Consider the following 55,669-nt stretch of genomic DNA (forward strand, 5'->3'; position numbering starts at 1 on the left):
TCGTGGGATCAGACCCGAAACCGAGTGATCTAGGCATGGCCAGGTTGAAGATAAGGTAACACTTATTGGAGGACCGAACCCACATCTGTTGAAAAAGATCGGGATGAGCTGTGCCTAGGGGTGAAAGGCCAATCAAACTCGGAGATAGCTGGTTCTCTGCGAAATCTATTTAGGTAGAGCGTCGACCGAATACCCTCGGGGGTAGAGCACTGGATGGGTAATGGGGCCCCACAGGCTTACTGATCCTAACCAAACTCCGAATACCGAGGAGTACTAGTCGGCAGACACACGGCGAATGCTAACGTCCGTCGTGAAGAGGGAAACAACCCTAACCTCCAGCTAAGGCCCCTAATTCATGGCTAAGTGGGAAAGCAGGTGAGACGACCAAAACAACCAGGAGGTTGGCTTAGAAGCAGCCATCCTTTAAAGATAGCGTAACAGCTCACTGGTCTAAATAAGTTGTCTTGCGGCGAAGATGTAACGGGGCTCAAGCCATGAGCCGAAGCTGAGGATGCATTTATTGCATGGTAGCAGAGCGTAGTGTGACATAGTTCCATGTGTCCTTATCGTCCCTCGGGACGTATTGGACACAAGGAGCTTTCTGTGAAGCTGGCGCGTGAGCGATCCGGTGGAGAGATCACTAGTGAGAATGATGACATGAGTAGCGACAAAGAGTGTGAGAGACACTCTCGCCGAAAGTCCAAGGGTTCCTGCTTAAAGCTAATCTGAGCAGGGTAAGCCGACCCCTAAGGCGAGGCCGAAAGGCGTAGTCGATGGGAACCAGGTTAATATTCCTGGGCCAGATGGAAGTGACGGATCTCGAGGGTAGTTCATCCTTATCGGATTGAATGGGCTGCTTAGAGGTCCCTGGAAATAGCTCCATCGCTAGATCGTACCCTAAACCGACACAGGTGGACAGGTAGAGAATACCAAGGCGCTTGAGAGAACTATGTTGAAGGAACTCGGCAAAATACCTCCGTAAGTTCGCGAGAAGGAGGCCCGGTTTCTAGGCAACTAGAGGCTGGGGGCACAAACCAGGGGGTGGCGACTGTTTATTAAAAACACAGGGCTCTGCGAAGTCGTAAGACGACGTATAGGGTCTGACGCCTGCCCGGTGCCTGAAGGTTAAAAGGAGGGGTGAGAGCTCTGAATTGAAGCCCAGGTAAACGGCGGCCGTAACTATAACGGTCCTAAGGTAGCGAAATTCCTTGTCGGGTAAGTTCCGACCTGCACGAATGGCGTAACGACTTCCCCGCTGTCTCCAACATAGACTCAGCGAAATTGAATTACCGGTCAAGATGCCGGTTACCCGCGGTTAGACGGAAAGACCCCGTGCACCTTTACTACAGCTTCACACTGGCATTAGGCCGAACATGTGCAGGATAGGTGGTGGGCTTTGAAACCGAGACGCCAGTCTCGGTGGAGCCTCCCTTGAGATACCACCCTTGTTCTGCTTGATGTCTAACCGCGGACCGTTATCCGGTTCCGGGACCCTGTGTGGCGGGTAGTTTGACTGGGGCGGTCGCCTCCTAAATCGTAACGGAGGCGCGCGAAGGTTGGCTCAGAGCGGTCGGAAATCGCTCGTTGAGTGCAATGGCAGAAGCCAGCCTGACTGCGAGACTGACAAGTCGAGCAGAGTCGAAAGACGGCCATAGTGATCCGGTGGTCCCAAGTGGGAGGGCCATCGCTCAACGGATAAAAGGTACGCCGGGGATAACAGGCTGATACTGCCCAAGAGTCCATATCGACGGCAGTGTTTGGCACCTCGATGTCGGCTCATCTCATCCTGGGGCTGGAGCAGGTCCCAAGGGTACGGCTGTTCGCCGTTTAAAGAGGTACGTGAGCTGGGTTTAGAACGTCGTGAGACAGTTCGGTCCCTATCTTCCGTGGGTGTAGGATACTTGAGAGGAGTTGCCCCTAGTACGAGAGGACCGGGGTGAACGATCCACTGGTGGACCAGTTGTTATGCCAATAGCAGTGCTGGGTAGCTATGATCGGACAGGATAACCGCTGAAGGCATCTAAGCGGGAAGCCCCCCTCAAAACAAGGTATCCCTGAGAGCCGAGGTAGACCACCTCGTCGATAGGCCAGAGATGTAAGCGTGGTAACACGTTCAGTTGACTGGTACTAATTGCTCGATAGGCTTGATTTGATCCAGTAGAAGCAAGACTGCTTAACTGGGCAAAAGCATACACATACAATCAGTGGTACTTGACTTGGACAAAAACACGCTTTGCGCTCCAATGGAGACGGTGCGGGAACGGGCATCCTTCGGATACCCCGCCTCCCGCCGTCGCTCTGCTGCGCAGAGCGCTGTATCAGGAATTTATTTGGTTTGGTGATCATAGCGCGAGCAAAACACCTGGTCCCATCCCGAACCCAGCCGTTAAGTGCCGTAGCGCCGATGGTACTGCGTCTTAAGACGTGGGAGAGTAGGTCATCGCCAAACCTAATAAGTTCCTGATATTCAGTATCTCTCGACGATGAACAGAATAACAAAACCGCCGTAGCTATAAAGCTGCGGCGGTTTTGTGCTTGGCGGGCGAATGGAGCGTTATCGGCACGTCTCTGTGCCCCCAAACTCACGCACGAACTTTGGCGAAGCGAAAGTTAAGGGCGTTGTGCAAAATCTCAAGAAAAATCGAAATTCTATGTACGAATGCCCTTGCAGCCCTCGCACTATAAGTCTAAACGAAGGGCATTGGCGCGGGATGGAGCAGCCCGGTAGCTCGTCAGGCTCATAACCTGAAGGTCGTAGGTTCAAATCCTACTCCCGCAACCAAGCCTATCGAACTTTTGTTCGCAAAGCCGCCCTTCGGGGCGGCTTTTGCGTATGTCATTGGGAACTTTGTCAAATCTCCCTCGATGCCCAGGAGGTGTTTTCCTTCCTCCACTTCCTCGACGCTGATGGTTTCCACTAGGACCCGTAGAATATCGCGCGCATGGATAACCAATTCGGGTTCTGCGAGAATCGTTTCCAGCTTTCTGACATGCGCAGCGTAGACCTCCTCTAGGTCTGTCGGCAGCATCGGCCGGGCGTCTTCTATCTGCCGCTGTTGGGCCTGCAATTTGAGCTTCCGCGCTTCGGCTTTCGACAGGGCTTCAATAAGGGCAGGGCTGTTCACGCCGGCGAGGATCGCGTCGGTTCCGTTACGGATTTCAGTCTCTACCGCGCGGAGCTGCCGGGTGACCGAAGCGCGGTCGGCCTGAAGCGACTGTGTCGCATCAGCGAGCGCTCTCGCATACTCCTCACGGAACCGCGTGAAAGCATCGGACCCGAGCAGTGCGCGTTTCACGCCGCCCAAGACCGCCTGTTCCGCCTCGTCCTTCAAAAGCCCTGTCATGCCGGTGCATTGGCTGGGCCCCTGTTCTTTGGCCGTTTTGCAGTAGTAGCGTTTGTGTACCGTGCCAGCGATCGTCAACGGCCCACCGCATTTGGCGCAGCGTAGGAAGCCCGACAGAAGGAACTTGGGGCGGGGGCCGACGCCGCCGCAGTTGGAGCCCCGCCGGGGTTTGACCTGAAAGCTGTCCTGGCGCGCCTTGACCTTCGCCCAGAGGTCATCGTCGATGATCCTCAGTTCCGGAACCTCCACGCGCACCCATTCTTCCTCAGGCCGCAGGCGGGAGACCCGCTTTTGTGTTTGGGGGTGTCGACGGTACTCAAGGCGATCCCACACCCTGACCCCGATATAGAGTTCGTTGTTCAGGATGCCGGTGCCACGCTTGCGGTTGCCGAAGACAGTATTCTGGCGCCAGGCTCTTCCGCTCGGGCTCGGGATGCCGTCTTGGTTCAACTGGTCGACGATCTTCTTGGGCGATATCCCCTCGGCAAACTCCGTCAAGATACGACGAACGATTTGCGCTTCGCCCTCATCAATGACCAGCGCGCCTTTGATCTTGTCGCCTCGTTCATCTCTGGGGATGACATAGCCGTAAGAACGGCCGCCGGCGCTTTTCCCCGCGGCGACATTGCCCGCGAGACCGCGATGGGCCTGTAGGGCGATGGATTTCAGCAGGGCGCCACTCATCAGCGACTTCAGCCCCATGTTCAGCGCGTTCGCCTCGCCATCAATGATCGTCATGATCTTGACGTCGTGAAAGGCGCAGAGCTTTTCCAGTTGAGCGCTGTGCTCACCGTCGCGTGTCAGACGCTCGATGTTCTCTGCCACCACGATATCGATGAGCCCGCCTTCAATCCCGCGCAGCAGCTCCTGATATCCGGGCCGGTGATCGCTGTAGCCGGTCAGCTCCGCATCGGTAAGGATGCGTTCAATGTGCCAACCGTGCCGATCGGCGAACCGCTGACATTCTGAAATCTGATCATCGAGGGATTTTTGCGTCTGCTTGTTGGTGGAGTAGCGGGCATAGACCCATGCGCGGAGGGCGGTTGAGGCGGGTTTTGTGGGCATAGAAAGGTTCCTGGCAATGAGGAAAGGCAAACGGACAGCGTGCGGCGGGATGGATGACATGCATTCCGCCGGTGCGACAAGCTAAAGTTCTGGTTGAGTGGGGGCTAGATTTTGGGTGCCGGCTGCGTTGTGATCATTACCGGTGGATGCAACGTGCCGATGATTGAGAGACGCACTGCACCGCCTTCTTGAAGCATCGCCAATTCCTTTGGCGTGGGTTCCCAAACGCTGGTCATTTGAGGGGTGCCGTTGATCACCTCATCGAGAATGGCGAGTGCATAATATTCGTCTTGTGTCTCGGCCAGTACGCGCGTGGCGTTAGTTATTCTTAAGGGCTGCATAAAGTCTCCGCGCTAGTTGGATTTGTTCAAATGAGGAGGGCGCACGTCAATAAGCGATGTCCTGATATCGAGCCTATGCAGCCCCGCGACCTCTACGACGGCCACGATCTGTTCCCTGCACATGTTCGCCCTCATCATTTCGAGAGCTGCCTTCTCAGCGATGTCTCGGCTGTCATATGTTGTGTGGCCCTGAAGCTGGTTCGGCCCTTCGGAGGTGATCTGCACGAGAAAAAATCGCCCGGGTTTAAAATCGTATGCTGCATTCGCCATATCGGCCTCCAGGGCTAATTTAATTGATAGAAGTGGTCGATCTTTACGCCCTCAGGGACTTGGCCACGCCACCACCATTCTGCGTTCTCCCGATGGCGCTCTATTGGCTCAGTGACGAGGACGCGATGATCGACGCTCATTTTGTAATGAAGGGTATCGTCGATGTATGTGTCGCCCGGCTCGGCGGGGCGCAGAGCCGCGCAAAACATGCGACCATCTTTGCGAACTCGAATTGCCATACGGATATCTACTTATTGAAGATAGCTGCGATCCCGATGCCCACTATGACCGCGGTTACACCGGCTGCCACCAATTCTACTAGGGTCGCACTCCCACGGGCATAAAGGACGATCCGGCTCGTCAAATATCCGACGGCAAACATTCCACCTAACTCCCAACTCATATTCCGCTCCTAACTAGCTCTTACGCGCCGGAGATAATCCCAGGCGTCATCAAATTGATCATCATCGAGGTCTAGCGCCGCCAGTGCCTCGACCAAAGCCCGCGTCTCTTTTGACATTCGTTTTGGCGGCTTCGGGCAATGGCAGTCTGCATGGTCACCGTAGATGGCGCGGTTCCAGCAGCCCGGCACAAGAAACCGCCCGCCCTGAGCGTCATCAGACTTATGCCATCGACATAACTGCAAACCCTTCTCCTATGCTCAATCAGCTGTGTCGGATTAGGTGCAGCGGCCCCATAGATACCGCCCATCGCCAATCTTTTGCGTCACCTCCGGTCGAGAAGCCGAACGGCAGCCCCCACACGTCCCATATCAAAGCTACATGCATCACTTGCTCCTTTGTTAAGCATGGCCACCGGTCAACTCATTCCCCGCGTAAGGGGCGCTGGTAGCCTGCGCACGAGAAACGCTACCCATCCAGAAGCCTTGAATCCCGGTGTTCTTTACGCCGGCCATGTGTTTCTCCTTTGACTTTATCTGCCGATCTTGTTGATGCGCTGACGCTTCGCGTTGCCCGTCCCATCCTGAGGCCCGTCGACAGACGTCATCTCGCGGGAAATATGGCGCGCGAGAAGAACGATCATGCCCTCCAGCGCGATGTCGCAGGCCGATGGGGCTGGATCGACAGCGACTGGATCGCCGGTCTTTTGCTGGCGATCATTTCTCGGCGTCGGGCGGGTGGTTGTGATCTGGTTCATACCAACGCCCTCAAAGCCAGCGTTGTCAGTGCGATCAGTGCAAGGCCTATCGCTAGAGCTGGGGTCGCAATACAAAGCAGCCTGTTAATAAGCGGCATTACGTGTCCTCCTGTCTTTCTCTTCTGCGTCGAGCGCGCGCAGGGCGGCAGGTGAAATCGCTTCCAGCCAACGCTCGCATTTCTCCCAAGCTTCCTCAGTCGCGAAGCTGTCGTGTGCGCGGATTGCTACGCGCAGCCGCTGGAAGTCCCGGCGGATGGTCGCATAGCGGACCTTTCCAAAGCGGTGAGATGTGGTGTGGTCTTCAGGCACCTTTGGGCCTCACTGCGATAAAGGGCCAAGGTTGGTCCTCGGACAGCGCCCGATCGCGGATCGCGCGGGCTTGGGCGCGGGTCCCGATCCATGCATAGTCCACCCCATTCGTCCGCCCTGTGCCGGAGAGATGTAGATATTCCTTCGTTTTGGGGTCCCGGAACCGAACGCGGTTCTTCTGAGACGTCCGGAACTCGATTTTGACCCTCGGGCTGCCTGTCACCACTTGCGTCATGTCAGTGGCCTTTCAGGGACTGCGTTGCGATCAGGTGGCAGGAACTCAGCGAGGGGCTCATACCGATAGCGGACATGCCGCCTCGCAGCGCCTCGATGCGATCAGCGAGGCTCTGGACCAAAGGATCATTGCAGCCAAGCTCTCGCGCCGCCTTCAGGAGGGCATGATCGCTATCGTCAACCATTTCTGTCACTGTTGTTGTGAAGTTGGTCACGTTGCCTCTCCTTTCATGGCTTCCGGCAGCCAGCTGTCGATCGCGGCTACCTCGGCACGGCTTAGCCCCAAGGCCTCTTGCGTGCTGGCGTCATTGAACAGCCTTTCGAGTTCCTTGCGCTTCTCGCCGACTTTCAGCTTGGCGAAGCGCGCCATCTGATCTTCGCGCTCTTCGGTCACCACCAGTTCGCGCCAGATGCTATCAAGTGCCTCTGAGCGACAGGCGTTGAACAGGCTCTCTGCGGTCGGTGTCCAGATACTGCGCGGGGTGACGTCTAGCCGTTGCATCAGGGCGCGGTTGGCGGCGCTAGCAAAGGGCGCGTTCATCGTCCGCGCCAACAGCGTTGTGAGGATCTGATTGCGGTGCTTTTTGCCTTTGGCGATGAAGGCATCGAAAGCCGCGTCGAAGTCTTCGCGTGGGTCAGCGGCTTGATCGTCGTCTTCGCCGGTGACACGCTTGTCGACGGTGAGGCTATTGGCAACTTCGGGCAGGCTTAGCTGCTCTTCAGCGCGGATATTGAAGTGGCCGGTGAAACTTGGCATCTCGGTCCAAAGCTGGAAGGCCAACAGATCGAGGGCCAGTTCTGGCTGGGCGATCATCCGTGCTTGCAGGGCGAGCCGCTCAATACGGCGCAAGTCCTCGATCCCGGCTTGGGTGATCGGTGGCTTTGGAGCGATCTTCTCTACCTCATCGCCCTCAGCGCCGGAATTCGAGCCGGCGCGCTGTTGAGCGGGCAGGTAGGCGGAGCTGACCTCTAGCTTACCATCGCGGTCCACCAGCACGAAGATGGTGGCAGCCTCTCGCTCTTCGTCCTTGTAGTCGCCGAGCATTCTCTGTTCGAGCGCGTCAAACTCTGCCTTCTCGGCGTCGGTGAAGGTCTGCGTTTCGCCGAGTTCGCAAAGTTCTGCATGCCGGAGGGAATCCGCTTCGGGCAAGTCGATGGCCTGACGGTAAATCCGCGTCATGCCTTCGGTGTGCTGGTAGCCAACCCACGATTCAAAAACAGGAGTGACCCGGGCGAAACCCTCGCTTGCTTGCAGGTCCTCGGCCGCTTTGATCAGCTTAGTCTCGAACAGCTGATGGATCAGTTCCGCGTTGTGGAGCCGGGATTGATCGCTGAACAGGTCTTCGTCGAGCGTGCCGCCCTCGGCCCGGTAAAGGTCAAGACCGATATACTGTACGCGGCGATCTGATGAGGGCACGTTGCCTTCCATCAACTGGTGACGCAGGCGATCGGCAGAATAGCGGTGCTCCGTCGCCAGCTTCAAAGCCTGTGCCTCGCGCTCTGCGCCGCCGGTCACGGTGAGCACCTGAGCGATGTCGAGGGTGATGTCTCCGGATCGTAGGGCATCCAATGTGGAAGCCGACAAGCCAGCCAGTTTCAGGCGGCGCTGGACATGAGCCCGGGTCTGGCCGAATGCCGCTGCGATCTGATCGGCATCGCTGCCATGGTCAGCCATGGCGGCATAGGCGCGGATTTCATCTGCTGGATGCAGGGGGCGCTGCGTGGCACCTTCGGACCCCGCCCAACTGCGGGCCAGTGCGGGGTCGGTGGTCACGTTCACCGGGATCGCGTCGAAGTCGATGTCTGCGCTGTCGGCAAAATCGCTGCCCTGAGCGCGCAAGTGTTCCAGTGCCCGCAGGCGCCTGCCGCCAGCGACAATGCCCAGCTTCCCGTCTTCGTCCAGCGCATTGAGGTTCTGCATCAGACCGTTGATGGATAGCGATTTCGCGAGCGCGGCGATGTCTTCGGGGTCGTGAACCTGACGCGGATTGAAGGCATGCAGCGAGAGGTCATCGAGCGGCACGGTGCGGGTGGTCGACATGGGGGATTGGTCGGTCATAGAGGCTCCGATTATTGGGGGGATTTGGTCCAGCGCACATACAGAGTGAGCCCGAATAGGGTCAGTCGCTCTACGCGGTAGGTGCAGCCAAAGCCCGGTACTGTTTCGGTGGTCCATTTCATGCGTCAGCCCTCAGCAAGCGCCGCAGTAGAGCGCGAGGTTCGGCGTGATTTGGATTTGCGCGATCGCAGTGCTTGCGGCGGTCGCAATGCTGGCGACCAGTGCGGCGAGCAGCAGAGCAAACAGAATGACGCCGAGATAGGCAGGCCACCGGCGGGACTGAACGCAGCGCGAGGGTTCATGCAGCCACGGTCCGCTACCTTCCATCGCTCGGAGCCTCGCAAGGGTGTTGGTGTGCTGGTCTTGCTGTCGCTGTTCATCGCGCTGGACTGCCATCATTTCCTCCAATGCTTTGGTGAGGTCGGGGCGACTACGGCTGAGCGGGGCGCTCATGCCGCTGTCTTCTCGAGGGTGTCGCGCAAAGTTCGTGCGCGGTGAGCGTCATCGCCGTTCCGATCCAGCAATAGGATCGTGTCGCAGGCAGCGATCACGGCGGCATCGGAATAGTGGCAGCAATCTGCGATAATGCCGCGGGCGTGGGCGAGATCGGCTTCATCTTTGGACATCATGGGAATAAACCCTTCTGCGTGTTGTCGCCGGGACGGATGATGGCGACGCTTTCAAGAATGAGGTGCGGGGCGCCGGTGCTTTCCGCCAACTGGCTGGCAGCATGTTCGGCATCGTTGAAGGTGCTGTAGCGTTGGCGCGGCTCGGTCCGGGCGCCGGGGCCAGCGGGTTTCCGGCAGATCATCCAGAAGCGCGCGAATTGGGGGAGCTCGGACATCACGCCACCTCCTTCGGTGATGCGGCAACCGCAGCTGTACAGAGCGCGGTAGCCGGCGCTTTGGGGCAGGTGGCCTGCAAAACCACGGTGACCTCGCCGGGATAGCCTTGGTGGATCACGGCATGACAGAGCTTACGGTCGCACCGGTGGAGGCTGCGCCATTTCGCGATATGGAAGCTGCCGTGCATCAGGCCGATCGGCTCATTCCGATGGGGGGCGCCGATGCTGAACCCAGCATCCTTCGCCGCGGTGATGGCGCTGTTGAGGTCAGGGAATGTGAGCTTCATGCGGCATCACCGCTGGTGCTCTGTGCGACATGGTGACGAATGCGGGCGAGGATACGCGGGGTGCGACTGTCGAAGTCTGACAGTACCGGATTGAACGGTTCAGCCTTAACGATATGCGCAGGCGGACCGAGGCGATCGAGGTCTACGCGCTTGCCGCGCCCGGCCATGAGGATGTCCCAGGCGCAGGCAAGGATGGCAGGTTGCGTGTGGAAGTGTTCAGGGTTCGTGACGACCGCGTGGGCGGTTGCGCCAGTATTTGACGATCTATTCATCAGTGCCTCTCCAATCATAGTGGATAGGGGCACTCAATAGTTCAGTTAATCTGGATAGTAAACAATAAAATTCAGATTATATGGTTTTGAGGGGTGGCCAGTTCGTGGCTGGGTGGCTTTGTGGGGCGGTTTTTCTTGGAGGTTGGTGGTTTTTGGGTCGGGCTACTTTTTCTCGTTTATGGGGGCTGTGCTCAATCTTGGATCGCGGGTAATCTTATTGACAACTGTCCCTGCCGTTCTCTTAATGTTCCAATTTGAGGCGGGGGGATATGAACAAATATTTTGTCAAATTTGCGACATCACTTATTCGAATCGGGGTGAACGTAAACTGGCTTCTTGATCCGGTTCATTCTCTAAAGATAACTCTTCGAGGATCGGGAAAATAGAAAGCTGTACGTCCGCAGGTAGTTGGGCGAACTCGCCCGCCAGTAAGAAGTTAAAGTCGATTCGATGTGCGCGGTACAGCCATCGCATCATACCTAGTTGTGGGTAGTTGCGGGCCTTCTCTGCGTTGTTCCATGCGGTTTGGCCGCAGCCAGCTTCGGCTGCGGCGTCTTTCTGGCTGAGACCAGTAAGCATGCGGGCCGCGCGGAGCCGCATTGCGCAGGCTTCCGGGCTATCATCGTTGATCAGCGCAAGGCGTTCTTTATCGAATAATTGCATGCGCTTGGTTTATCTGAGTTACAGAAAATGTGAATTTCTCTTATCTGGTCCTTTACGATCCAGATAAGCTGGAGTAATTTGCCTGGCATGACTAATGTTCCGAACATATGTGATGCTATTGGAAGGCGTGAACTGGCTGAGCGCTTGGGGGTAGGGGTGACGGCAATTAGCAACGCCTCTGTTGCAGGTGTTTTTCCAGCGAGATGGTACGTCGTCATAAAGGCAGTCTGCGATGAGGCGAATCTGGAATGCCCCTATGAGCTCTTTACGTTCGTTCGTAGCGATCAAAGTCGTGAGCATGCGGCATGAGGTCGGGGACCCCATTTTCGCATAGCCGATGGATGCGCGCTCATTACGGGTGCCGCCTAATGCCGCGCCCTTTCCCCCCTCCATGTCGAAATTCCCTGTCATGCGCTGAACCTGCTTTGGCCACCGCATCAAAACCATGGAAACAAAAATGAAGATTTCCAGCCAAGCCCTTTCAGACAAAATCGACGCCGCGCTTCGTCTTCGGGTCGGCCACGGGAAGACCTACTCGTTTGAAGCTTTGGAGGAGGTCACGGGCATCAAGGCCCGCACTCTCCGCAGCTATGAAGAGGGGGTGACGCCGACCGCTGCTGGCCTGATGTCACTTTTCGCCGCATTGGGGCCGGGCTTCACTTCCGACATTCTGGGCATGGTGGGGCAGTCGGCCCGAAAAGGGGAGGGCTGTCAGCCGGAGCATATGCCAACGCTTTGCGCTGCGACCGCCTTTTCGTCGCTTTTGGCGGAAGCACTGACTGATGGCCACGTCGATCATCGCGAAGCTGCCGTGTTACGCCCGATCGCTGTGGAGCTGATGGAGTTGCTGGCGCCGATCGCAGGCGGGAAGCCCTCCATTGTGCGGAATGGCGGTGCGGCGTGAGCAACTTCGTCCAGTCAGAGATTGATATCAACCACGAAACGATAGGTCTTATCGCTGCTTGTTTGACCACTGAACTTCATGAATTTGCTGCGACGCGCGGTATCAGCCATGCTTCTGTTCAGGCTCAGCTGAGCGCTATCCACAGTGTATTCCTTAGCTATGCTGATGACTTCATCAAGGTCAGCCCAGTTATCACAAGCGGCGCATCCGGCCTGAGAGCTCGGGTCACCCTCGACCCTGTGGGCTATCGGCGCGCGGCAAAGGCCGCAAAGGATTGCATGGCTGGAGGAGCCTCCAGTGTCTGAATCGTCTGTCATCACGAACCTTTCTCGTGCTGTTGGGCGCGCGCGGCGGGAATCCGACTTCTCGCCGCGCATTTATTCAACTTACGGGGGAACTTCGCATTCGCAAGCTTTTTCCGTTTCCGTCATCCGCCTTTGCCGCAAAGCTATTGGCGGCGTCTATCCGCAGGCACCGGAGGGATATCGTTGCGATCCGCCCTCTGTCGAGCCGCGGTTCCGGGGTGGTGCGCAGCGTCTGGGGATGCGCGCCGCCCCGTCCAATTTGCGTGGTAGGGCGTTTCATGCGCTTTCCCTCACCGATGGGGCGCGGTGCCGCGTAAAGCCCCGCCCGGCGCCGGGCCAGCCTGTGGTGCGACGTTGGGGTCTACTCCCTGTTGAACTAAGGCGCGCGGCTGGCAAAGGCTGCGCGTCTCTTTTGCTCAGTTCAGCAGGTGAGGCGACGGATTGCCTCGTTTTTAGCGTCAGGATGCACCTCACCAGACAGAACTTCTGCAATTCGGTAAGAACAAGCGCCCATGTAATGTTGGATGGCAACGTAATCTTCGCATTGCAACCGCATGATCCAAATGGTTACAGCATCATCGAAAGTGAAGGATTTGCGTCGAATGGCGTAAGGGTTCAGGAGGATGCCCGTCATCGGGTGCCTGCCGTCCGGTCCGATGGACCGGTAAGAGATAGTCATGGGAGGTTCCTTTTCCTGACTATGGCGATCAACTGGCGTTCCCTCAATTGGCCGGTGATCGCAGTGTGCCGCGCATTTAAGCGGCGCGGTAGCGCTAGTCGGGGTGGCGATTCGCAGTCGCTGCCCCGGCGTACCTTCTTAAATTCCAAGTACATCAAGCGTCAGTTGCTTCCGCTTAATCGAAATGTCATTGAGCGCTACACCAGTCATATGGTGTTCGTAGGTTGCCATAGGGATAGCTCCTTCTTTGGCAATGTGGTCCGGCGTTTTTGGAGATGCCGCCGGGCCTGGTTTGCCGCAATTACAGCTGCGGTTGAACTGCCCGAGTCGAAGAGTAGTGATCTTCGACTCGGGACCTTACTTTACGGCAGGCCCCGTACCCTACATCAAGGCTTTTCTAGGGCAAAAAGCGCAATAAAAGCCTTGCCCGATACAACATGTTTTGTCGTACGGGGTGATTCTCTCTACTTATTGTGGTTGGGCCTAGGCCGCCGACGGGTCGGAACAGCTTGGAGGCGCAAAGGTATCACCTCCTTGGCGGAGGCCGCCTGATGGTCGCCTATAACTTCCCGCCAGAAGACGCCCGCGCGATCATCTTCGGCATCAAGGCCAGCGTGATCAAGCCCCATGGCAAACGGCCCCATGTCGCGGTTGGCGGCACGGTCCATGCGTTTTGCGGCGCTGTGCCGCCACTCTGGATGAAGTCGCCGGAATGCCATCGCCTGATCGTCGCGCCCTGTAGCCGCTCTGAGGAAATCGTCATCGAGGTCGACAAGGTAATGCTCGGCAGTACTGTGATGGTCACGCCGGAATGGTTTGAGACACTCGCGCGCGATGAAGGGTTCAGCGACTTCGGTTCGCTGCAGGTCCACTACGACCGCCTCTATGGATTGCCTTTCCGGGGCCAGTACATCCGCTGGCGGCCTGACAAGGCTGAGTTCCGCGCCCAATGGCCGCTGATCGTCAAGCCGCCTGGTTCACCCGACAGCGCGGATCAGGCGGCGCAGCCCCCGTAAGAGGGGCGCGTCATCCTGCGGATCAATCAGAATAGCTCGGCAGGCGGAAGCGCAGGCCAGCGAGTAAGGCATAGGCACGGCGTTTCGTCGTGCCAACAGGCATGTGAGGACGGAAGCCGTGGACCCAAGGCGCAAATACGACATCGAGCCGTCTCCTTTCGAGGGGGAACTGCGCGTTATTGCGCCGGAAGAGTGGCGCCAGCAGCGATGGGGTTGGATGGAAAGCGTCCGCCGCGACAGCAGCCTGAGCCCTATGGCTCGGCTTGTCGCCGACACGTTGGTGCTGGAGTTCGCCAACCGCGAAACCCACCGGTGCGACCCGTCCCGGCGTCAGCTGGCTGACATTCACGGCTGTTCGGAAGACACGATCAAGCGGGTAATTAAGGAACTGGTCGACGCTGAATGGATCGTCGTTCTTGCAGGTGTCGGCCGGGGGCGTAGCACGCAATATGGCTTCCTCACGCGGGCCAAGATCGTGCAGCTAAAAGGGGGCAAAAATGCCCCTCTAAAAGGGGGTAGGAATGCCCCCTTTCCTGTCTCCCAAAAGGGGGCAGATTTGCACGGAAAAGGGGGCAAATCTGCCTTCGTGCATAATATAGATAAACCACAGAAGAACCAAAGGGCGCAGGGCGCGAAGTTTTCGCCAAATCCGATGGTTCAGCGCGAGGCGCAAATCGCCGTCGCCAGATGGCGGGAAGGTCGGGCTGATGCGCTCGCCGATCTTCAGCCGTGGGTTATCGATCACATCATCGCTGCGAAGCTTCTCACCGATGCCGAACAGGCAGCGGCGGGACTGGGCTGAGAAAAGGGGAATGGGGCAAATGGATCAGATCACAACCACCGACAGCGCGCAGGAAGCCGCTGCGCCACAGGAAACCAACCGGGCCCGGGTGCGCAGGCTCTTCATCGATCCTTTGGTGAAAGACGGGATGCGGTTCAAGCATCACACCTCGGCTGACGATCAGCGGCGCAAGCTGGATCAGATGGCGGATGACCTCGGGTATCTCTCCGACGAGTCCCTGCGGGTGCTGGCTGCCTGCATGCGCACCAAGGGCGAAGGCACAAACAAGGTCTTCTGGCCCAGCCGGGTCAGCCTTCTGGGATTTGCTGAAGCTCGGGAGCGCATGCCGTTGCAGGATGTGCCGGGGCTGCGGTCGTGGTTTGTATCGGCAGCGGGTCGCAAGGCGGCAGCCATGCCGGGGCGATTGATCGCTGAGTATGCGTTCTGGAAAAGCCACAAGCGCCCGCCGCTCGCCGATCGCGAATGGACCGGGATCAACGAGCGGGCTGCGGACTATGCGCGCCGGGTCGAACTGATCGAGGATCGCCAAGCGCGTGGGGTTCTGGTCACCGGCGAAGAGCGGAACTGGCTGCGGCGCTATCACGAAACCGAAGCCATGCTCCGCGGCTGGCTGGATAAGAAGGGCGCATGATGCAGATGGCACCACTGAAGACCGAGGCCATGGGCCGCGTCCGCAAGCCGATCTCGATCCAGCGGCTGCTGGAATGGGCATTCGCCGATGAGTGCGCCTCGATCGACTTTGAGGATGAGGGCACGCTCGCGCCGGGCTATGGCCATGTGGGAAACGCCTACCGCATGGCGCAGCGCGGGTTGCTGGGCTGCAAGATCGATGGCGGTGGCCGTTCGTACCCTGATCATGATGCTGACATCGTCGCTTCAGCGGTGGCGGTGCTGCCTGAGGGCTGCGGTGGCCGGCGCATGGCAGTGCAGATCGCAGAGTTGGCGCGGGCGCGTGCTGTGCCGGAAGCCTATGTTGGCGTAACCCCGCGATGCGTGCCGGTTGGCTGGCATCAGAAACGGTTTGAAGGTCAGAAGGCCGCGACCGAGCATGTCTGCTGGTTGAGTGAAGTTGGTCCGCGCAAGGTGAAGCGGTTCGAAAGCCGGGTCTGTCCTGTGACCTATCAACCCCAAGCGAGCATGATCGCGGGCGCTCGACGTGATTATCTTCAATGGTGGTCAGCACTGCTAGAGCTACGGGTAAACCTTAGTATTTGTTCATCTTTGTCGCGTTGGATTGTCAGTGATGAGATGCCTCCCAGCCAGCCGTGGAGGCAGGCTGCTTGAAAAAGTTGTTGATCGCTAATTTGGTGGGGGCTATACAACCGACATGCACCCCAATAGCGCCCGGAGAGGATCACCCTCTCCGGGCGCGTTGCGTTTGTGGGTGGGCGGAGGTGTCGCATGGGTAGGCTTGCTGGTCGGGGCATGGGCTCACGGATCGGTCGGACTGCCTCGCGGTTGAACGCGGACGCAAAGAAGCCTGTCAAAGCCGAAGGTCCGCGCCACGCGTCGCATCGCTGGTACTCACTGGCCCGCTGGCGTCGGTTGCGTTGGTCGGTGCTCGAAGAGGCGCGCTTCACCTGCGCTTGGTGCAAACGGATCGAAGCGAACACATCAAAGCTGGTGGCTGACCATAAGCGCGCACATCGTGGCGACCCGGACCTGTTCTGGGATCGCGCCAATCTTCAGTGCCTCTGCAAAGCCTGCCACGACAGCGAGAAGCAGCGGCAGGAGCGCCGAGGGGAGGGGGGGTAAAAGTCTGCCACCCCGCCAGAGCGGAAACCGGCAGCCCCATCATTCGGAGATTTTTTTCTGGTGGATCAGAGATTTGACTTATTGGGTGACCCTATCCCTGAGGGGCGCGGTGGTCCGGGTCGAACCGGTCATATCGCCACTTCGAAAAATGCAAGCAAGATCAGAGCCTTGCTGGTTGCGGGTTTGAATAACTCGCAGATCGCGCGGGAACTGGGCATCAGCGTACCGACGCTGAGGAAGCATTATTTTCAAAGTGGGAAAATCAAGGCGAAGCTGGCGCGCGAGATGGCGATCGCTGAAATGCGGGCCCGCAACATCTTGAGGCTCGATGCCCAGGCGGACAAGGGCAGCGTCTCGGCCATGCGGGCACTGGAGCCGCTGCTGGAAAAGGCAGAGCGTGAGATCGCCGAGCGCGAGATGGGCAATGAGCAGCCGCGCCAGCAATCGCCGGGGGTTAAACAGCGCCGCGAGCTCATGGGCCATGAGGCCGATGATGAACTTGAGCGCGAGCTGAGCCAAGAATCGAGCCATGGACTGCACTGAACCGCTGCCGCGGTTCGCCTGTCCGGATTGGTGGGAGCGGCTACGCCGCCGCGAGACGCCGATGGCGGATGTGCCGCTGAATGAGGCCAAGGCGCGCAAGGCGCTGGCTTTCTTCAACCGGCTCCGGTTGCCCGACGTGGCCGGCAACCCGCCGATGAGCGAGGCCTGCGGCGATTGGTTCCGTGACGTGCTGGTCGCCTTTCTGGCCAGCGAGGATCCGGAGACGAAGGAAAGGCTCGTTTGGGAACTGCTCTGCATGGTTCCGAAGAAGAGCTCGAAGACAACCTATAGCGCGGGGCTCGCCCTGACTGCGCTTTACATGAACGAGTCACCCAACGGTCAGATGCTGCTGATCGGGCCATCGCAGAACATCTCGAACCGGCTCTTCGATCAGGCGCAGGGCATGATCCGCCTTGATGAGAAACTGGCGAAGGTTTTTCGGGTTCAGGATCACACAAAGACGATCACGCGCTACAAGACAGGCACGGAACTGGAGGTGAAGACCTTCGACACCTCGATCGTGACCGGGGAAATCCCGATCATGACGATCATCGATGAGCTGCACGAACTCGGCAAAAAGAACGGGGCGCAGCAGGTGATGCAGCAGATCAGGGGCGGCGGGATCACCATGACCGGTGGTCAGCTGATGATGATCACCACCCAGTCGGACAAAGAGCCGGCGGGGATTTGGAAGGCCGAGATCGGCAAAGCCCGGGCGATCCGGGACGGGAAGGCAGGCGCGCGGCCGATCATGTTGCCGGTGCTCTACGAGTTTCCGGAGGCGCTGCAGAAAAAGGAACGGTATTGGCGCAACCGCGAGAACTGGCCAATGGTACTGCCGAACCTCGGCCGCTCAATCAGCCAGCAGCGCTTGGAAGACGACTACACGAACAACGGCGCGATCAGCCCCGAGGCCGAACAGATTTGGATGAGCCAGCATCTCAACATCGAGATCGGCTTGGGCCTGCATTCCGAGCGGTGGATCGGCGCGGATCACTGGGCCGGGGCCGGGCGGCCGGAAATGACGCTGGATGAGATCATCGCCTCTTCCGAGGTCTGCGTGGTCGGCCTCGACGGCGGCGGGCTGGACGATCTGCTGGGCGTTTCGGTGCTAGGGCGTCACGCGGAAACCAAGCGCTGGATGCATTGGGGCCGGGCTTGGGCGGATCGGGGTGTGCTGACGCTGCGCAAGAGCATCGCCCCCGAACTGCATGAACTGGTCGAGGCCGGTGATCTGACGCTGGTCGATAACCTCGACGCCGAGGCCAACCCCGAGATCGTGGCGATCTGCCAGCGGCTGCAAGAGGCGGGGCTGTTGCCAGAGGAAGACGGGATCGGCATGGATCCCGAAGGTGTGGCTTCGATCGTAGATGCGCTGATCGAGGCCGGGTTCGAGATCGAAGACATCCGGGCGATCAGCCAGGGCTACAAGCTGAACGCGGCGATCAAGGGAACGCCGGTCAAGCTGAAGAACAAGACGCTGGTCCATTGTGACCAGCGGCTCATGCGGTGGTGTGTGGGCAATGCGAAGACAGAGACCCGCGGCAACGCCGTGCTGGTGACCAAGGCGCGCAGCGGGTCGGCAAAGATCGACCCGCTCATGGCGCTGTTCAACGCCGTGATGCTGATGAGCTGGAACCCGGTCGGGCACGGTGGGCCATCGGTTTACGAAGAGCGCGGCATTCTCACGTTTTAAGGCGGTGATATGGGAATTCTAAATCTGTTCCGGCGCCCCGCCGCGGAGAGCAAAAAGGAGGTGCAGGCCAGCGTTCAGGGCGGCGCTGTGTTCAGCGGTCTGGATGATCCGGCGCTCTTGGAGTTCATGCGCACGGGCGGCGGCGGCATGACGGAATCCGGGGCGCACATCAACGCCAGGTCGGCGATGAAGAACACCACTATCCTGCGCTGCGTTTCGCTCATCGCCTTCAGCATCGGGATGCTGCCGCTGCACATGCAGCGCAAAGCGGATAAGTCGAAGGCCAGCGATCACCCGCTGTTTCGGGTGCTGCACCGCAAGCCGAACGCCTGGCAGACCGCTTTCGAGTTCCGCAGCCTGATGCAGCAACGCGCGCTCACCGATGGCGATGCCTTCGCGATGATCGTGCGCAGCGGCCCTCGCGTGATGCAGCTCGTGCCAATAGCCGGAGATCGGGTGACGGTGAAGCAGCGTGACGATTGGGCGTTGGAGTATGTGGTGACGCGGGGCGGCCGCGGGCCCATCACGCTGCCGCAGTCCGAAGTGTTCCATCTGCGCTATGGGTTGTCGGATGACGGGATCACTGGCCTGTCGCTGGTCAAACAGTCCGCCGAAGCCATCGGCTTGGCCCTACAGGCCGAAAAGTCAGCGGCACGCATGTTCCGCAACGGCATGATCATCGGCGGCGCGCTGAAGCATAAAGAGAAGCTTTCGCCGGAAGCCTATGAGCGGCTCAAGGCCAGCATGAACGATGATGCGGGGGCCGAGAATGCGCACAAGTGGAAGATCCTCGAAGAAGGCATGGACCTCGTTCCAAACCAGCACCCGGGCCGAGACGGGCAGGGGTTGGAGAACCGAAAGCATCAGATCGAAGAAACGGCACGCCCCTTCGGCGTCCCGCGTCCGCTCTTGGGCGTCGACGACACGTCATGGGGCAGCGGCATTGATGTGCTGGGTCAGTTCTTTGTCCGCTATGGCCTGAATCCTTGGTTCGAGGCCTGGCAGCAGGCAATAGAACGCTCGCTCCTGACTGAGCGCGAGGCCGATGAATATGAGGTTAAGTTCAACGCCGGCGCATTGCTGCGCGGATCCATGAAGGACCAGGCGGAATTCTTCGCCAAGGGGCTTGGTGCGGGAGGTCAGACGCCATGGCTGCATCCTGATGAGCCGCGCGATTGGATGGACCTGCCGCGCCGGGATGATCTGCCGGCCGCATTGGGCCAACAGAAGATAGGAGGGCAGAATGAGCCTGCGTAAACTTCCCGAGATCAAAGCGTTCAAAGCCCTCTCCAATATGGAATGGCAGCCGCGCACTGATGTGGTCGACCGCTGGAATGCGGGCATCCATGCCGCCACAAGCGATGAGGCATCAATCTCCATTCTCGGTGAGATCGGCGGCGGCGATTATGGCGACGGTGTCACGTCCAAGCGGATCGCCGGGGCGCTACGCTCGATCGGCGAGCGCGACGTGCGGGTCGATATCAACAGCCCGGGTGGCGACTTCTTTGAAGGCGTGGCGATTTACAACATGCTGCGCGAGCACAAGGCCAAGGTCACAGTGAATGTGCTGGGCCTTGCCGCGTCTGCTGCGTCGGTGATCGCCATGGCCGGTGACGAAATCAAAGTCGCAAAGACCGGATTCGTTATGGTCCACAACGCCTGGGGCATCACGATCGGCAACCGCCACGATATGGAGGCCGCAGCCACGATGATGGAGCCCTTCGATCGGGCGATGCGGGATCTCTACGCCGAGCGCTCCGGATCGAAAGCCGAAGACGTCGAGGCATGGATGGACGCTGAGACGTTCTTCACTGGCGAAGATGCCGTAAAAACCGGGCTCGCGGATGGGTATTTGTCCGCCGCCGAGATCGAACAGGACAAGGACAACGGCAAACGTGCTTCGGCCATTGCCAAGATCGAGGCCAGCATGGCCGCACAGGGACTGTCCCGCCGGGAGCGCCGTAGCCTCCTCGCGGAACTGCAAGGGGGGGCTGACGTATCGCCTCCTGACGTCATGCCGAGCGCTGACATCATCGCCGCGCTTCGCGGCAACACCGAAAAACTGAAAATCTAAAGGGGTTTCAAATGAAACACTTCAAACAACCCGTTCGCGGGCTTGTCGGTGTGCGCGCTGATGCCAGCACCGATATCAAGGCATTGATCGAGGAGCAGGGCAAAACCTTCGAGGCGTTCAAGGCAGCACACCAGAAGGAACTGGCTGACCTGAAAAAAGGCATGGGCGATGTGGTCCAGTCTGAGCAGGTTGACCGGATCAACACGAGCGTAGGCGAACTTCAGGCGGCCATCGATGCGGCCAATACGAAGATCGCGGCAATGTCCCTGAGTGGTACTGGCCCCGACGCGGTGAAAGATGCGGAATACACCGAGGCCTTCCAGGCGCATTTTGCCAAGGGCCAGGTTCAGGCCAACCTGAACAAAGGAGCGGATCCTGAAGGCGGGTTTCTGGCACCTGTGGAATGGGATCGCACGATCACCGACAAGCTGGTCGAAGTCTCGGCGATGCGCTCGATCGCATCGGTGCAGAACATCTCGACAGCCGGGTTCACCAAGCTCTTCAACCTGCGTGGCACTGGCTCTGGTTGGGTCGGCGAAGAAGATGCGCGTCCTGAAACCGGTACACCCACCTTCGGCTCGATGACGATCACCCCCGGCGAAATCTACGCCAACCCAGGCGCTACGCAGGGCATGCTGGATGATGCCGCGGTCGACCTGGAAAGCTGGTTGGCGAATGAGGTGCAGACCGAGTTCGCCAAGCAAGAAGGTCTGGCCTTCGTCGCGGGCAATGGCGTCAACAAGCCCAATGGTTTCCTGAGCTACGCGGCCGGGGCCGCGAATGCGGCGGCGAACCCATTGGGGGCTATTGGTGTCGAGCCCGCCGCAGCGGCGGCCGCTGTGACTGAGGATGAGCTGCTCGATCTCATCTATGGCACGCCGGCCAGCTACACCAATGGCGCGCGCTTTGTCATGAACCGGACCACCCAGGGCAAGATCCGCAAGCTGCGCGACGCGGATGGCCGCCAGCTGTGGCAGCCCTCCAGCGTTGCAGGTCAGCCCGCGCAGCTGCTGGCATATCCGGTCACGGAAATGCCGGACATGCCAGACATGGCCGCCAACACCACGCCGATCGCCTTTGGCAACTTCGCGCGCGGCTATCTGATCGTCGATCGTACCGGCGTTCGCGTGTTGCGTGACCCGTTCACCGCAAAGCCCAAGGTGCTGTTCTACACGACCAAACGCGTGGGCGGTGCTGTGGTCGATCCGCAAGCGCTGCGGATCCTCAAAATGGCGGCTGCCTAAGCACTCGTCCCGGCCATGGCGGCCGGGGCATCCCCTTCAATCTGGAGAGATACGATGAGCGACAATAATCAGCAGTCCGGTAACGCGGCAGCTGCACAGCCCAACCAAAAGCTGCCAGCCCCGAAAGCCACGAAAAAGCCGGGCCCCAAGGTCAGCATGACAGCCGCCCAGGCGAAGAAGCTCGGCCTCGACCCGTTCCCCTACGGCGGGAAATAAGCAATGACCCCCGTCCGCGTCACAGCACCACTCGCGCTGCCCGTCACGGTGCAGGAAGCCAAAGATCACACGATCATCGACTTTGCCGATGATGACGGTCTGGTCGAGCGGCTGATCGAGGCGGCGACAGACCATCTCGATGGCTTCACCGGTATCCTGGGCCGCTGCATCGTCAACCAGCAGTGGCGGCAGGACTATGCCGGCTGGACTTCCTGCCTGCGCTTGCCGTTCCCGAACGTCTCGGCGGTTCAGGTGGAATATATCGACGGGGACGGGGTAACTCAGACGGTCAATCAGGCGGACTATCAGGTTATCACCGATCCGCGGGGCGTGCGGGTTCAGTTCCTGAGCGGCTTTGCGGCACCTGCTCTTGGGCGGTCGCTGACCCCGATACAGGTCACCTTCACGGCGGGTTATGGTGAGCCCGCAAACGTGCCTTGGGATATCAAAGCCGCGATCTGCATGCTGGTGGCACATTGGTATGAACAGCGTTCAGCGGCATCGGACAAAGAGCAGCGGCCTATGCCCTTCGCTGTCGATGTCCTGCTTGGCAAACACCGCTGGGTGATGCTGTGAGATTGATCGAAGCCGTGGCATTCGACGCTCTTGCTGGCGTTCCGGATGGGTCCGGCGGGGAGGAGCAAGACTGGGTCGAGCAGTTCACCACCCGCGCGCATTTCCGCTACCTGCGCGGCAGTGAGGCGGTGATCGCCGCGCGCCTGCAAGGCAAACAGCCGGTGGTTGTCACTGTCCGCGCGAACAGCAGCACGCGCGCAGTCACGCCGGAATGGCAGATGCGCGATACCCGCCGCGGCACGGCGTACAACATCCGCACGGCGGTTCCATCCGATGACCGGCTGTTCATTGAATTGACCTGCGAGAGCGGGGTGGCGGTGTGAGCACGTCTATCGATCTGCAAACGCTGATTTACGAGCGCCTCGTCGCAGACGCGCGCGTTCATGCGCTGGTGGAGGATCGCATCTTCGACCGGGTGCCGGCGGATGCGGATTATCCCTGCATCACCTTCGGGCCGTCTGACTACAGCCCTGAGGACATGGATTGCATCAAAGGCCGGGATGAGACGCTCCAGCTGGATTGCTGGGCGGAGGATCACGGGCGGCTTCGGCCCGCGAAGGAGATCGCAGACGCGGTCAAGAAGGCGCTTCATCAATTTGAAGCAGATGCCGGAGACAGCGCCCTGATCACGATGACCGTGGAGGCGGTGCGCGTCATGCGCGACCGCGATGGGATCACGGGCCATGGCATCGTGACGGTCACAGCCAACCTAGAGGAAGCGTAATGGTTAAGGGCCTCGCAGAGTTCAATCGCCGGTGGGGAGCGATCCCCGCCAAGGTCCGACAGGCCGCGCGGGACACCTTGGAGCAAAACGCCGAAGAGATCGTGGCGGATATGAAGCGCGTGGCCCCGAAAGGCGAAAGCCTCGATCTGGTCAATTCGATCGGCTGGACCTGGGGCGATGCGCCGGAGGGCGCGATGGTGATCGGCACCGTGGGCGGCAAGGAATACTCGACCCTTCGCATCACGATCTACGCAGGCGCAGGGGATGCGTTCTACGCCCGCTTCCAAGAGTTCGGGACCAAGGACATGCCGGCCAATCCGTTCTTCTTCCCGGTGTGGCGCACGCGAAAGCGGCGCGTGAGGTCGCGACTGACGCGAAACATCAACAAGGCAATCAAGGAAGCATGATGAAAATCAAGATCAAACAGGATGCGCATCACCGCATCAGCTCCGCCAAGAGCCAGTGGTTCAAGGCGGGCTCAGAGGTATCGGTTCCGCAAGCAACAGCAGAGGCGCTTGTGGAACGGGGCGTGGCCGAGGTGATCGGCGACAAGAAACCATCTTCTGCAAAGGGGAATTAACATGGCGACCGGTAAACAGACCAAGCGGCTGATCGTGCAGCTGGGGGACGGGGCAACCCCAACCGAGACCTTCGCGCATACCTGCGGGGCGAACACCTTTGGCATCACGCTGAGCAACAACCTCGGTGAGAACATGGTGCTGGATTGCGATGCTCCGCTCGATGTGCCGGTGACGATCGTGCGGCACCTTGAGAGCCAAGACACCAGCGTGACGCTGAGCGGTATGGTGACTATCGAAGCATGGCCGACATGGCGGCAATGGGCGGATGAGGGTAGCGAGAAGAACATCAAGATCCTGCTGGATGAAGACGCCGCCAGCAATGGCGGTCACTGGATTCTGCCCGCCTACCTCGCCGGTCTTGAACTCGGCAAGGAAACCAGTGGCAAGGTGACCTTTAGCGCGACCATTTCGGGCGCCGGTCAGCGCGTCTGGGCTGACGCAGTCTGATGGCTGATGTGGTTGCAGAATGGGCTGGGAAAGAGCGTCTTTTCCGGCTCACCTTTGGCGGGGTTCTCGAGCTTGAGGAAGCCTGCGGGAAGGATGCCATCGGGGCGATCTTCTTGCGCGTTTCATCGGGCAAGTTTCGGGCAGAGGATATCTGGCACACGCTCCGGATCGCACTGATCGGAGGCGGTGAGAACAAGGTCGCAGCAAAGCAGCTCCTGGAGGCGCATTTCGAGCGCCAGCCGTGGCACGACAACGCGGCGTTGGCAGGCGATATCCTGATCGCCCTTATGTCGGGTGTTGAGGATGGCGACGCCTCCAACGACGAAGAGGAGCCCGAACCCATGCGGTTTTCCGAGGTCAGCCAGATTTGTCGCGAGTTCAATATGTCACCGCTCGATCTGCGCGAGATGACCTACGCGGATTTCATCAACATGGTGCGCGGCTTCAATGCTGGCAGCAAGAAAGCCGAACCGCCGACCGAGGAAGAGTTTGATGAAATCCTCGCCAAGTATGAGCCGGAGGCGCTGAAGTAATGGCCGACGTCGAAACCGCCTTGATGCTGCGCCTTGAGGCGTCCCTTGCCAAGTTCGAGAAGCAGATGGCACGCGGTCAACGCGTGGTGAACAAGTTCACAACCGAATGGGACCAAAAGTTCGCTGCCAGCAATCGGAAAATGGCTAGGAATGCCGAAGCCAGCGCCGAGGCCATCGGCAAGGAAATGGACCGGTTGCGGGCCAAGTATGACCCGCTCTTTGCTGCGTCCAAGCGGTATGAGGTCGAGCTGGAGGAATTGAACCGGGCTCAGAAGGTGGGGGCCGTCAACTCCAAGCAATACGACGCGGCCCTTGAACAGTTGAATGCCGAGTACACGCGAGCGACCGCGGGCGCTCAACGACTTGCGGGGGCGAACGCACGTGCGGCGGGCACTGCACGCGGGATGGGCGGGGGAATCCAAAACGCTGCCTTCCAGATCGGGGATTTCGCAACGCAGGTTGGCGCGGGCACCTCGGCTTCGATCGCTCTTGGCCAGCAGTTGCCGCAGTTGCTAGGCGGCTTCGGGGTCTTGGGCGCGGTGTTGGGTGCGGTGGTCGCGATCGGTGTCCCACTGGCAGCGTCGTTCTTGAAGTCCGGCGATGCGGCCGGGGATCTCGAAGGCGCTGTGAGCGATCTCAAAACGGCGGTTTCGGAATATAATAGCGCAGTGGAGCGGGCCAATTCACCGACCGAAGAATTGGCTGAGAAGTACGGCAGGGCATCGGATAAGGCGCGTAACCTCCTGCGTGTTCTGAGCCAGTTGGCCCGCCTTGATGCAATGGAAAGCATCCGCAAGGGCGGTGCTCAGGTTCTTGAGGCTTTCGATGAATTGCAAGGGCGCTTGGATCGTTTTGATGAGGTATTGCGGCAGGGCTATTCGGAAAGCGAACCCGCAGCGGTGCGTCAGGTACGCAAGATTAAAGAGGAATACGGCCTCACACTCGAACAAGCACGGCAGCTGGTCGCTTTGATGAGCGACTATCGAAGCGCGGATTCCCTCGATGCTCAGGCCGCAGCGCTTCAGGCGATGTCGACGTTTCTTACTGAGGCGGCAAGAGGCGCGGATGAGGTAAATGAAAACCTCGTCTCAATCGCGCGCTCCACGGCAGAGGCGGCTTTGGGCGCGCTCGACTTGGCCAATGAAAGCAGCAATGCCGCCTCGGCTTCGGATGATCTTTCGAGAAGCATTGCAGGCATCTCTTTTGACAATGCGATCAGCGGGGCGAATGCCCTTTCCGGCAAGATTGGCGGCATGATCGGCCAGGCGCAAACGCTACTTAGCGTCCTGGGACGGGCCCAGATGGCCAATATGAAAGCGTCTGATCAGAGAGAGCTTGCTGAAGCTGAGCGCGATTTGGTTAAGGCGGGCACTGATCGGGTTGAGGTCGCGCGCAAGCTGGCTGAGATACGCAAGCGCCAAGACTTGGATGGAACTGGCGTGACACTGCCAGTCGCGGCGCGGGAAAAACTCATCAAGGACGCTGGAGACATTGAGGCTGCGACCGCCGCCGCGCGGAAAGAAATCTCCGAACTGAATCAGGAGGCCAGCAAGTCATCGAGCAGCAGCAGCGGCGCAGGCAAAGGACGGTCGAAAAGCGAAAAGCCCGGGCTGTTCCAAGCGAGCGAAGATGAGCTGCAAAACATCCAGCGCCAAATTGAGATGATCGGCAAGACAAAGGCCGAGATTGCCGAACTTACTGCCAAATACAAACTGCTGGACGAGGCAAAGGAGCGTGGTCTAAACCTCGACGCCCGCCAAGCTGCCACAGGCGAAACCCTGCGTGAGCAGATCGACAGGCAGGCGGCAAGCATTGGCGATTTGACCGAGAAGTATGAGCAGGCGCGGGAACGGGCGGCGTTCTTCGAAGGGGCGCAGCAAGACCTGAAGGACGGGTTTATCGACGCGATCGTCGAGGGTGAGAGCCTCGCTGGCGTGCTGGAAAACCTTGCCAAGTCACTCGCAAAAGCCGCATTGCAGGCGATGCTTTTCAATGAAGGGCCATTTGCCAGCGGAAGCGGCACGGGATGGCTTGGCGGCGGGGGCAAGGGCGGCTTGCTGGGCGGGGCAATCATCCCGGGCATTCTTCACAGCGGCGGCACGGCCGGCAAAGATGGCTACGGCCACGGGCGGTCTGTTTCGCCGGCGGTGTTCTATGGCGCGCCCCGCTACCACAAGGGCGGGATTGCGGGGCTGCGGCCCAATGAGGTGCCGGCGATCCTCGAGCGTGGTGAGCGGGTCATTCCGAATGGGCAGAACCTGAAATCGGCAGGCGAGACGTTCAACATCTATGTCAGCGGTGCCCGCGGTAACGCGGAAATCAGCGAGATGGTGGCTGAGGGTATACGGCAAGCGCGGGGTGGCATCGTCAAGCAATCGGTCGGCTCGGCGCAGCGCTCCTTCAAGAGAAGCAAATCGGCGTGGTCACCATGACGGACGTTATTGCTTGGCCTCCTTTCCAGCTTACGGGCTGGGAGCTTGCCGAGGTATACCCTCAATCACGCTCTGTCGGGCTTATCGAGGGCCGGCCGCGCACGTCATCCGCGCAGCGGGCCCGGCGCGTGGCAACGGCACATGTTGCGGGCATTGGTCGCGATCGGTCAGGGGCTGGGTTTGTGCGGATGCTCAACCGTTTGTGGGCAGGCCGGCCGCAGTTGGTGCGCGTTCAGGCATGTTCGTCCCTCTGGCCTGTTGGCCGAAAGGGAGCTGATCTGCGAAGCAACATTCTGGAATGGACGGAGGGTGATGCAGACCTGTTGTGGACAGCAGGAGGCAATGCCCTGCTTTGGAATGAGGGCAAATATGCTCTCAGCGGGACGCCTTCCACAGAGAGTGGATGGCATAGCCTGACCGTCGATGGTCTTCCGCCTTCGCAGGTCATCGCGCGGCCCTCCGAGCAGGTGAGCGTTACAGATGGCACAGTAACAGAAACGGCTTATGTGCTGACACTCACGCGGTCGGACGCGATGGGCGCGGCGGTTATTCGGACCGATAAGGCTAGCGCATTCACTGTATCGGGATTGGTCGGCATAGGTCACAGCGAGAACATTGTGTTTGAAGCATTGGGGGTTCCCCGTTCAGTACGTTCGGCTTCAAGCGACTATGGCTTCCAGTGGGACTTCCGCGAGGTGTTCGAAGACGAATACGCGGACGGTTGGACGGAGGTTGATCCATGGGGCTGACACGCGGGGCCTCGGCGGCGCTGGTGTCGGCGCTGTCAGGGCATTTTCATCCGGTTATCCTGACGGAGGCCGATTGGCCGGAAGAGATGGTTCGGGTTCACTCCGGCGTTGGAACCATGACATGGAATGGGCAAACATGGTTCGGCGCAGGCAGGCTGGTCCAGTTCCAGGCGCCGGAAGAAGCGGGCGGATTGGCGACGTCTGAGGCGTCGGTGAAAGTCGCTGCTACTGTGGAGGATATGCTGGCAGAGCGGGGCAAGATCATCCGCAACCGCTCTATCCGCGTTTGGTTCGGAGCGACGACGACAGCGGGCGGCAATGTGCTGGTGGCCGATCCGGTCTGGCTGTTCTCGGGCTACTTCGACAGCCGCACAGGCTCCATGACGCGGGCGGGTGAAGACCTCTCACACGATATGGTCTTAGGCATCGGGACCGGGCCGGGGGCGCGCCTCTCAGCTTCGATCACGCACAGCTATGAAGACCAAATCAGCAGATACCCGACCGACACGGCAGGGCGGCATGTGCAGAACGCCATCAAGCGACGGTACAACCCTCAAAATTGGCCAGAGTGACGCCCCCGGCTGCGTTTCACGCGGCTGTCAATCACATGAGCGGGCCGTTCGCTTGGGGATTGAGGAGCGACTGCACGGCGGCCTGCATGGCCTTTGCGGCTCTGCACGGCGTCGACCCCTTAAAGGACGCCACTGCGACCTATCACAGCGCCCTTGGGGCTCATCTCATCCTGCGCCGCGCCGGCGGTTATCTGGCGTGGAGCAGGGCCACCTTTAACTTGCCTGAGACGGCTGACCCTCAGCCGGGCGATCTGGCTCTAGTCCGAAGCGCGGACCCTTTGGGCGCGGCTTTGGCGATCTGCATTCAACCCGGCGAATACGCTGCAAAGACGGAGCATGGCCTGGCCATCGCCCCGGCTGAAATCTTGGGAGCTTGGACTTGCCATTCGTAGTGCCCGCAATCATCAACCTCGGCACGGCCCTCATCACCGCAGGCGCCAATGCTCTGGTCGGGCTTGGATTGAGCGGCGCTTCTGCTTGGTCGATCGCGACCAGTGTCGTGAATTTTGGTTTCTCGCAGCTCATCAACGCCGCAGCCAGCGCGCTCTTCGGTAAAAAGCCATCGGCGCAGGATGTGGGGCGCGATCTTGCGCAGCCGACCACGGCACCTGCGCATCGCTTTGTCTACGGCGAAACACGGGCCACAGGGACGCCAATCGGGACGCCGATCAAGGGGCCGAAGATCTACGGATGCTGGCTTCTTAACTCACGGGCGTCTGACCTGTCGACCTTCACGCTGTACCTCGACAAGCGCGAGGTGGGGTTGACCGGCGATGCCTTTGACCTGTCCGGGCCGGGCGCGTCTGCGACAGAACATCCCTTCGAGAACCATGTAAACGTGTGGGTATCGCGTGGGGATCACACCGCGCCGCCTGCGGTGTTCACCGATGAAGCGCCTTGGGTTGAGACTGACGCGGAGCATCTTTGGAAGGCGACCGACGCTTGGCAGGGCTGGACTGTGATCTGGCTCAAGCTGGACGCAGGCGGGCAGGGTGAGCGGCAGGAGCGCTGGCCCTCTAGCCCCCCGCTGGTTGAAGTGGAGGGGCGCTGGTCCAAGGTTTATGACCCGCGCGAGGCTTCCCACGACCCCGACGACCCCGACACTTGGGAATGGTCCGAGAACCATGCGCTCTGCATTCGCGACGCGCTGCGGCAGAACCCTATTCGGCAGTATCAGGAAGATCAGCTCCACGAATCCTTCAATGAATATGGGCCGGACGTTTGCGATGAGATCGTGGCCCTTAAGTCGGGTGGCTCGGAAAAGCGGTATATCTGCGGCGGTACCTTGGTATTCAGCGATGGCGAGATCGAAGATCAGTTGAACCCGATGTTCGTTTCCGGCGCGGCTGATCCCATCCGGATCGGTGGCAAGCTGGGCTATGCGGCAGGGGAGTATCGCGCCCCCGACATGACGCTCGGCTACATGCTGGGGCAGGGGTTCAGCTTCCCCGATATGGTGCCAGGGGATGAGGTGATGAACACGCTTCGCGTCTCTTACCTGTCGCCCAATCGCGGCTATGAGACGGCGGAATTGGAGCCGTGGGAGATTCCCGGTGCGCGGGATGCTGACGGGGGGCTGCCTGCGGTCAAAACGCTGGACCTGCCATTTTGCGCCTCGGCCACCCAAGCGATGCGGGTGCGCAAGATCATTGGCCTTCGCCAGCGGCGGCAAGAGCGTATCCAAGGCGGGGAGCTTCCCCCGGAAGCGCTTAACCTTGTGGGTGGCTCTACGGTCAACATTGCGCTGCCCGCGCCCTATGACGTGCTGGATGGCGTGTATGAGGTGGAAAGCATCCACCCCGGCCTAGACCCTCTCGGGGAGAGCGGAGAGGTTGCCATGCGCCTGCCTGCGTCTTTGGTGAAGCACGACCCGGCGATTTACGCTTGGGACGCGGCAACGGACGAAGAGGACGTATTTGACGAGCCTTACGACGATGAGCGCACAGGCACGGCGAACCCCGGCGCTATCTCGGTCACCACGGGCGATGCGGTCAATCAGTCGACGGGCGGCACGATCATCCCGCGCATCCTCTTCGCCTTCGACCCCAGCACAAGCGGCGGGGTGGCGGGCTACGACTGGCAGTATCGCGAGACAAGCGGGGATTACACCACGGGCGGCGTGATCGACGTGGATGTGCGCAACGGTGATGGAAAGGTGTTCGGCTACTTGGTCGGAACGCCGGGCCAGACCTATGACATTCGGGCGCGGGCTACGGGCTCGAGCGGTCAATCGGATTGGGTGGAAATTACAGGCGTCACGCCAGTTGTGGATATCGAGATTGACCTTCCGACAGACGGGCAGGCGGTTGGCGGCGCGGGGGAAATTACAGCCAGCTTCCGCACCCCGAATGACCCCGACTTCCGCGCAATGGAAATTTGGGGCAGCGATAGCGACGACAGCGGCGCGGCCTCCCTGATCGGCACGGCCATCTACACCAGCCAGAACACAGTCGTCAGCATCACGGAAAGCAGCCTTGGCGCATCTATGACCCGTTACTACTTCGCCCGCTCGCGCGGGGATTACGCAAGCGCATCGGCATTCACCGCCAGCGTATCGGCAACCACAGACCCTTAATTATTGGAGGCGATTATGCCCGCACCTGAATTTACGCTGCCCACCACCGGGACTTCGCCCAAAATTGCGACCCGCCACGGGCTTGAAGCTGGCATCAACGCGGTATCGCAGGCGCTCTTTGACCAGATCGGGGCTATTTCGACCGGCCTTAAGCCTGCGGGCAATTGGGATGCGTCGGGCGGTTCATTCCCAAGCGGCGCGGAACGCGGCACCTACTACGTGGTCAACGTTGCTGGCACGGTGGATGGTGCGGCGTTCGCAATTGGTGACTGGCTTATTCCGCTGGTGGACGCCCCCGTAACCGGGACATATGCGGGCAACTGGTTTCGCGGGGATTATTCCAAGGTTGTGCCTGCCAAACTGGATAGTGCTGCTGCGTTCGAGGCGGGTTCGGATGTTTCGCGCGGCCCCGGTGCGCTGTGGGAGACGAAAGACGGCTTCCGGTACGAGGAGGTTACCGCAGGCGAAGACTTGACCAACGCGGCGGGGGTTAAACTGAAAGCCAAAGCCGACAAGGGGTACTGGACACTAAAGCAGTTCGGTGCGCGAGGGGATGGTTCCGATGATACAGCCGCATTCGTTCGCCTTCTAAACGCTTTGCTCTCTGCTGTTGACAACCGGGTGCCTGCTCAAGGTGCTGAGCCGTCTTGGCTCGTTAATAAAACAATCAAAGGCTTAATCGAACCGGGCCATTACAGGATTGCCGGTGGGTATGACTATCCTATCGGGGCCTCTCAAATGTTGCACCTCGACGGGGGGGGATCACAGACTACCAAAATTGAAATTACGGGAGACAATTACCTTTTTGATTGGGATGTTGAGCCAGTTGGGTTCGTGTTTCGGGGCATCCATCTTTACGGCGGTAAGGGGATGCAGCGGGTAAGCGCAATTTCTACCTCCGTAGGACGCATGACGGTTATTGAGGACAATGTTTTCTCTGAATATTCCCAGTGCGTCTATGCCAACTCAGCGCAGGACAACCCCGGCCTAAAAATCCGCCGCAATATGTTCCGGGGGAAACTTAACGCCGACACTATTGGCCTTGCCATCACTGGCCTGACAGCTGGCACCGATATTGTGGAAAACATTTTCCAGCGGAACCGCTACCACATTAAAGGCGCTCCGGCTGTACTGGCGGGGGTGGATCAGGGGCCGCTATCCACTTGCAACATCACCCGCAACGACTTCTTCCGCTGGGAGAGTCCATTCACCAACACTTATGATATTTGGCTGGTGCCGAATGCGGAAGGGCCGACCAACGCGGGGCGGGGGCTTGTGGTCAATCAGAACAAGTTCGGAAATGAAAGCATCAAGTCCGGCGACTGCCGCCTGCTTATTGCGGATGAAGGCGCAGGAACGGGCGTCTGGGACAAACATCACGCGACGACCGCGAGCACAGGATGGTTAGCTGGCGTCACATGGCGTGACAATAACATCGGCTTTAAGTTCAGTCCGACAATGACCTTCGGCTACAGCTACACGCCGAACCTGCGCGGCTTTTACTTTGACGACCTGTATCATGGGGGCGCGCCTACGCATATCATTCAATATGACGAGGCTGTGGTATCAGGCGGTCTGCTGTCCGGTCAGCAGACTGGCACTGATAGCCACTACGTCAGTTTTGCCCGCCTCCTGTCGGGTTGGGCTAACGATGCGCTGCCACCTTTGTCCTCCAATGTGCCGGGAAGCTTTATTGTACATGATCCTTTTGGCTATGCGCAGGAAAGCATCTGCGCTGCGGCTGATGATTGGGGCGGTTATGTCCAGCTTCTGACGCCCGCCAGCACGGCAGCTTTTACTTCTGCGGGGGTGGCTAGTCATGCAGCAAAGAACAATAGCCTCGGCGGGGTGAACGAAGCGGCTGCGGTGCGGTTTCAGGCAAACCGTCCTGATGCACGCTTTGGCGGAGCGCTTACAAAGGCTTCTGTGACCGCAGGACGCATGGTGAATATTGAGTTTGAACTTCAACGTGCCGCGTCTCTTCCGCTCAAAGAGGTAACATTTGAAATTATCACGGGCGGCTCTTCGGTGGCGTTTCGCCGTCGCCTGCAGGTGCCTACGCAAGCCGGGTGGCACAAGTTTTCATTAAAGTGGATGCCGCGTCAGAATGCGGACGATATTCTGGCGCGTTTTGTAACTGATGGTTATTCATCGGGCGTTGCTGAGTATTTGGATATTGGCCGCTTCCGCTCCTATCATGGGCGAGCGCCAAGCTCCGGAATCGTGCGATCTCTTCAATCTAGCTGGGCGCGGGAGCATCCAATAGTCGGTGATTATCACCTTTGGGTAGATGCAACCGGAGACCTGCGGATTAAATCCTCAGCGCCAACCAGTGATACGGACGGTGTTGTGGTTGGAGCGCAGGTTTAATGCTTCCCTTCCGCGATACAGTCATTTGCGGCCTTTGGCTCAGCAGATCACAGTCGCCGCAGCCATAAGCGAAGTTTTTTATCGAATGATCATATAAACCAAGGGGAATGCTGTGCTGACATTTAAGGCGAATGTTCTGGAAGAGGGCAGGGCCGCCGAGTGGCAATCTGCCGCCCTTCTCTTAACATTCGCGCTGATCTTAGCCGTGCCGGGAGAAACCACGACATCAACCGCAGGCTTCCGCACTTTTGTCCGGCTTGGGCTGGACGATGCCGCATTGTCTGTACCCATCGCATTGGTGGCGCTGTCGAGGATGACGGCCCTTTATGTCAACGGCGCATGGCGGCGATCGCCGATCGTGCGCATGGTCGGTTCCATCGTGGGAGCGAGCATCTTTGCCATGATCGGCATGGCCTTTGTGTGGCCCGCTATCGAGAACGGCCTCAGTGTTTCTGCTCTCTCAACAGGAGGTATCTATTTCACACTGGCGTTCTTCGACGCTTTGTCAGCCTACAGGAGCGGTGCCGATGTACGAATGGTCCAGCAGCTTTCTTGCCGAACTCGATAAGGAAACGGCCACCATCCTCGGTACCGGGATGGCTGCAGTGATCGTGGGTATCGCGACTGGGTTACGAGGGTTCAAAAAGGGTAAGCCAGTCGCTCATGAGACGGCGCAAGCAATCGCCAAAATCAGCTGCGGCGCGCCTGAGCTGAAAACGGAGCTGCTGGCGATGCGCCACAAACACCACGAGCTGATGTTCAGCATTTCCAACCTGCAAAGAGACATCGATCGAATGTCCGAACTGCTGACGCGGGTTGAGGACCGGACAAGACGAACCTCGGCCGAATAACCAGCCCTTCACACTTTCAACCTCACGCCCCGCCTGCGGGGCTTCTTGCATTGGAGAATGCCCATGAACCGTTATCTCATTGAAAACTGGCGGGCGGTCCTGCGCTCGTATTCTTTTGTCAGCATGGTGCTTGGATTGGTCGCCTTGCTCGCGCCGAATGCGCTCTATGGCTTGTTAGAGATCGAGGCGGACCCATACCCGCTCGGCACAGCGGCTCTGGTGTTCTTCGCCTTCGGCATCGCTGGCCGGTTTGTCCGGCAAGCCCCCGAAACCCGGATGGGCCGCCGGTTTGTCTTTTGGACAGCTTTCCTGTTTGGGGGGCTCATGCTGGCAAAGTCCATCGGCGGCGCGCTGGTTGAGAATGCGGTTCTACCTGAGCCGGAAGAACGGGCTAGCCTTGAGGCGCAGGTCATTCCGGCCATGGCGTCGAAACCGCGGCCCCCATCGATCCCGGCGCCACGGGCGGCCGAAGATCCATTCGATGAGATCGCCTTCCAGCTTATCGCCAAATGGGAGGGCAAGAGAAACGAGGCCTATCGCGACATCGTCGGTGTCTGGACGATCTGCTACGGCCATACCCGCACTGCCGCGCCCGAACAGTACAAAAGCGATGCTGAGTGCAAAGCGCTGCTGGTCGAGGAGATCGCAGAGTATCGCGACAAGTGGATGGGCTATGTCAGTGACGAGGCAAAGGCCTACTGGCTGCCACCGACTCGAAAGGCCGCCTACACCAGTCTCGCATTCAATGTCGGCTGGCATGCCGCAGGCACCAGCACCGCAACCCGCCGGCTTAATGCAAGCGACATCGAGGGCGGTTGCGAAGCGCTGACATGGTGGAACAGAAGCGGCGGCAGGGTCATACGCGGCCTCGTTAACCGAAGAGCAGAGGAACGAGACTTCTGCCTAATGGCACCCGCGTAATGCGTTCGGCTGCACTCATCGTTGGTTTGCTAGCAATCATAGCTCTAATTGGCAGCGGATATATCGCCGGACGTACAGTATCGAGCGTTGAGAACGCGGAAGGCAAAACGGAAACACTGAAGAGGATACAGAATGCAGATGTTAGCGAAGACGACCCGGATGCTGATCGCGATTGGCTGGATAGCTTTCTTAACCGGATGTCAGCGGGTCGATGATTCAACTGGATTAGACGCTCTACGTGGTCCGCTAATTAAGCACGGCCTCGAAGTGAAAAGAGTAGATGATCCTGCGCTCGTGACATCGTTTAGGAACTTGGCTGCGGTATGGGAAGCTGCCTCGTACGGACGGAGCACATCAGAAAGCTATAAAGTTTCTCAGTGATCAATTCCTACGGTTTGGAAAACGGTAGTCCTACTCTAACGAAGAACAAAAACGCTCTGAACCTCCTACCGGTCCCGTATTCAACGTCCGGCGACTATGTTTCCTCAGCTAAAACGTCACGCAACTGAGCATGTGATTTCCGATACACTGACACCGCTTCTTCAATTTCCCAAGAAGCAGCCCTTAAATCAGAAAGGTCCTTTTCAAGTGTCAATAATGCTCTCTTTGCGTCAAAATTGTCAATTGAGACTTGTCTGTGGTCCAAGTCCAAGTCCTTTAAGATATAGCTAGTTTTTGGCAGATAAGCGATCGCAAGTGTGGGGCAGTTCGCCATCATGGCGAAGATACATGAATGAAACCGCGTACCAATGAAGAGTGTCGAACTGCCAATCAGTGATCGAAGAATTTCAGGCTCGCGCGAAGCTGTATCTACTGCAACACGGCTTTTGCAGGTGGCGGCAACGCGCGCTGCCATGCCAAGGTCCTCCGACACCTGATTAAAGATCACCGCACGCATGCCATGCTCACTAGACAGGTGATCAATGACTGCCGCAAGTCCGTCTACATACAATTCTCGAGCCGCTGTGGCATTTTCGGATTTCGGGAAATTCCAATCGACTACCGTGAGGCCCAGAATGGGGTCACCCGCCTCTGGGTCAACGCCAATCTGGTCCCAAGCCGATTTAACCTGTGCATCATTCGAGGCGCTAACTGAGTAATTCCAGAAGGCACTATCTCCTGAACGTCTCAATATCTTCGTGGGTAGCCGGAGCTCATCCGTGAGAAACTCAAAAGTGTAGGATTCACGCGCGCAAATCGCGTCCGCGCCCATCAGTATCCGGCGAGCTACAAGTCGGGCAAAAAGAGAATCGATTGGACCAATACTTTGAGGGGCTAGGATAGAGCGAGCAGACCTACGAGCCAAAGCGATGTGAAGCAAAGCCACGTAATATGCAAAATTGGTATCGTGAATGTAGCCGCCAGGTGCGCTAATTACTATGTCGGCCTCCCGGATCCGCTTCCAGCTTTCATGCTGCGTCTTCGGAAGAATACTAGAGACCCACCCAAGTCCAGGTATTGTCGCTATAATTGCTATAAAAATGAGCCAAAGAGTTACGATTTTTGCACGAATGCCATGACCAGTCGAATTGCCGATCCTCTCAGACCATCTGACATTGGGGTGTACGGCGCGGGAACTTTCAATTCCCTCGAAAACTGAACAACTGATTTCGGCTGTAGGTAGTACTGCACGCACTTCAGCAATGCATTCATCGAGTAGCACCGAATCGCCGCGGTTAGAGCGCCCAAAGGCGTTAGTTATCATAACTTTCATTTATCAATTACCTGTATATGGAAATTTGATTAGACCTTAGACCCAGCCTGTTTCTCGAGCCGTTCGACTTATTCGTCGCCATCAATACTGAGATATAAATCCAAAAGAACGGCAAACCTACCCGAAGGACGCCGATGTCCAGACCACCCCGCACCAATGTAAACCCGATCAAGGGTACCATGATCCCAGCCATTGCGAAGCGAACTGGACAGTTTGCGTGGACGGCACGTTTGCAAAGGGTCGAGCTAGCCAGTAGCGCTCGTCCAAATATAAATGAAATAAGGATTACCCCAACAATGCCGAATGAAATGTAAGCCTCACCAAATAAGCCTGGAGGAATGCCCCCCGTTTCATCGCCAAAGAGATATCCCCGAACCTGGGCAGCCAGTGGAACTGCTTTACTGGGGAACAATGCACGGGGAAGGAAGGAAAGAGCGGCGTTCAAATAGGTTTCACCTAAATTATAGCCAAACCTCTCAGCGTACTGGATCGAAACCTGAATATGGTCAATAAACTCTAGTCCGTTAAGTGCGCCGGCCAACGAGAATCCGCCATCTGAGAGAATCTGCGCGCTTTGAGCTGCATAACGCCAGCTCAGCATCAGATAAGAAACGCCAAGCACTACTGCACCTCCAACTAGTCCAAAAATGAACAGACTTATCGTTCTTGCTCTTAACAACTCCGGGGCCGCAAGTGACAGCAAGAATAGGATGAAAACTGCGCGACCTCCATCCACGAGAGATAGTATGGCTGCGGTCAAGAGGCTAAACAGTACAAGTGCTCGGGTTCGAAACCGTGGTTTTGAGAACCTCATTCCGTAGAACGCGAACGTAGAGAAAACAATATTTCCCCAAAAGAAAATAGATCGAATGTTGGCGAGTGTGCTGTTAGTCCTCACCCTAGCGTACGCTGCTAATAGAGCGTTTTGCACGCTCCCTGCATAAGCTACCGACAGAGCGACGTATATGGCGAAGAAGATAAGTGCAAAAAAGCAAAGAGTTTCTAGTCGGGAAACACGTATTCTCATAGGTGAGACATCGTAATGAATCGGCCGTAAAGAAAAAGCAGAACTTGCTGCAGTTATTAAAAACGCGAGGGTCGCAATAAAGCCAACGTAAGGGGTAATTGATAGATCTAGAAACGAACGAAGAAATGTAGGTATCACGCCCTCAGTGGAAAATACGATGTAGGGGTAGACACATCCAGCACTGAAATAGATAATGAAAACACCCCTAGCGTTCCGAATGCCGCAGCGGAGCATAATAGCCAAACCGAAAAAGAATATAACCGCATACGCAAGGATAAATGTATCCATCTTATCTTTCCCTTGGATGCTTTCGTTTCGTCCGCGTTGGTAGATGCAGCTCTAGCTGCATTACCGTTTTATCTTCCAAATCAGGTATCCAAAAATGAACGTCGCGGCAACCGTTCCGGTGATCGGGAAGGAGGCTATACCGAAGAAGTCAACCAAGAGGTAGCCTCCCGCAATCTGCGCGAGCGTGGCAAGAAGGAAGACGCTCGCGTAACCCTTCACACGACTAGTTGCCAAAAGAAATACTTCTAAGGAGTAATAGCAGGCAATCATGGTGCAGTTTGCAAGTAAGGCTAAGAATAGTACCCATTCAAACTCTAGTTTTCCCCCAGTCCAAAGCACGTAGAACTGTTTGCCCAAAGATAGATAGCCAACAACTGCGACCGCGCTGAGTCCAAGGGTTTGCCGCATTACCTTTCCTTGCATCGCCTGTACGCGTTCGTGCTCTCCACGGGCAGTAGCAGTGGATATCTCGGACCAATGCGAGCGTCCGGCAATGGCAACTATTTGAATAATCATTCGGAGGAAGGTGCGCATAGTAGAAAAGGCGGCGACCATTGAGGGAGTTGTAAGAGCGGCCACCAGAATCGTTGTCGTATGGAGGTAAATCATATTCGAAAGTGGCAGCGTCATAAAGCCGACTGCAGTCCGTATAAGTCGCCGGACTTCACTATGACTTCCGCGGAGCCAACTGAAACGGAGCCAGATGATGCGCCTCCGGAGGTCTATTATCATTACGCCGAAGATCGCCAGTCGCATAGAAAGCATAATGGAAGCAGCAAGTATGAGAGAGGCTCCAAGGCCAGCTGCTGCGCATAGCCCGAAAATTGGGAGGGTACGCCCGATGGCTTGCCAATTAACTGTCCAATTAAACCTGCCTAGCGTGCGGTAAAGGCCGGTGTGGTGATTGAATGCTAGGAGCAGCATCGCATCGAGAAATAAAAGTGCTGAAACTTTTAGTACTTCATTGCGGGTCAACGATACAAATAGGGAAGAAAAATTCTCACCAATAGTCAGCCAAAGCAACGTTCCAGCGCCGATCACGATCGCAATCATGCCAGTAAGAACAATTAGAGAGTTAAAATAGGTTCGATTGGCCGCTCCGAAGTAGCGTCGCGCACATTGCGCTTCGATCCTATTGTTTGCGGATGCAATTATCCCAAAATCCGTTAAAGCAAGGTACCCTGGAATAGTATAAAGTATTATCCATTCACCGTAGAGCGTGGCCCCCCATGCCCAAATAAGCACTGGGACCATCGCGAGCTGCAGCAGGACAGTGAGTCCGTTGCTGAAAAACATTGCCCCCATAACGCTTAGGACACGACGTTTAGCTGCTCCAGGCGCGTTGCTCTGGGCCGTTTGAGCGCTTTTCCGGCGGAGCGCGCGCATAGTTTCGCGATTCTCAAGGCGAGTCGTCATGTGTTCTCTCTCGGCCATTCGCTGGGTTGAGGACTGTTTATTTTTCCAGCCTATGCGCTGTGGTAAGGTGTATGATAGCCTCGTCCCCCTCCTGAACATCTTGGCGGAATTTCTCTATTGCCCTTTCAGGCCATACTCTTGAACGGAGCTCTGGTGTCTGCCGAAATTTCTCTTCGGTGCGTAATAAGTGATCTAACAGCTCATCAAAAGAGTTTGCGGTGCTGCCAGCATCTCCGACCTGATCAGCGATGCATCCACGCCGATAGGAAAAGACCGTTACACCGGAGGCCAAGGCTTCGTAAATTACGACAGGCTGAGCCTCAAAGGCATATTTAGTTGGAAACACGAATAGGTCGAGTTCCTGATAAAAACGCTCCTTCTCTTCTCCATATAGCGATCCATAGTAAGCTACGTCTCCTGCAGCGACTGCGGCTTCAATCAAAATCCGATCTCGCTCAAGCTTTACTGGTCCCGCTAGGTGGAATATACAGCCGGACCCTGCGGCCTTGGCCTTTCGCGCGAGTTGTAAAAAATCGAGCAACCCCTTCTCTTCCGAAAGGTTGCTCAAGAAACCTATAGTCAGTTCCTGTCTGTTTGTCCGGCTCTTGTCGGTCGCATTCCATTTCACAAATGTGGCATTGGATAGTACTAAGTCTCTTATAGGAGCGGAGTAGGTTTGTGAGAAATCATCTCGCATACTCCTGCTTAGGAATACGTGCACCGAGTTATTTTTGGTTATACGCGATAAGAGGTTAATTGCAGTTTGTCGCTCCAATATATAGCGGTAGGAGTGGTGGTGAACTGTAAGGCCAATGCCTCTAGTGCGGACAGCGGTCGCGAGAAGCAGGGTGTACCAGGCACCAAAGCCGCCGTTGCATCCAAGCGCTATTACCCAAGATTGGGGCTTTCTAATTGCAAGGATTCTTACTGCGGCGAGGAGATAGAGTGCAGCTTGAACGGTATGTCTTAGAATGGCTTTCCTCTGATTGGAGGAGGTATCAATCCGGACCACCTCCGTGGTCCTTTCAAATCGCTCAGCCATTGCGCTCATCATCGCTGAAAAGCCATGGTGCGGAGGCGGGAAGGGCCCTATGACAGCGATTTTCATTGCTGATGCCGATCTCGTATGCGTCTCGCAGGCTGCCCCGCGTAGACTGCGCCCTCCTCCACATCCGACAACACTAATGAACGCGCACCAACGACCGCGCCCTTCTTCAACGTAACGCCAGGTGAGACAAAGCAACCGGTAGCGATCCAAACTTGGTCCTGCACGAGGATTTCCGCACAATCATAGTCGAAGCTTCTTTTGGTCATGTCGTGCGATCCTGTGCAAAGATAACTATCCTGAGAGATACAGACATCATCGCCGATAATGATCGGCACAAGACAATAGAGTTCTGCTCGGTCACCAATCCAGCTATTATCGCCAATCTTTATTTTCCAAGGATAGGTAAACCGGGCTGTCGGTCGTATGCGAGTGTTACTTCCGACCACTGCGCCAAAAGCTCGCAGAAGCATTGCGCGCCATCGGTACGCCGGTTGTGGAGATAAACGAAAGAGTGTTGCTTGAACTATCCACCATAGTTGGCAGGTTAGCTGGCTTCGCCCGCGAAACCCCGTCGGGACGCGGAAGCTAGCCAAGTCTTGAACTTTATCTTCCATAAGATTGCACCTGACGGTAAAAAGAAATTCTGCGAAACTGTTTTGCTTCGTTTATTTTAACATGAAGTAATGTATCGCCATCATCTAAACTTCTACAAACACGCGACGAAACGCTTCGGCAACCTTGTCAATTTGGAACGTTTGTTCGGCATAAGATCGACCGGCTGCGCCACTCAATCGTCGATCTTTCGGACTGTTCAAAAATGAATGGACGGATTTCACGAAAGCGTCGATATCCTGAGGTCCTGAAGTCAATCCTGCCTTGGTTTCTTCCACGATTTGAGCCGCTAGGTTGTCCGCGGGCGCCGCGAGGACTATTGGGCGACCTGCACATAGATAGCTCAACACTTTCGACGGGACCGAGAAGCGCCCGGCGTCTTCTTCGATAACCGCCACGAGAACGTCACTGGAAGCCAAGACCTCTTCGAACACTTCAATGGGTTGCAAAGGCAGACATCGAAGAGTTGGCTTGTTGAGCTTCTGTTCGCGCAGCCAGTCCATACCCACGCCATTTGCTATGACGATCAGCTCATCTGGGGGATCGATGCTCTCGGCTAGGGCCAACAAAAGACGCGGGTTGTGTTTCAGCGCAAGAGTGCCTGAGTAGATAATGCGTCGACCCTTGCTAAGTTGCTGTGCCGCGCTCCACGAGTTTTCTCTATCTCTAACCGAAATTGCAGAGATCGCGGCCCAATTTGGAATCACGCTTACATTCTCGGCTGGTATTCCCCATTCATCCGTCTGTTGTCGGAATGCTTCTGTAATATGGACGATGTGGTCGGAGTTCCTCATTTGGCGTTTTTCCAAATGAGTGTAGTAGCTACCTATCATGGCCCCTAGAACCGGGATTTTCTTTGAAAGGATTTCTTTGGCGGCGATCGAGTAAAAATCCTGACACCAAAAGATGAACTTTGCCGCGTGTTTTTTTGTGGCCTTTAGGATCGGTTCTTGCGTTTCTGTGGGGGTGTTCCCGGAAAGAACGATGTCGGGTCGCAATTTTCCAATCAAAGCGGCAATCTTGTTGCCGTATTCGATATCGCAGCTTCTTCTGGCGAAGAGGTTTGTCTTTGAATAGTCTCGGTCAATGTCGACAGCATGGAAGGTCAGCAGATCAGGATCATCGGCCTCACGTAGATTCCTTCCTTTGGGCCCTTTGTCGCCGGCAAAAAAGACATGATGTACAATATATCCATTGCGAGCGAGCTCTCTTGAAAGTTCAGCAGTGAACGGGTGGCCAGCATAGTCATGGACCATGATGGTTTGTCGCGCGGTATACTCTTGGGTTTTCATTGGCTCTACTTCGACCGAAAGTCATCAATGTGATCTTGGTACCAAAAGTAGGTGCTTTCGATCCCTTCTCGCAGCGCTGTGCTTGCCTTCCAGCCCAGCCGGTGTAAGCGCTCGCTGTTCATCAGCTTTCTGGGTGTCCCGTCAGGTTTGCTGTCGTCAAACTCAATGCCACCTTCAAAGCCAACCACTTCACGCACAAGCTCGGCCAGTTCCCTGATCGATACATCGGTGCCATATCCCACATTGATATGGGACAGCATTTCCTTGGTTTCCCGCTCGTAGATGTCATTTGGCAGGTCCATGACAAATAGGCTTGCCTCCGCCATATCATCGACGTGCAAAAATTCTCGGAGGGGTGTCCCCGTTCCCCAAATTACGACACTCTCGAGGCCCGCCAGCTTCGCCTCATGGAACCTTCTGATCATCGCTGGCAGAACATGGCTTTTCTCCGGGTGAAAGTTATCCCCCGGGCCATAAAGATTGGTGGGCATGACTGATCGGTAGTCCCGCCCATGCTGCCGGTTGAAGCTTTCGCATAGCTTGATCCCAGCGATCTTGGCGATCGCATAAGGTTCATTTGTCGGTTCGAGGATGCCTGTCAGAAGTGCGCTTTCGGACATCGGCTGTTCGACGTCACGTGGATAGATGCAGGATGACCCAAGAAAGAGCAGTTTTTGTACGCCCGCCGCATGCGCTTGCCCGATCACGTTGGTTTGGATTAGCAGGTTGTCATAGATGAAATCAGCCGGGTAGGTGCTGTTAGCCATGATGCCGCCGACACGCGCTGCAGCCAATATGACGGCGTCAGGCTTTTCTGAGTCCATGAACTCCCGCACTGCAGCTTGATCACACAGGTCAAGTTCACTGCTTGTCCTCGTGATGATCTCGTCGTTGCCGCGAGCTTCAAGTTTTCGGAGAATTGCTCCCCCGACCATTCCGCGATGACCCGCAAGAAAGACTTTCATCGGATTATCCTTCCAGGCTAACTGGAACCTGAAGGCCATGAGACTTCAAGAGCGCGTGTCTATGAGCCGCTCTTAGATCATCGGCCACCATTTCTGCGCACATCTCCTGAGCCGTAATCTCTGGCTCCCAGCCCAAAACTTTCTTCGCCTTGGCGGGATTACCCAAGAGTGTTTCGACCTCAGCAGGGCGGAAGTAGCGCGGGTCGATCCTCATGATCACATCGCCAACCTTAAGCATTGGCGCCTTATCTCCGGTGATGTTCGCAACAGTCGCGATCTCATCGACGCCAGTGCCGCTGAATTCCAGATCGACGCCTAGCTCTGATGCGGTCCACTGGATGAATTCGCGTACCGAATATTGTACGCCAGTCGCAATGACAAAGTCCTCTGGCTTGTCCTGTTGCAACATCATCCACTGCATTCGGACATAGTCCTTCGCATGGCCCCAGTCGCGGAGGCTATCGATGTTCCCCATATAGAGGCAATCTTCCAATCCCATCGCGATATTGGCTAGGCCGCGGGTGATCTTGCGAGTTACGAATGTCTCACCCCTGCGCGGGCTCTCGTGGTTGAACAGGATGCCGTTGCAGGCGAACATGTCGTAGGCCTCACGGTAGTTCACACAGATCCAATAGGCATACATCTTTGCGACCGCATAGGGAGACCGCGGGTGAAAGGGTGTCGTCTCGGTCTGGGGGATCTCTTGTACAAGCCCGTAAAGTTCTGATGTCGAGGCTTGGTAAAAGCGCGTTTTTTTATCCAAGCCTAGAAAGCGGATGGCTTCCAAGAGGCGCAGGGTGCCCATCGCGTCGACATCTGCGGTGTACTCGGGAGCTTCAAAGCTCACTGCCACATGCGATTGGGCACCAAGGTTATAGATTTCGTCAGGCTGCACTTCGCTGATGATACGGGTAAGGTTCGAGGAATCCGTCAGGTCTCCGTAGTGCAGGTGAAACCGGGAATTGTCGTTGTGGGGATCCTCATAGATGTGGTCGATACGGCTCGTATTGAAGAGAGAAGCCCGTCGCTTAATCCCGTGAACTTCGTAGCCTTTCTCTAGCAGGAACTCTGCCAAGTAAGACCCATCCTGGCCCGTAATGCCCGTGATAATAGCTTTTTTCACTATGTGGCTTCCTAAATTTTTCAAGATGAATTTCTAAAATTTTCTGGCTGACTTAGACTGTGATGACCGCGAAGGTCAAGGCAAGGTGCGCTGCCTTGCCTTGGGGCGGACATAGTTGGTCGAATTAGTTCAATTCATGAGCAGGTAGCGAATTTATGACAACGGCCTGATTGCCACCGCTTTCTCACAGTTTTTCCACTTCACGCCATCTCCCAAATCGCGCTCCCGCCACCGGACTACCCAATAGATTTAGCCCTCTGACGCCCTGTAGGGCGCGCTCTCGCTGGCGTTGGAGTGGGCATGTCCTTCCCACCCAGCGGACTGTATCCCTCACGCCTTCCACACACGGGCCGCCTTCATCCCAAATACCGAACTGCCGCAGAACAGCGCGCACCCCATACGCTAGGTGCCCAAAATTTCACAGTTCGGCTTCCAGCTGCCCAATCATACAGCACCCTTTCTGCGGTGCGGAAGCTTCCTCGGGGTCAGGGCTTGCTGGCTCGGCCCTCTAAACTGAGGCTGTAGAGGCTCCGCTACGGGGCGTCGCGAACGAGAAGTCCGGCAAGGGGGCCATCCGCGCGTAACTATAATAAACGCTGTGTGGAAAAGCATTTGGCCTTTGGCATGCTTGCGTCTCCGCTCTTCCGCACACCAAACGGGGATACCGTAATGAGACTTTCCACCAAACGCACACTTACTGCGACCGCTGCCCTATTGATCGCAGGTTCAGCTGCCAGCGCGGCATGCGAGGACCCGATCAAGGTTGGCGTGCTGCACTCTCTGTCCGGCACGATGGCCATTTCCGAGACCACGTTGAAAGACACGATGGAGCTTTTGATTACGCAACAAAACGCTGCGGGGGGCCTGTTGGATTGCGAAATCGAAGCCGTTGTCGTGGATCCCGCCTCGGACTGGCCTTTGTTCGCCGAAAAGGCGCGTGAGCTTTTGACCGTGTCCGAGGTGGATGTCATCTTCGGCTCTTGGACATCTGTTTCGCGCAAATCCGCATTGCCTGTTCTGGAAGAGTTGAACGGCCTGATGTTCTACCCGGTTCAGTATGAGGGCGAGGAAAGCTCGCGCAACGTGTTCTATACGGGCGCGGCCCCGAATCAGCAGGCGATCCCTGCGACCGATTATTTCCTGGAGGAACTGGGCGTCGAGAAATTTGCTCTGCTCGGCACAGACTATGTCTATCCCAGAACCACCAACAATATCCTTGAACAGTACCTTTTGGGCAAGGGCATCCCCAAGGAAAACATCTTCGTTAACTATACACCCTTCGGGCATTCGGACTGGTCCACCATTGTGGCGGATGTGGTCGAACTGGGGGCGGATGGCTCTCAGGTGGGCGTGATCTCGACCATCAACGGCGACGCGAATATCGGCTTTTACAAGGAGTTGGCGGCTGCCGGTATCTCGGCTGACGACATTCCGGTCGTGGCATTCTCGGTCGGGGAAGAAGAACTTTCGGGCCTCGATACCGCTGATCTTGTCGGCCACCTCGCGGCGTGGAACTACTTTCAATCCGCAGAATCCGACGCAAACGACGAATGGGTTGCCGCTTGGAAAGAGGCAATGGGCGAAGACCGCGTGACCAACGACCCGATGGAAGCCCATTACATCGGTTTCAACATGTGGGTGAATGCGGTCACCGAAGCGGGCACCACGGATGTGGATGCGGTGCGTGCGGCGATGTATGGGCAGGAATTTCCGAACCTCACCGGCGGGACGGCGGTCATGCTGCCCAATCACCACCTCGCCAAGCCTGTCTTGATCGGTGAAATCACCTCTGACGGCCAGTTCGACATCATCAGCCAGACCGAAGAAGTGCCCGGCGATGCATGGACGGACTTCTTGCCTGAATCGGCTGTTCTGGTCTCCGATTGGAAAGAACTTGAGTGCGGCATGTACAATACCGAAACCAAGACCTGCGTCCAGTTGACCTCGAATTACTAACGCCAACAGTCGGGCGCGTCCTCAGCCGCGCCCGACACTCTTTCTAAACACTCTTTCCGTCCGAAAGCCCCATATCTCATGGTTCGAATACTGCTCAGCCTGATGTGCTTGCTGACATCCGCCAGTCTTGCACCCGCTCAGGAACTTCAGTCTGTATTGCAGACCCACGCCGAAGAGGTGGCCAAGCCATCGCGCAAGTCGGTCGGCGTATTGCTGGACAATCTGGTAGCATCGGGCCTGCCGCAGGTTCCTGTTTTTCTTGAGCAATGGGCCGAGCGGAGCGTCTGGCAAGACGATGCAACGGGCCTGTTCTACTTTGCGAAGGAAGCCGGCGATACACTCGCGCTGCGCGACGTTGATACGGGCGAAGAGACGACGGCTTCTTCAGACAGTTTCAGCCAGCTGCGCCCCAACGGCGGCGTGCGGCGTGTCATCGGCACGGCATTGGTGCAGTTCCAACTGTCTGATCCCGACCCCGAACGCCGCAGCGCCGCCCTTGAAAGCATCGCGCGACGCAGTGATGCCAGCCAGCTTGACCCGCTCTTGGCCTCGCTCGAAGGAGAGAATGATCCCATCCTGCGCGCCCGCAAAGAGCAACTGAGCAATTTCTTGACCGCGCGCTTCGGAGCGGCCCCCGAGGCGCGCATTCGTGCGATCGAAAGCCTGTCTTCAGACACCTCTCTCGAAGCCCGCGCGGTGCTGAACCAAATTCTATCTGTAAGGACAGGCGTTGCGGCAGAGCAGCCCGAGGGTAACATCGCCCGCATTCTTGACCCCATGGCGGACCCTTCGGCAAGCTATGAGACGCTGGTCGAAGCTGAACTTGCCCCTGCAATCGTGCCGCCCAGTGATATTCGCGCTGCCCTTGAAGCCAATATCGTCGATGGCCGCGTCGGCGGCATCCCTTTGGCGCAATTGGACGACCCGGACAGGCGGATGGATGCGTATCGCGCGCTTGCCGAGGCGGGGACCGTCCCGCCGTTGGTAACGCCGGATGATATCGTCACCGCCCTGCAGAATGCCGTCTTCTATGAACGCTACGAAGAGGATGACAGGGCGATCACCGACGCTGCCCGCACCACGCTTGACGCGGTTGAGACGCAGGTCGGCTGGGCGCAGACCTTTGATTTGACGTTGGACGGTTTGTCGCTGGCCTCGATTTATTTCCTCGCAGCGATTGGGCTGGCGATCACCTTTGGGCAGATGGGAGTCATCAACATGGCCCATGGCGAGTTTATCATGATGGGCGCCTATACGGGCTATGTCGTGCAACTCATCGTTCCTGACTACACGGTCTCGCTGCTCATCGCGCTGCCGCTAGCCTTTGCCGTTACCTTTGGGGCGGGTGTCGCGATGGAGCGGCTGGTGATCCGGCATCTCTACCATCGCCCGCTCGAAACCTTGTTGGCGACCTTCGGCATCTCGATCGCCTTGCAGCAAATCGCCAAGAATATCTTTGGCACGCAGGCCCGTCCGTTGACCTCGCCTGAGTGGCTTCGGGGCGCGCTCGTGATCTCGGATGTGGTTCAAATCAGTTACATCCGCATCGCCATATTCGTGCTGGCGCTGATCTTTCTATTTTTGCTGCTGTATATCCTCAAGCGCACGCGCCTTGGTTTGGAGGTGCGCGCGGTGACGCAAAACCCCGGCATGGCGGCCTCGATGGGCATCAACCCTGACCGGATCAATATGATGACCTTTGGGCTGGGGTCGGGAATCGCAGGGGTCGCGGGCGTCGGCATCGGCCTTTATGCGCAGGTCACCTCTGAAATGGGCGCGAACTATATTGTGCAAAGCTTCATGACCGTCGTAGTGGGCGGTGTTGGATCGGTATTCGGCACGCTGGCCGGAGCGGGGCTGATTGGCTTCCTGCAAAAGGGGATCGAGTGGTTGAACCCGTCCAACACACTGGCGGCACAGACCTACATGATCCTTTTCATCATCCTGTTCATTCAATTCCGGCCCAAGGGCATCGTTGCCCCCAAAGGCCGGGCAGCGGCGGATTGAGCCATGACCCAGACGCACAGCCAACGACGGTCTTTCATCGGCCGCAATCCTTCGGTTCTCTACTTCCTTGCCGCACTGGGTCTCTTTACAGTCCTTGTGACGGTGATGTCCGAAGCCGCCGGTACCGGTCTTGTCTCAACCTCCTTCGTCAAGACATTGGGCAAGGCCCTGTGTCTTTGCCTCGTGGCCATCGCGATGGACGTGGTTTGGGGGTATTGCGGCATCCTTAGCCTCGGTCATTTCGCCTTTTTCGGGATCGGCGGCTACGCCATCGGGATGTGGCTCATGTATGCGCGTACGGAAAACATCGTCGCGGACAGCCTCGCAGGTCAGGTCATCCCGCCAACCCCGCAAGAGATTTCAGACGCCATCGGAAACCAAATTTTCGGTGTCGTCGGCTCATCGGAATTCCCTTTGATCTGGGCCTTCGCGGACAACCTTTTTATCCAATTGGCCTTCGTCGTGCTGATCCCCGGCGCTCTTGCGCTGGTCTTTGGCTGGCTTGCATTCCGCAGCCGCGTCAACGGCGTTTACCTGTCGATCCTGACCCAAGCCATGACACTGGCGCTCGCGCTCTACCTGTTTCAGAACGATAGCGGCTTACGTGGCAACAACGGCCTGTCGGGCCTGCAAAACATCCCCGGCTTCGCCGAAAGCGGCCAAGACGCTGTTTCCATCGTCTTTTTCCTAGCCTCTGCCTTGGCGCTTGCTCTGGGCTATCTGTTTTTCGCGTGGATCACCGACAGCAAGCTGGGCAATGTCATCCAAGCCATCCGTGACGATGAATCGCGCGTTCGTTTTCTGGGCTACCATGTAGAGAGCTATAAACTCTTCGTCTTCACCATCACCGCCATCGTCGCAGGCATCGCCGGTGCGCTTTATTACCCGCAAGCGGGCATCATCAACCCGGCTGAAATCGCCCCCATCGCGTCGATCTATCTCGCGGTATGGGTCGCCATCGGCGGGCGGGGCCGGCTTTACGGCGCGGTGATCGGTGCGGCAGTGGTCTCGCTTTTGTCCAGTTGGTTTACGGGCGGCGGCGCGCCCAGCATCAATCTGGGGGTCTATACGATCCATTGGGTCGATTGGTGGCTGGTGCTGCTCGGCCTGAGCTTTGTACTTATCACGCTGTTTGCCCCCAAGGGCATCGGCGGCCTCTTTGACAAACTGGTGCGCAAGTCATGAGTTCTCTTTTGGAAATGTCCGGAATTTCGAAATCTTTTGACGGGTTTCAGGCGATCAAGAACCTTAGTCTACAGATCGGTGAACCGGAATTGCGCGCGGTGATCGGCCCCAATGGCGCGGGCAAGACGACCTTTATGGACATCATCACCGGCAAGACAAAACCGGATGAAGGCTATATTCTGTTTGGTGATGACAGCCGCTCTCTTATTGGCATGTCGGAAAGCCAGATCGCGATGCTTGGGATTGGGCGCAAGTTTCAAAAGCCGACAGTGTTTGAGGCGCAAACCGTGCGCGAAAACCTTGCCATGGCGTTAAAGAACCCGCGTGGCACGTTCTCGGTGCTGTTCCACCGCAAGACCTCGGAAGGGGCGGCGCGGCTTGAAAAGATCGCCGATGAGATCAACCTGACCGCCCATCTTTCCCGCCCCGCCGGAGAGTTAAGCCACGGGCAAAAGCAGTGGCTGGAGATCGGGATGCTCCTTGCGCAATCGCCCCGCTTGCTGCTGGTGGATGAGCCCGCCGCAGGCATGACGGCGCATGAACGCGAACACACCACAGACATTCTGAAAACGGCCGCCGAGACCCGCGCCGTTATCGTGGTGGAACACGATATGGAGTTCGTGCGGCGGCTGAATTGCAAGGTGACCGTGTTGCACGAAGGATCGGTGCTGGCCGAAGGGTCGCTGGATCATGTCACCAACAACCAGACTGTTATCGACGTTTATTTGGGGCGCAGCGATGCTGGAGATTGAGAACCTAAACCTGAAATACGGGCAATCTCAGATACTTCATGAGGTCACGTTGAACGCGCCCGTGGGGCAGGTGACCTGTGTGACGGGCACCAATGGGGTCGGCAAAACCAGCTTGCTGAAAGCCATCGCCGGGCGGCATCCTTTTTCGGGCGGGCGGATCAGGCTTGATGGTGAGGAATTGCACCCGGGCCGTGCGGCCCTGTCGGCCAAAGCGGGCGTCGGATATGTGCCACAGGGGCGCGAGATATTTCCGCTGATGACCGTTCAAGAGAACCTTGAAACGGGCTTTGCCTGCCTTCCCAAATCCAAGCATAAGATCCCGGATGACATTTTTGAGCTTTTTCCGGTCCTCGCTGAGATGAAGGCCCGGCGCGGGGGGGACTTGTCTGGTGGGCAACAACAGCAGCTTTCCATTGCCCGGGCGCTTATCGCCCGCCCCAAGGTGCTGCTGTTGGATGAACCGACCGAAGGAATTCAGCCCAATATCATCCAGATGATTGGCCATACCATTCGCCTTCTGCGGGATCGGGGGGAATTGGCCATCGTGCTGGTGGAGCAGAATTTCGAATTTGCCTACCTTAATGCCGATCATTTCCACGTCATGCAGCGCGGCAAAATCACCCAATCGATCCCAAAATCCGAAGCCCAACGCGCGCAACTTTTGGACGCGCTTGCGCTATAAGTGATCGCTGTTGCCCGTCTTGCGCGCAGGCCCGGCTTGCCCGTAAGGCACAAAACCCTTCTATTATTGTGAAGCGGCGGGGCAGCAAAGTCTTGACTTCCCGACCGTCAAACGGTGTACCTGCGCGAAACCTGAAATAGCCCTAGGAAGGGACCATCATGCACGCCTATCGCAGCCATACCTGTGCCGATCTGAGCCTTGAGAACAAGGGTGACACTGTGCGCCTGTCCGGCTGGGTGCACCGGGTGCGGGACCACGGCGGTGTGCTGTTTTTGGACCTGCGCGACCATTACGGGATCACTCAGGTCATCTGCGACCCTGACAGCCCGGCTTTCGCCGAGATGGAAAAAGTCCGCGCGGAATGGTGCGTGCGCATTGATGGCACCGTAAAGGCGCGGGACGTAAGCCTTGTGAACCCCAAGCTGCCCACCGGCGAGATTGAGGTCTATGCGCGCGACATTGAAGTGCTGGGCTCCGCCGCTGAACTGCCGCTTCAGGTCTTCGGCGAGCAGGAATACCCCGAAGAGACGCGCCTGCGCTATCGTTACCTCGACCTGCGTCGCGAGAAGATGCAAAAGAACATGGCGCTGCGCTCCGACGTTGTGACCTCCATCCGCAAGCGCATGTGGGATCAGAACTTCCGTGAGTTCCAGACGCCGATCATCACCGCATCTTCCCCCGAAGGCGCGCGCGACTTCCTCGTGCCCAGCCGTCTGCACCCGGGCAAGTTCTACGCCCTGCCACAGGCGCCGCAGCAGTTCAAACAGCTGCTGATGGTCTCGGGCTTTGATAAGTATTTCCAGATCGCGCCCTGCTTCCGCGATGAAGACCCGCGCGCCGACCGCTCGCCCACCGATTTCTACCAGCTCGACATGGAGATGTCCTTTGTCACCCAGCAGGACGTTTTCGACACGATCCAGCCGGTGATCGCAGGCATCTTCGAAGAGTTCGGCGGCGGCAAAAAGGTCGATGAGACCTGGGAACAAATTTCCTACAAAGACGCGGCGCTGTGGTATGGCTCGGACAAGCCCGACCTGCGCAACCCGATCAAGATGCAGGTGGTCTCGGACCATTTCCGCGATTCCGGCTTCGCGATTTTCGCCAAGTTGCTGGAGCAGGACGGCACCGAAATCCGCGCGATCCCCGCGCCCAAGGGCGGCAGCCGCAAGTTCTGCGACCGTATGAACGCCTTTGCCCAAAAAGAAGGTCTGCCCGGCATGGGCTATATCTTCTGGCGCGATCAGGGCAACGGGATGGAGGCGGCTGGCCCGCTGGCCAAAAACATCGGCCCCGAGCGCACCGAGGCGATCCGCCAGCAGTTGGATCTGGGTGTCGGCGACGCGGCCTTCTTCCTCGGTGGCAAGCCGAAGTCGTTTGAAGCAGTCGCAGGCCGCGCGCGGAACGTGATCGGCGAGGAGTTGAACCTCACCGACAAAGAACGTTTCGCCTTTGCATGGATCGTCGATTTCCCGATCTACGAGCGTGACGAAGAGACCGGCAAGATCGACTTTGAGCACAACCCCTTCTCCATGCCGCAGGGCGGGATGGAGGCGCTGCAGGGTGATCCGCTCAAGGTGCTGGGCTATCAATATGACCTCGCCTGCAACGGCTATGAGCTGGTCTCGGGTGCGATCCGAAACCACAAGCCCGAGATCATGTTCAAGGCGTTTGAGATCGCAGGCTATGGCGAAGACGAGGTGCGCAAGCGCTTTGGCGGCATGGTCAACGCCTTCCAATACGGCGCCCCGCCCCACGGTGGTTGTGCCGCCGGTATCGACCGGATCGTCATGCTGCTGGCCGAAGAGCAGAACATCCGCGAAGTTATCCTTTTCCCGATGAACCAGCGTGCCGAAGACCTGATGATGAACGCGCCTTCTGAACCCACCAGCGATCAGCTGATGGAACTGGGCTTGCGGGTCATCCCGCAGGAGTGATCCTGTCTGAATGAAGCGTCATCCCCGGCTCAGTCGGGGGTGATATTGCCCGGTAGGATGCCCAGCACCAGAACCGGGCAGCCGCCGCTGCGCCCGGCGGCGATGCGGCTGATAAGCTTATGGGTGCCGGTGGTGCTGGCCCCGAACTTCGCGGCTACGGTCTTGTCGGTCTCATTGCCGAATTTATCCAAGCAATTGCCGAGCGATTTGAAAAACCCGTTCGACAGTTCGCGTGTCACGATGACGCCAACGTCGATCACCCCCGCTTCGAAAAAGCTGCGAAAGGCATAGAGGTCACGGTCGTAGGTCTGGTCTTTGCTGTTCCACTCATAGTCGAAAGCCACGCGGCTGCGCCAAAAGTCGACCATATGGTTGTGGATGAAGTCCTCGCGGATGATGCGGTCGACCTCGGGGGCACTGTCGCCCTTGCCTGCGGTAAGTTGCACCAACAGATCGGCTTTGATGCGCACTTCTTCGTGGAAATTCTCGGCCGCCGCATATTGCGCGAAACGGGTGGTGGCCGACATGCGGTTGCCCCCGGGCGCGCGGATTTCATTGCGGCTGATCGTGAACTGCCGCAGCACGCGGATGATCGCGGCCAGTTCTTCGGGCGCGCGCTGTTGCAGCACGGCGGCGGCGCTGCGGTAGCTGGTAACGGAGTAGCGATCGCGCAGATCGACGGGCAGCAGGTCTTCGACAAGCCTTTCGTCGTCGAACACCGCGTCGTCGATGCGCCGCGCCAGATTACTCAGCCGCGACACTGGAGTTGTAGCTGTAGGTCTTCCAATCGGGCTTGTAATCCGCCTCGGCCTGATTGCCCCAAACGGTCCAGCCTTCGCGGACACCGCGCCCGAACAGTTCGAGGTAGGGGCCCCAAGAGCAGCTTTCAATCAGGTCATATTGCTCATCCGGCTTGCGCGAATGCTCCCGCTTGCGGGTCTGCATCATGTTCACCTGACGCCTCCCGGCATCCAAGGTGCGCACGTTCTTGCCGCGCACGCCAAACAGCAAAATTTCGGTCACGTTGCGGAAATAGAACCCAACGCCACGCCCGTCACTGCCGCCATCTTTGCGGATTTTATGCCAAATGATATTGGATTTATATTCAAATCCCCAGGCCTTGAGCACCTGCAGCCCCTCGGGCAACAGCGCGTTCGGCACCCACATGTAACAATGCGCGCGGTCTTCGAGGTGATCGGCCACGGGCAGGGCGCAGATGTCATCCACCGTCATCGTGGGATAACGGGCCAAGCGCTTATGTTCGGGCGCGACCTTGCCGGTGCGGTTGGTGAAGCGCCACGGCGGGTCCGCCATGACGCATCCAAACCGGTCTTTGCCCAGAAAGTCGCGTAGGTCTTGTGATGGATTATCGCTCATATCCAATATATTGCGTTTCCTCGGGCTTTCTTGCAACCGCTACCTGCCCAGAGGGGCTGGATATCCACAAGAACGTTAAGAGAACGCGTTTATCAGGGAAGAGCGTGTCCGGTCAATCCTCAAGACTGTCTTCGCGCTTTTCCTCGATGAGCTTGGCTTCCTTTTCCTTACGCTTCAGGAACTTGTCGCCGAAGGCGTCGTTATGTTCCTCGCCGATGACCTTCTTGGCGCGGGTGAAAAGCTCGTCTTCTTCCTCGTCCATGTGATGTTCATAGTCATGTTTGAGTTGCTTGAAACGAGTCAGCCAAGCAGAGGACGACATATCGGTTTCGCGCAGCTCTTCCATGATATCGTCAAGCTGCTGGTGTTCGTGAACCGAATGGCGCGCGTGATCTTGGCCCCATGTTTCGGACATCAGCGTGGAATAAAAGGTCTCTTCCTCGGCGGCGGCGTGGGATTTCACGTCATGGTAAAAACGGTCCCAAGCCTTGCGGCGCTCGGCGCTGTCGCCTTCGGTGTCGGCAATGGTGTTGAGCAAGGCGCGGTGTTCATCATGATCTTCTTTGATCGCGTCATAGATGGAGGGCATGGGAAAAATCCTTTGGTGTTACCTGTGGCTAACGCCGAAGCCACCGGCAGGTTCCCGCCCTAGAAGACCGCGCCATTCGCCGCTTGGCTGGCGACCTGCTGGAACAACCCGCCTGTTTGGGCGTGAAATGCCGCCAAAGTAACGACCACCAGCCCCAGAACATTCGCGCCCACAACGATCCAATCGACCGGCTTTGCGGGTTTGGCGCTGTCCTTGGCGTGGTGCTGGGTCATCTCACCCTCCGGGGGTCGCTTGCGTTTAGCATAATGCTGCAGGCTGAATGTGGCGTGA

60 protein-coding genes, 1 tRNA gene and 2 rRNA genes (1 of these 63 cut by a window edge) are annotated in these 55,669 nt (G+C 57.7%); 38 read left to right on the forward strand and 25 right to left on the reverse strand.

Features of this window, described 5'->3' with window-relative positions:
- The 3 genes from K3758_RS02415 to K3758_RS02425 form a co-directional block, all read left to right on the forward strand.
- A 23S ribosomal RNA gene (locus K3758_RS02415) occupies positions 1–2,152 on the forward strand (it extends 682 nt beyond the left edge of the window).
- A 182-nt stretch (positions 2,153–2,334) separates the two neighbouring features.
- Positions 2,335–2,449, forward strand: a 5S ribosomal RNA gene (gene rrf, locus K3758_RS02420).
- 256 nt (positions 2,450–2,705) lie between these two features.
- A tRNA-Met gene (locus K3758_RS02425) sits at positions 2,706–2,782 on the forward strand.
- Here the strand turns inward: K3758_RS02425 and K3758_RS18365 are convergent.
- From K3758_RS18365 to K3758_RS02490, 12 genes are all read right to left on the reverse strand, one after another.
- Positions 2,739–4,469, reverse strand: a complete 1,731-nt coding sequence (locus tag K3758_RS18365; protein ID WP_409202622.1) for a recombinase family protein — start codon at positions 4,467–4,469, stop codon at positions 2,739–2,741. The genes K3758_RS02425 and K3758_RS18365 overlap by 44 nt on opposite strands.
- A gap of 44 nt (positions 4,470–4,513) precedes the next feature.
- Positions 4,514–4,750, reverse strand: a complete 237-nt coding sequence (locus tag K3758_RS02440; RefSeq protein ID WP_259947330.1) for a hypothetical protein — start codon at positions 4,748–4,750, stop codon at positions 4,514–4,516.
- 1,203 nt (positions 4,751–5,953) lie between these two features.
- Positions 5,954–6,178, reverse strand: a complete 225-nt coding sequence (locus K3758_RS02445; protein WP_259947333.1) for a hypothetical protein — start codon at positions 6,176–6,178, stop codon at positions 5,954–5,956.
- A gap of 84 nt (positions 6,179–6,262) precedes the next feature.
- Positions 6,263–6,487: a hypothetical protein gene (locus K3758_RS02450; RefSeq protein ID WP_259947334.1), complete on the reverse strand. Its 225-nt coding sequence runs from the start codon at positions 6,485–6,487 to the stop codon at positions 6,263–6,265.
- Positions 6,488–6,723: 236 nt separating this feature from the next.
- A complete protein-coding gene (locus tag K3758_RS02455; protein ID WP_259947335.1) occupies positions 6,724–6,936 on the reverse strand; it encodes a hypothetical protein in 213 nt (70 codons plus the stop codon).
- A complete protein-coding gene (locus K3758_RS02460; RefSeq protein ID WP_259947337.1) occupies positions 6,933–8,780 on the reverse strand; it encodes a ParB/RepB/Spo0J family partition protein in 1,848 nt (615 codons plus the stop codon). The genes K3758_RS02455 and K3758_RS02460 overlap by 4 nt, the downstream gene beginning before the upstream one ends.
- Before the next feature lie 132 nt (positions 8,781–8,912).
- Positions 8,913–9,233 (reverse strand): hypothetical protein, encoded by a 321-nt coding sequence (locus K3758_RS02465; protein ID WP_067264729.1) that lies wholly within the window; start codon positions 9,231–9,233, stop codon positions 8,913–8,915.
- Positions 9,230–9,409, reverse strand: a complete 180-nt coding sequence (locus tag K3758_RS02470; RefSeq protein ID WP_259947340.1) for a hypothetical protein — start codon at positions 9,407–9,409, stop codon at positions 9,230–9,232. The genes K3758_RS02465 and K3758_RS02470 overlap by 4 nt, the downstream gene beginning before the upstream one ends.
- Positions 9,406–9,624 carry a hypothetical protein gene (locus K3758_RS02475; protein WP_120350082.1) on the reverse strand — a complete coding sequence of 73 codons (219 nt, stop codon included), beginning with the start codon at positions 9,622–9,624 and terminating at the stop codon, positions 9,406–9,408. Before K3758_RS02475 ends, K3758_RS02470 begins: the two co-directional genes overlap by 4 nt.
- Positions 9,624–9,911: a hypothetical protein gene (locus tag K3758_RS02480; protein WP_259947341.1), complete on the reverse strand. Its 288-nt coding sequence runs from the start codon at positions 9,909–9,911 to the stop codon at positions 9,624–9,626. Before K3758_RS02480 ends, K3758_RS02475 begins: the two co-directional genes overlap by 1 nt.
- Entirely contained in the window at positions 9,908–10,183 is a 276-nt protein-coding gene (locus K3758_RS02485; protein ID WP_259947342.1) for a hypothetical protein, read from the reverse strand. The genes K3758_RS02480 and K3758_RS02485 overlap by 4 nt, the downstream gene beginning before the upstream one ends.
- 303 nt (positions 10,184–10,486) lie before the next feature.
- Positions 10,487–10,846: a helix-turn-helix domain-containing protein gene (locus K3758_RS02490; protein ID WP_259947343.1), complete on the reverse strand. Its 360-nt coding sequence runs from the start codon at positions 10,844–10,846 to the stop codon at positions 10,487–10,489.
- Between the two features lie 457 nt (positions 10,847–11,303).
- Between K3758_RS02490 and K3758_RS02495 the strand changes: the two genes are divergently transcribed.
- Positions 11,304–11,750, forward strand: coding sequence for a hypothetical protein (locus K3758_RS02495; RefSeq protein WP_259947344.1), 447 nt, complete (start codon positions 11,304–11,306; stop codon positions 11,748–11,750).
- Positions 11,747–12,055: a hypothetical protein gene (locus tag K3758_RS02500; RefSeq protein WP_259947345.1), complete on the forward strand. Its 309-nt coding sequence runs from the start codon at positions 11,747–11,749 to the stop codon at positions 12,053–12,055. The genes K3758_RS02495 and K3758_RS02500 overlap by 4 nt, the downstream gene beginning before the upstream one ends.
- Before the next feature lie 421 nt (positions 12,056–12,476).
- Here the strand turns inward: K3758_RS02500 and K3758_RS02505 are convergent, their stop codons facing one another.
- Positions 12,477–12,734 (reverse strand): hypothetical protein, encoded by a 258-nt coding sequence (locus K3758_RS02505; protein WP_259947346.1) that lies wholly within the window; start codon positions 12,732–12,734, stop codon positions 12,477–12,479.
- A gap of 551 nt (positions 12,735–13,285) precedes the next feature.
- Here K3758_RS02505 and K3758_RS02510 point away from each other — a divergent pair.
- The 27 genes from K3758_RS02510 to K3758_RS02635 all read left to right on the forward strand — a co-directional run bounded on the left by K3758_RS02510 (position 13,286) and on the right by K3758_RS02635 (position 35,411).
- Entirely contained in the window at positions 13,286–13,750 is a 465-nt protein-coding gene (locus K3758_RS02510; RefSeq protein ID WP_259947347.1) for a hypothetical protein, read from the forward strand.
- 118 nt (positions 13,751–13,868) lie between these two features.
- Complete coding sequence (locus K3758_RS02515; RefSeq protein ID WP_259947348.1) at positions 13,869–14,552, forward strand: helix-turn-helix domain-containing protein; 684 nt, start codon at positions 13,869–13,871, stop codon at positions 14,550–14,552.
- A 19-nt stretch (positions 14,553–14,571) separates the two neighbouring features.
- On the forward strand, positions 14,572–15,183 hold the full coding sequence (locus K3758_RS02520; RefSeq protein WP_259947350.1) for a hypothetical protein: 612 nt from the start codon (positions 14,572–14,574) through the stop codon (positions 15,181–15,183).
- A complete protein-coding gene (locus K3758_RS02525; RefSeq protein ID WP_259947352.1) occupies positions 15,180–15,836 on the forward strand; it encodes a hypothetical protein in 657 nt (218 codons plus the stop codon). The genes K3758_RS02520 and K3758_RS02525 overlap by 4 nt, the downstream gene beginning before the upstream one ends.
- A gap of 117 nt (positions 15,837–15,953) precedes the next feature.
- On the forward strand, positions 15,954–16,307 hold the full coding sequence (locus tag K3758_RS02530; RefSeq protein WP_259947354.1) for an HNH endonuclease: 354 nt from the start codon (positions 15,954–15,956) through the stop codon (positions 16,305–16,307).
- Between the two features lie 60 nt (positions 16,308–16,367).
- Complete coding sequence (locus K3758_RS02535; RefSeq protein WP_259947356.1) at positions 16,368–16,850, forward strand: hypothetical protein; 483 nt, start codon at positions 16,368–16,370, stop codon at positions 16,848–16,850.
- Positions 16,837–18,546, forward strand: a complete 1,710-nt coding sequence (locus K3758_RS02540; RefSeq protein ID WP_067939063.1) for a terminase TerL endonuclease subunit — start codon at positions 16,837–16,839, stop codon at positions 18,544–18,546. The genes K3758_RS02535 and K3758_RS02540 overlap by 14 nt, the downstream gene beginning before the upstream one ends.
- A 9-nt stretch (positions 18,547–18,555) precedes the next feature.
- Complete coding sequence (locus K3758_RS02545; protein ID WP_259947357.1) at positions 18,556–19,803, forward strand: phage portal protein; 1,248 nt, start codon at positions 18,556–18,558, stop codon at positions 19,801–19,803.
- Complete coding sequence (locus K3758_RS02550) at positions 19,790–20,620, forward strand: head maturation protease, ClpP-related (RefSeq protein ID WP_259947359.1); 831 nt, start codon at positions 19,790–19,792, stop codon at positions 20,618–20,620. The genes K3758_RS02545 and K3758_RS02550 overlap by 14 nt, the downstream gene beginning before the upstream one ends.
- 11 nt (positions 20,621–20,631) lie before the next feature.
- Entirely contained in the window at positions 20,632–21,864 is a 1,233-nt protein-coding gene (locus K3758_RS02555; RefSeq protein ID WP_259947360.1) for a phage major capsid protein, read from the forward strand.
- A 54-nt stretch (positions 21,865–21,918) separates the two neighbouring features.
- On the forward strand, positions 21,919–22,080 hold the full coding sequence (locus tag K3758_RS02560; protein ID WP_259947361.1) for a hypothetical protein: 162 nt from the start codon (positions 21,919–21,921) through the stop codon (positions 22,078–22,080).
- Between the two features lie 3 nt (positions 22,081–22,083).
- Complete coding sequence (locus K3758_RS02565; RefSeq protein ID WP_259947362.1) at positions 22,084–22,656, forward strand: head-tail connector protein; 573 nt, start codon at positions 22,084–22,086, stop codon at positions 22,654–22,656.
- Positions 22,653–22,979, forward strand: coding sequence for a phage head closure protein (locus tag K3758_RS02570; protein WP_259947363.1), 327 nt, complete (start codon positions 22,653–22,655; stop codon positions 22,977–22,979). Before K3758_RS02565 ends, K3758_RS02570 begins: the two co-directional genes overlap by 4 nt.
- Entirely contained in the window at positions 22,976–23,380 is a 405-nt protein-coding gene (locus K3758_RS02575; RefSeq protein WP_259947364.1) for a DUF3168 domain-containing protein, read from the forward strand. Before K3758_RS02570 ends, K3758_RS02575 begins: the two co-directional genes overlap by 4 nt.
- Positions 23,380–23,787 (forward strand): HK97-gp10 family putative phage morphogenesis protein, encoded by a 408-nt coding sequence (locus tag K3758_RS02580; RefSeq protein ID WP_259947365.1) that lies wholly within the window; start codon positions 23,380–23,382, stop codon positions 23,785–23,787. The genes K3758_RS02575 and K3758_RS02580 overlap by 1 nt, the downstream gene beginning before the upstream one ends.
- On the forward strand, positions 23,787–23,960 hold the full coding sequence (locus K3758_RS02585) for a hypothetical protein (protein ID WP_259947366.1): 174 nt from the start codon (positions 23,787–23,789) through the stop codon (positions 23,958–23,960). Before K3758_RS02580 ends, K3758_RS02585 begins: the two co-directional genes overlap by 1 nt.
- A 1-nt stretch (position 23,961) precedes the next feature.
- Entirely contained in the window at positions 23,962–24,408 is a 447-nt protein-coding gene (locus K3758_RS02590) for a phage tail protein (protein ID WP_259947367.1), read from the forward strand.
- Positions 24,408–24,941 (forward strand): gene transfer agent family protein, encoded by a 534-nt coding sequence (locus K3758_RS02595; protein ID WP_259947369.1) that lies wholly within the window; start codon positions 24,408–24,410, stop codon positions 24,939–24,941. Before K3758_RS02590 ends, K3758_RS02595 begins: the two co-directional genes overlap by 1 nt.
- Positions 24,941–27,373 (forward strand): hypothetical protein, encoded by a 2,433-nt coding sequence (locus tag K3758_RS02600; RefSeq protein ID WP_259947370.1) that lies wholly within the window; start codon positions 24,941–24,943, stop codon positions 27,371–27,373. The genes K3758_RS02595 and K3758_RS02600 overlap by 1 nt, the downstream gene beginning before the upstream one ends.
- A 182-nt stretch (positions 27,374–27,555) precedes the next feature.
- Positions 27,556–28,122, forward strand: coding sequence for a hypothetical protein (locus K3758_RS02605; protein WP_259947371.1), 567 nt, complete (start codon positions 27,556–27,558; stop codon positions 28,120–28,122).
- Positions 28,113–28,694, forward strand: coding sequence for a hypothetical protein (locus tag K3758_RS02610; RefSeq protein WP_259947373.1), 582 nt, complete (start codon positions 28,113–28,115; stop codon positions 28,692–28,694). Before K3758_RS02605 ends, K3758_RS02610 begins: the two co-directional genes overlap by 10 nt.
- Positions 28,691–29,086, forward strand: a complete 396-nt coding sequence (locus K3758_RS18370; protein WP_409202615.1) for a DUF6950 family protein — start codon at positions 28,691–28,693, stop codon at positions 29,084–29,086. The genes K3758_RS02610 and K3758_RS18370 overlap by 4 nt, the downstream gene beginning before the upstream one ends.
- Positions 29,074–31,269 carry a phage tail protein gene (locus K3758_RS02615; protein ID WP_259947375.1) on the forward strand — a complete coding sequence of 732 codons (2,196 nt, stop codon included), beginning with the start codon at positions 29,074–29,076 and terminating at the stop codon, positions 31,267–31,269. Before K3758_RS18370 ends, K3758_RS02615 begins: the two co-directional genes overlap by 13 nt.
- Before the next feature lie 15 nt (positions 31,270–31,284).
- Positions 31,285–33,639: a hypothetical protein gene (locus tag K3758_RS02620; RefSeq protein ID WP_259947377.1), complete on the forward strand. Its 2,355-nt coding sequence runs from the start codon at positions 31,285–31,287 to the stop codon at positions 33,637–33,639.
- A 112-nt stretch (positions 33,640–33,751) separates the two neighbouring features.
- Positions 33,752–34,207, forward strand: a complete 456-nt coding sequence (locus K3758_RS02625; RefSeq protein ID WP_259947379.1) for a hypothetical protein — start codon at positions 33,752–33,754, stop codon at positions 34,205–34,207.
- Entirely contained in the window at positions 34,167–34,490 is a 324-nt protein-coding gene (locus K3758_RS02630) for a hypothetical protein (protein ID WP_259947380.1), read from the forward strand. The genes K3758_RS02625 and K3758_RS02630 overlap by 41 nt, the downstream gene beginning before the upstream one ends.
- 63 nt (positions 34,491–34,553) lie before the next feature.
- Complete coding sequence (locus K3758_RS02635; protein WP_259947382.1) at positions 34,554–35,411, forward strand: lysozyme; 858 nt, start codon at positions 34,554–34,556, stop codon at positions 35,409–35,411.
- Between the two features lie 475 nt (positions 35,412–35,886).
- Here K3758_RS02635 and K3758_RS02640 read toward each other — a convergent pair whose 3' ends face one another.
- The 8 genes from K3758_RS02640 to gmd all read right to left on the reverse strand — a co-directional run bounded on the left by K3758_RS02640 (position 35,887) and on the right by gmd (position 44,896).
- Positions 35,887–37,125, reverse strand: coding sequence for a polysaccharide pyruvyl transferase family protein (locus tag K3758_RS02640; protein ID WP_259947385.1), 1,239 nt, complete (start codon positions 37,123–37,125; stop codon positions 35,887–35,889).
- A gap of 7 nt (positions 37,126–37,132) precedes the next feature.
- Positions 37,133–38,440, reverse strand: coding sequence for an O-antigen polymerase (locus tag K3758_RS02645; RefSeq protein WP_259947387.1), 1,308 nt, complete (start codon positions 38,438–38,440; stop codon positions 37,133–37,135).
- A gap of 60 nt (positions 38,441–38,500) precedes the next feature.
- A complete protein-coding gene (locus K3758_RS02650; RefSeq protein ID WP_259947389.1) occupies positions 38,501–39,856 on the reverse strand; it encodes a lipopolysaccharide biosynthesis protein in 1,356 nt (451 codons plus the stop codon).
- Between the two features lie 37 nt (positions 39,857–39,893).
- Complete coding sequence (locus K3758_RS02655; RefSeq protein ID WP_259947391.1) at positions 39,894–40,964, reverse strand: glycosyltransferase family 4 protein; 1,071 nt, start codon at positions 40,962–40,964, stop codon at positions 39,894–39,896.
- Positions 40,961–41,518, reverse strand: a complete 558-nt coding sequence (locus K3758_RS02660; RefSeq protein WP_259947392.1) for a WcaF family extracellular polysaccharide biosynthesis acetyltransferase — start codon at positions 41,516–41,518, stop codon at positions 40,961–40,963. Before K3758_RS02660 ends, K3758_RS02655 begins: the two co-directional genes overlap by 4 nt.
- An 84-nt stretch (positions 41,519–41,602) precedes the next feature.
- The gene (locus K3758_RS02665) at positions 41,603–42,808 is read right to left on the reverse strand and encodes a glycosyltransferase family 4 protein (RefSeq protein WP_259947394.1); all 1,206 of its coding nucleotides are present in this window, start codon (positions 42,806–42,808) and stop codon (positions 41,603–41,605) included.
- 5 nt (positions 42,809–42,813) lie between these two features.
- Entirely contained in the window at positions 42,814–43,773 is a 960-nt protein-coding gene (locus K3758_RS02670; RefSeq protein WP_259947395.1) for a GDP-L-fucose synthase, read from the reverse strand.
- 4 nt (positions 43,774–43,777) lie between these two features.
- Positions 43,778–44,896, reverse strand: a complete 1,119-nt coding sequence (gene gmd / locus K3758_RS02675) for a GDP-mannose 4,6-dehydratase (RefSeq protein ID WP_259947397.1) — start codon at positions 44,894–44,896, stop codon at positions 43,778–43,780.
- Between the two features lie 669 nt (positions 44,897–45,565).
- Here gmd and urtA point away from each other — a divergent pair.
- The 6 genes from urtA to aspS all read left to right on the forward strand — a co-directional run bounded on the left by urtA (position 45,566) and on the right by aspS (position 53,412).
- Positions 45,566–46,852 carry an urea ABC transporter substrate-binding protein gene (gene urtA, locus K3758_RS02680; protein WP_259947399.1) on the forward strand — a complete coding sequence of 429 codons (1,287 nt, stop codon included), beginning with the start codon at positions 45,566–45,568 and terminating at the stop codon, positions 46,850–46,852.
- A gap of 78 nt (positions 46,853–46,930) precedes the next feature.
- Entirely contained in the window at positions 46,931–48,859 is a 1,929-nt protein-coding gene (urtB, locus tag K3758_RS02685) for an urea ABC transporter permease subunit UrtB (RefSeq protein WP_259947401.1), read from the forward strand.
- Between the two features lie 3 nt (positions 48,860–48,862).
- Positions 48,863–50,044 carry an urea ABC transporter permease subunit UrtC gene (urtC, locus tag K3758_RS02690; protein WP_259947403.1) on the forward strand — a complete coding sequence of 394 codons (1,182 nt, stop codon included), beginning with the start codon at positions 48,863–48,865 and terminating at the stop codon, positions 50,042–50,044.
- Positions 50,041–50,796: an urea ABC transporter ATP-binding protein UrtD gene (urtD, locus tag K3758_RS02695; protein ID WP_259947405.1), complete on the forward strand. Its 756-nt coding sequence runs from the start codon at positions 50,041–50,043 to the stop codon at positions 50,794–50,796. The genes urtC and urtD overlap by 4 nt, the downstream gene beginning before the upstream one ends.
- On the forward strand, positions 50,783–51,478 hold the full coding sequence (gene urtE / locus K3758_RS02700) for an urea ABC transporter ATP-binding subunit UrtE (RefSeq protein WP_259947407.1): 696 nt from the start codon (positions 50,783–50,785) through the stop codon (positions 51,476–51,478). The genes urtD and urtE overlap by 14 nt, the downstream gene beginning before the upstream one ends.
- Positions 51,479–51,636: 158 nt before the next feature.
- Entirely contained in the window at positions 51,637–53,412 is a 1,776-nt protein-coding gene (gene aspS, locus K3758_RS02705) for an aspartate--tRNA ligase (RefSeq protein WP_259947410.1), read from the forward strand.
- A 29-nt stretch (positions 53,413–53,441) separates the two neighbouring features.
- On the opposite strand, the gene K3758_RS02710 is transcribed toward aspS, so the two are convergent.
- From K3758_RS02710 to K3758_RS02725, 4 genes are all read right to left on the reverse strand, one after another.
- The gene (locus K3758_RS02710; RefSeq protein WP_236627484.1) at positions 53,442–54,173 is read right to left on the reverse strand and encodes a BglII/BstYI family type II restriction endonuclease; all 732 of its coding nucleotides are present in this window, start codon (positions 54,171–54,173) and stop codon (positions 53,442–53,444) included.
- Positions 54,157–54,789, reverse strand: a complete 633-nt coding sequence (locus tag K3758_RS02715; RefSeq protein ID WP_067623744.1) for an MT-A70 family methyltransferase — start codon at positions 54,787–54,789, stop codon at positions 54,157–54,159. The genes K3758_RS02710 and K3758_RS02715 overlap by 17 nt, the downstream gene beginning before the upstream one ends.
- 112 nt (positions 54,790–54,901) lie before the next feature.
- Positions 54,902–55,378: a hemerythrin domain-containing protein gene (locus K3758_RS02720; protein ID WP_120350127.1), complete on the reverse strand. Its 477-nt coding sequence runs from the start codon at positions 55,376–55,378 to the stop codon at positions 54,902–54,904.
- A 59-nt stretch (positions 55,379–55,437) separates the two neighbouring features.
- Positions 55,438–55,611: a hypothetical protein gene (locus K3758_RS02725; RefSeq protein WP_259947415.1), complete on the reverse strand. Its 174-nt coding sequence runs from the start codon at positions 55,609–55,611 to the stop codon at positions 55,438–55,440.
- Positions 55,612–55,669: the final 58 nt, after the last annotated feature.

The sequence above is a fragment of the Sulfitobacter sp. W002 genome (assembly GCF_025142135.1).
In the GTDB taxonomy this organism is placed as follows: Bacteria; Pseudomonadota; Alphaproteobacteria; order Rhodobacterales; family Rhodobacteraceae; genus Sulfitobacter; species Sulfitobacter profundi.

What these genes read in the sequence shown, in the direction of transcription:
- K3758_RS18365 (WP_409202622.1), bottom strand. Translation starts at nt 4,469, where the DNA reads ATGTCATCCATCCCGCCGCACGCTGTCCGTTTGCCTTTCCTCATTGCC.
- K3758_RS02440 (WP_259947330.1), bottom strand. Translation starts at nt 4,750, where the DNA reads ATGCAGCCCTTAAGAATAACTAACGCCACGCGCGTACTGGCCGAGACA.
- K3758_RS02445 (WP_259947333.1), bottom strand. Translation starts at nt 6,178, where the DNA reads ATGAACCAGATCACAACCACCCGCCCGACGCCGAGAAATGATCGCCAG.
- K3758_RS02460 (WP_259947337.1), bottom strand. Translation starts at nt 8,780, where the DNA reads ATGACCGACCAATCCCCCATGTCGACCACCCGCACCGTGCCGCTCGAT.
- K3758_RS02465 (WP_067264729.1), bottom strand. Translation starts at nt 9,233, where the DNA reads ATGAGCGCCCCGCTCAGCCGTAGTCGCCCCGACCTCACCAAAGCATTG.
- K3758_RS02470 (WP_259947340.1), bottom strand. Translation starts at nt 9,409, where the DNA reads ATGATGTCCAAAGATGAAGCCGATCTCGCCCACGCCCGCGGCATTATC.
- K3758_RS02475 (WP_120350082.1), bottom strand. Translation starts at nt 9,624, where the DNA reads ATGTCCGAGCTCCCCCAATTCGCGCGCTTCTGGATGATCTGCCGGAAA.
- K3758_RS02480 (WP_259947341.1), bottom strand. Translation starts at nt 9,911, where the DNA reads ATGAAGCTCACATTCCCTGACCTCAACAGCGCCATCACCGCGGCGAAG.
- K3758_RS02485 (WP_259947342.1), bottom strand. Translation starts at nt 10,183, where the DNA reads ATGAATAGATCGTCAAATACTGGCGCAACCGCCCACGCGGTCGTCACG.
- K3758_RS02490 (WP_259947343.1), bottom strand. Translation starts at nt 10,846, where the DNA reads ATGCAATTATTCGATAAAGAACGCCTTGCGCTGATCAACGATGATAGC.
- K3758_RS02495 (WP_259947344.1), top strand. Translation starts at nt 11,304, where the DNA reads ATGAAGATTTCCAGCCAAGCCCTTTCAGACAAAATCGACGCCGCGCTT.
- K3758_RS02505 (WP_259947346.1), bottom strand. Translation starts at nt 12,734, where the DNA reads ATGACTATCTCTTACCGGTCCATCGGACCGGACGGCAGGCACCCGATG.
- K3758_RS02510 (WP_259947347.1), top strand. Translation starts at nt 13,286, where the DNA reads ATGGTCGCCTATAACTTCCCGCCAGAAGACGCCCGCGCGATCATCTTC.
- K3758_RS02520 (WP_259947350.1), top strand. Translation starts at nt 14,572, where the DNA reads ATGGATCAGATCACAACCACCGACAGCGCGCAGGAAGCCGCTGCGCCA.
- K3758_RS02525 (WP_259947352.1), top strand. Translation starts at nt 15,180, where the DNA reads ATGATGCAGATGGCACCACTGAAGACCGAGGCCATGGGCCGCGTCCGC.
- K3758_RS02530 (WP_259947354.1), top strand. Translation starts at nt 15,954, where the DNA reads ATGGGTAGGCTTGCTGGTCGGGGCATGGGCTCACGGATCGGTCGGACT.
- K3758_RS02540 (WP_067939063.1), top strand. Translation starts at nt 16,837, where the DNA reads ATGGACTGCACTGAACCGCTGCCGCGGTTCGCCTGTCCGGATTGGTGG.
- K3758_RS02545 (WP_259947357.1), top strand. Translation starts at nt 18,556, where the DNA reads ATGGGAATTCTAAATCTGTTCCGGCGCCCCGCCGCGGAGAGCAAAAAG.
- K3758_RS02550 (WP_259947359.1), top strand. Translation starts at nt 19,790, where the DNA reads ATGAGCCTGCGTAAACTTCCCGAGATCAAAGCGTTCAAAGCCCTCTCC.
- K3758_RS02555 (WP_259947360.1), top strand. Translation starts at nt 20,632, where the DNA reads ATGAAACACTTCAAACAACCCGTTCGCGGGCTTGTCGGTGTGCGCGCT.
- K3758_RS02560 (WP_259947361.1), top strand. Translation starts at nt 21,919, where the DNA reads ATGAGCGACAATAATCAGCAGTCCGGTAACGCGGCAGCTGCACAGCCC.
- K3758_RS02565 (WP_259947362.1), top strand. Translation starts at nt 22,084, where the DNA reads ATGACCCCCGTCCGCGTCACAGCACCACTCGCGCTGCCCGTCACGGTG.
- K3758_RS02580 (WP_259947365.1), top strand. Translation starts at nt 23,380, where the DNA reads ATGGTTAAGGGCCTCGCAGAGTTCAATCGCCGGTGGGGAGCGATCCCC.
- K3758_RS02585 (WP_259947366.1), top strand. Translation starts at nt 23,787, where the DNA reads ATGAAAATCAAGATCAAACAGGATGCGCATCACCGCATCAGCTCCGCC.
- K3758_RS02590 (WP_259947367.1), top strand. Translation starts at nt 23,962, where the DNA reads ATGGCGACCGGTAAACAGACCAAGCGGCTGATCGTGCAGCTGGGGGAC.
- K3758_RS02595 (WP_259947369.1), top strand. Translation starts at nt 24,408, where the DNA reads ATGGCTGATGTGGTTGCAGAATGGGCTGGGAAAGAGCGTCTTTTCCGG.
- K3758_RS02600 (WP_259947370.1), top strand. Translation starts at nt 24,941, where the DNA reads ATGGCCGACGTCGAAACCGCCTTGATGCTGCGCCTTGAGGCGTCCCTT.
- K3758_RS02610 (WP_259947373.1), top strand. Translation starts at nt 28,113, where the DNA reads ATGGGGCTGACACGCGGGGCCTCGGCGGCGCTGGTGTCGGCGCTGTCA.
- K3758_RS02620 (WP_259947377.1), top strand. Translation starts at nt 31,285, where the DNA reads ATGCCCGCACCTGAATTTACGCTGCCCACCACCGGGACTTCGCCCAAA.
- K3758_RS02630 (WP_259947380.1), top strand. Translation starts at nt 34,167, where the DNA reads ATGTACGAATGGTCCAGCAGCTTTCTTGCCGAACTCGATAAGGAAACG.
- K3758_RS02635 (WP_259947382.1), top strand. Translation starts at nt 34,554, where the DNA reads ATGAACCGTTATCTCATTGAAAACTGGCGGGCGGTCCTGCGCTCGTAT.
- K3758_RS02640 (WP_259947385.1), bottom strand. Translation starts at nt 37,125, where the DNA reads ATGAAAGTTATGATAACTAACGCCTTTGGGCGCTCTAACCGCGGCGAT.
- K3758_RS02645 (WP_259947387.1), bottom strand. Translation starts at nt 38,440, where the DNA reads ATGGATACATTTATCCTTGCGTATGCGGTTATATTCTTTTTCGGTTTG.
- K3758_RS02650 (WP_259947389.1), bottom strand. Translation starts at nt 39,856, where the DNA reads ATGACGACTCGCCTTGAGAATCGCGAAACTATGCGCGCGCTCCGCCGG.
- K3758_RS02655 (WP_259947391.1), bottom strand. Translation starts at nt 40,964, where the DNA reads ATGAAAATCGCTGTCATAGGGCCCTTCCCGCCTCCGCACCATGGCTTT.
- K3758_RS02660 (WP_259947392.1), bottom strand. Translation starts at nt 41,518, where the DNA reads ATGGAAGATAAAGTTCAAGACTTGGCTAGCTTCCGCGTCCCGACGGGG.
- K3758_RS02665 (WP_259947394.1), bottom strand. Translation starts at nt 42,808, where the DNA reads ATGAAAACCCAAGAGTATACCGCGCGACAAACCATCATGGTCCATGAC.
- K3758_RS02670 (WP_259947395.1), bottom strand. Translation starts at nt 43,773, where the DNA reads ATGAAAGTCTTTCTTGCGGGTCATCGCGGAATGGTCGGGGGAGCAATT.
- urtA (WP_259947399.1), top strand. Translation starts at nt 45,566, where the DNA reads ATGAGACTTTCCACCAAACGCACACTTACTGCGACCGCTGCCCTATTG.
- urtB (WP_259947401.1), top strand. Translation starts at nt 46,931, where the DNA reads ATGGTTCGAATACTGCTCAGCCTGATGTGCTTGCTGACATCCGCCAGT.
- urtC (WP_259947403.1), top strand. Translation starts at nt 48,863, where the DNA reads ATGACCCAGACGCACAGCCAACGACGGTCTTTCATCGGCCGCAATCCT.
- urtD (WP_259947405.1), top strand. Translation starts at nt 50,041, where the DNA reads ATGAGTTCTCTTTTGGAAATGTCCGGAATTTCGAAATCTTTTGACGGG.
- urtE (WP_259947407.1), top strand. Translation starts at nt 50,783, where the DNA reads ATGCTGGAGATTGAGAACCTAAACCTGAAATACGGGCAATCTCAGATA.
- aspS (WP_259947410.1), top strand. Translation starts at nt 51,637, where the DNA reads ATGCACGCCTATCGCAGCCATACCTGTGCCGATCTGAGCCTTGAGAAC.
- K3758_RS02715 (WP_067623744.1), bottom strand. Translation starts at nt 54,789, where the DNA reads ATGAGCGATAATCCATCACAAGACCTACGCGACTTTCTGGGCAAAGAC.
- K3758_RS02720 (WP_120350127.1), bottom strand. Translation starts at nt 55,378, where the DNA reads ATGCCCTCCATCTATGACGCGATCAAAGAAGATCATGATGAACACCGC.
- K3758_RS02725 (WP_259947415.1), bottom strand. Translation starts at nt 55,611, where the DNA reads ATGACCCAGCACCACGCCAAGGACAGCGCCAAACCCGCAAAGCCGGTC.